56 protein-coding genes (2 of these 56 cut by a window edge) are annotated in these 55,419 nt (G+C 64.8%); 36 read left to right on the top strand and 20 right to left on the bottom strand.

Features of this window, described 5'->3' with window-relative positions; translation table 11 throughout:
- Together MVC20_RS13070 and MVC20_RS13075 are read left to right on the top strand one after the other, a co-directional pair.
- A protein-coding gene (locus MVC20_RS13070) for a methyltransferase domain-containing protein (protein WP_297542044.1) crosses the window boundary here: on the top strand, window positions 1-213 show its 3' portion. The gene continues 567 nt to the left of window position 1, outside the view; only the last 213 of its 780 coding nucleotides appear in the window; its start codon lies off the left edge, out of view; the stop codon is at window positions 211-213.
- Window positions 210-806, top strand: a complete 597-nt coding sequence (locus MVC20_RS13075) for a GNAT family N-acetyltransferase (protein WP_297542046.1) — start codon at window positions 210-212, stop codon at window positions 804-806. The genes MVC20_RS13070 and MVC20_RS13075 overlap by 4 nt, the downstream gene beginning before the upstream one ends.
- On the opposite strand, the gene MVC20_RS13080 is transcribed toward MVC20_RS13075, so the two are convergent.
- From MVC20_RS13080 to MVC20_RS13100, 5 genes are read right to left on the bottom strand one after another with little or no spacing between them, the layout of a single operon-like run.
- On the bottom strand, window positions 788-1,585 hold the full coding sequence (locus tag MVC20_RS13080) for a phytanoyl-CoA dioxygenase family protein (protein WP_297542048.1): 798 nt from the start codon (window positions 1,583-1,585) through the stop codon (window positions 788-790). The genes MVC20_RS13075 and MVC20_RS13080 overlap by 19 nt on opposite strands.
- Window positions 1,578-2,957 (bottom strand): aminotransferase, encoded by a 1,380-nt coding sequence (locus MVC20_RS13085; protein WP_297542050.1) that lies wholly within the window; start codon window positions 2,955-2,957, stop codon window positions 1,578-1,580. Before MVC20_RS13085 ends, MVC20_RS13080 begins: the two co-directional genes overlap by 8 nt.
- 32 nt (window positions 2,958-2,989) lie before the next feature.
- Complete coding sequence (locus tag MVC20_RS13090; protein WP_297542052.1) at window positions 2,990-4,162, bottom strand: aminomethyltransferase family protein; 1,173 nt, start codon at window positions 4,160-4,162, stop codon at window positions 2,990-2,992.
- Window positions 4,159-5,718 carry an NAD(P)/FAD-dependent oxidoreductase gene (locus MVC20_RS13095; protein WP_297542054.1) on the bottom strand — a complete coding sequence of 520 codons (1,560 nt, stop codon included), beginning with the start codon at window positions 5,716-5,718 and terminating at the stop codon, window positions 4,159-4,161. Before MVC20_RS13095 ends, MVC20_RS13090 begins: the two co-directional genes overlap by 4 nt.
- Window positions 5,715-7,352 carry an NAD(P)/FAD-dependent oxidoreductase gene (locus MVC20_RS13100; RefSeq protein ID WP_297542056.1) on the bottom strand — a complete coding sequence of 546 codons (1,638 nt, stop codon included), beginning with the start codon at window positions 7,350-7,352 and terminating at the stop codon, window positions 5,715-5,717. Before MVC20_RS13100 ends, MVC20_RS13095 begins: the two co-directional genes overlap by 4 nt.
- A gap of 138 nt (window positions 7,353-7,490) precedes the next feature.
- On the opposite strand from MVC20_RS13100, the gene MVC20_RS13105 reads away from it, so the two are divergent.
- Window positions 7,491-8,132 carry a TetR family transcriptional regulator C-terminal domain-containing protein gene (locus MVC20_RS13105; RefSeq protein ID WP_297542058.1) on the top strand — a complete coding sequence of 214 codons (642 nt, stop codon included), beginning with the start codon at window positions 7,491-7,493 and terminating at the stop codon, window positions 8,130-8,132.
- A 10-nt stretch (window positions 8,133-8,142) separates the two neighbouring features.
- Here MVC20_RS13105 and MVC20_RS13110 read toward each other — a convergent pair whose 3' ends face one another.
- Window positions 8,143-8,895 carry a cupin domain-containing protein gene (locus tag MVC20_RS13110; RefSeq protein ID WP_297542060.1) on the bottom strand — a complete coding sequence of 251 codons (753 nt, stop codon included), beginning with the start codon at window positions 8,893-8,895 and terminating at the stop codon, window positions 8,143-8,145.
- A 266-nt stretch (window positions 8,896-9,161) separates the two neighbouring features.
- Between MVC20_RS13110 and MVC20_RS13115 the strand changes: the two genes are divergently transcribed.
- The 13 genes from MVC20_RS13115 (at window position 9,162) to MVC20_RS13175 (ending at window position 19,613) form a co-directional block, all read left to right on the top strand.
- Window positions 9,162-10,286 carry an extracellular solute-binding protein gene (locus MVC20_RS13115; RefSeq protein WP_297542076.1) on the top strand — a complete coding sequence of 375 codons (1,125 nt, stop codon included), beginning with the start codon at window positions 9,162-9,164 and terminating at the stop codon, window positions 10,284-10,286.
- Window positions 10,287-10,357: 71 nt separating this feature from the next.
- On the top strand, window positions 10,358-11,293 hold the full coding sequence (locus MVC20_RS13120) for an ABC transporter permease (RefSeq protein ID WP_297542078.1): 936 nt from the start codon (window positions 10,358-10,360) through the stop codon (window positions 11,291-11,293).
- On the top strand, window positions 11,290-12,090 hold the full coding sequence (locus tag MVC20_RS13125) for an ABC transporter permease (protein ID WP_297542080.1): 801 nt from the start codon (window positions 11,290-11,292) through the stop codon (window positions 12,088-12,090). The genes MVC20_RS13120 and MVC20_RS13125 overlap by 4 nt, the downstream gene beginning before the upstream one ends.
- Window positions 12,087-13,190: an ABC transporter ATP-binding protein gene (locus MVC20_RS13130; protein ID WP_297542082.1), complete on the top strand. Its 1,104-nt coding sequence runs from the start codon at window positions 12,087-12,089 to the stop codon at window positions 13,188-13,190. The genes MVC20_RS13125 and MVC20_RS13130 overlap by 4 nt, the downstream gene beginning before the upstream one ends.
- Before the next feature lie 15 nt (window positions 13,191-13,205).
- Window positions 13,206-13,934: a TetR family transcriptional regulator C-terminal domain-containing protein gene (locus MVC20_RS13135; RefSeq protein WP_297542084.1), complete on the top strand. Its 729-nt coding sequence runs from the start codon at window positions 13,206-13,208 to the stop codon at window positions 13,932-13,934.
- Complete coding sequence (locus MVC20_RS13140; protein WP_297542086.1) at window positions 13,931-16,018, top strand: FAD-dependent oxidoreductase; 2,088 nt, start codon at window positions 13,931-13,933, stop codon at window positions 16,016-16,018. Before MVC20_RS13135 ends, MVC20_RS13140 begins: the two co-directional genes overlap by 4 nt.
- On the top strand, window positions 16,015-16,497 hold the full coding sequence (locus MVC20_RS13145) for a hypothetical protein (protein WP_297542088.1): 483 nt from the start codon (window positions 16,015-16,017) through the stop codon (window positions 16,495-16,497). Before MVC20_RS13140 ends, MVC20_RS13145 begins: the two co-directional genes overlap by 4 nt.
- Entirely contained in the window at window positions 16,494-16,733 is a 240-nt protein-coding gene (locus tag MVC20_RS13150; protein WP_297542090.1) for a hypothetical protein, read from the top strand. Before MVC20_RS13145 ends, MVC20_RS13150 begins: the two co-directional genes overlap by 4 nt.
- 158 nt (window positions 16,734-16,891) lie before the next feature.
- Window positions 16,892-17,329: a hypothetical protein gene (locus MVC20_RS13155; protein ID WP_297542091.1), complete on the top strand. Its 438-nt coding sequence runs from the start codon at window positions 16,892-16,894 to the stop codon at window positions 17,327-17,329.
- Window positions 17,326-18,003, top strand: a complete 678-nt coding sequence (locus MVC20_RS13160) for a MotA/TolQ/ExbB proton channel family protein (protein ID WP_297542093.1) — start codon at window positions 17,326-17,328, stop codon at window positions 18,001-18,003. Before MVC20_RS13155 ends, MVC20_RS13160 begins: the two co-directional genes overlap by 4 nt.
- Window positions 17,996-18,373: a biopolymer transporter ExbD gene (locus MVC20_RS13165; protein ID WP_297542095.1), complete on the top strand. Its 378-nt coding sequence runs from the start codon at window positions 17,996-17,998 to the stop codon at window positions 18,371-18,373. Before MVC20_RS13160 ends, MVC20_RS13165 begins: the two co-directional genes overlap by 8 nt.
- Complete coding sequence (locus MVC20_RS13170; RefSeq protein WP_297542097.1) at window positions 18,370-18,750, top strand: biopolymer transporter ExbD; 381 nt, start codon at window positions 18,370-18,372, stop codon at window positions 18,748-18,750. Before MVC20_RS13165 ends, MVC20_RS13170 begins: the two co-directional genes overlap by 4 nt.
- Window positions 18,747-19,613 carry a cell envelope integrity protein TolA gene (locus tag MVC20_RS13175; RefSeq protein WP_297542099.1) on the top strand — a complete coding sequence of 289 codons (867 nt, stop codon included), beginning with the start codon at window positions 18,747-18,749 and terminating at the stop codon, window positions 19,611-19,613. Before MVC20_RS13170 ends, MVC20_RS13175 begins: the two co-directional genes overlap by 4 nt.
- Window positions 19,614-19,647: 34 nt before the next feature.
- Here the strand turns inward: MVC20_RS13175 and MVC20_RS13180 are convergent, their stop codons facing one another.
- A complete protein-coding gene (locus MVC20_RS13180) occupies window positions 19,648-21,399 on the bottom strand; it encodes a serine protease (RefSeq protein WP_297542101.1) in 1,752 nt (583 codons plus the stop codon).
- Window positions 21,400-21,588: 189 nt separating this feature from the next.
- Between MVC20_RS13180 and MVC20_RS13185 the strand changes: the two genes are divergently transcribed.
- The 16 genes from MVC20_RS13185 to mraY all read left to right on the top strand — a co-directional run bounded on the left by MVC20_RS13185 (window position 21,589) and on the right by mraY (window position 39,967).
- Entirely contained in the window at window positions 21,589-22,518 is a 930-nt protein-coding gene (locus tag MVC20_RS13185) for a glycine--tRNA ligase subunit alpha (protein ID WP_297542103.1), read from the top strand.
- Window positions 22,518-23,042: a DUF6446 family protein gene (locus MVC20_RS13190; RefSeq protein ID WP_297542105.1), complete on the top strand. Its 525-nt coding sequence runs from the start codon at window positions 22,518-22,520 to the stop codon at window positions 23,040-23,042. The genes MVC20_RS13185 and MVC20_RS13190 overlap by 1 nt, the downstream gene beginning before the upstream one ends.
- A 3-nt stretch (window positions 23,043-23,045) precedes the next feature.
- Window positions 23,046-25,304: a glycine--tRNA ligase subunit beta gene (gene glyS / locus MVC20_RS13195; RefSeq protein ID WP_297542107.1), complete on the top strand. Its 2,259-nt coding sequence runs from the start codon at window positions 23,046-23,048 to the stop codon at window positions 25,302-25,304.
- A gap of 151 nt (window positions 25,305-25,455) precedes the next feature.
- Window positions 25,456-27,996, top strand: a complete 2,541-nt coding sequence (locus tag MVC20_RS13200) for a putative PEP-binding protein (RefSeq protein WP_297542109.1) — start codon at window positions 25,456-25,458, stop codon at window positions 27,994-27,996.
- Between the two features lie 163 nt (window positions 27,997-28,159).
- Complete coding sequence (locus MVC20_RS13205; protein ID WP_297542111.1) at window positions 28,160-28,771, top strand: cell wall hydrolase; 612 nt, start codon at window positions 28,160-28,162, stop codon at window positions 28,769-28,771.
- Between the two features lie 125 nt (window positions 28,772-28,896).
- On the top strand, window positions 28,897-29,064 hold the full coding sequence (gene rpmG / locus MVC20_RS13210) for a 50S ribosomal protein L33 (RefSeq protein WP_007799108.1): 168 nt from the start codon (window positions 28,897-28,899) through the stop codon (window positions 29,062-29,064).
- 104 nt (window positions 29,065-29,168) lie between these two features.
- Window positions 29,169-29,720: a GNAT family N-acetyltransferase gene (locus tag MVC20_RS13215; RefSeq protein ID WP_297542113.1), complete on the top strand. Its 552-nt coding sequence runs from the start codon at window positions 29,169-29,171 to the stop codon at window positions 29,718-29,720.
- Window positions 29,721-29,779: 59 nt separating this feature from the next.
- Complete coding sequence (locus tag MVC20_RS13220; RefSeq protein ID WP_297542115.1) at window positions 29,780-30,133, top strand: hypothetical protein; 354 nt, start codon at window positions 29,780-29,782, stop codon at window positions 30,131-30,133.
- 64 nt (window positions 30,134-30,197) lie between these two features.
- Window positions 30,198-31,607 (top strand): PepSY domain-containing protein, encoded by a 1,410-nt coding sequence (locus MVC20_RS13225; protein ID WP_297542116.1) that lies wholly within the window; start codon window positions 30,198-30,200, stop codon window positions 31,605-31,607.
- A gap of 719 nt (window positions 31,608-32,326) precedes the next feature.
- Window positions 32,327-32,830: a division/cell wall cluster transcriptional repressor MraZ gene (gene mraZ / locus MVC20_RS13230; protein WP_297542118.1), complete on the top strand. Its 504-nt coding sequence runs from the start codon at window positions 32,327-32,329 to the stop codon at window positions 32,828-32,830.
- A gap of 3 nt (window positions 32,831-32,833) precedes the next feature.
- A complete protein-coding gene (gene rsmH / locus MVC20_RS13235; RefSeq protein WP_297542120.1) occupies window positions 32,834-33,826 on the top strand; it encodes a 16S rRNA (cytosine(1402)-N(4))-methyltransferase RsmH in 993 nt (330 codons plus the stop codon).
- Window positions 33,826-34,170: a cell division protein FtsL gene (locus tag MVC20_RS13240; protein ID WP_297542121.1), complete on the top strand. Its 345-nt coding sequence runs from the start codon at window positions 33,826-33,828 to the stop codon at window positions 34,168-34,170. The genes rsmH and MVC20_RS13240 overlap by 1 nt, the downstream gene beginning before the upstream one ends.
- On the top strand, window positions 34,167-35,951 hold the full coding sequence (locus tag MVC20_RS13245) for a penicillin-binding protein 2 (RefSeq protein WP_297542122.1): 1,785 nt from the start codon (window positions 34,167-34,169) through the stop codon (window positions 35,949-35,951). Before MVC20_RS13240 ends, MVC20_RS13245 begins: the two co-directional genes overlap by 4 nt.
- Before the next feature lie 19 nt (window positions 35,952-35,970).
- Window positions 35,971-37,452 carry a UDP-N-acetylmuramoyl-L-alanyl-D-glutamate--2,6-diaminopimelate ligase gene (locus MVC20_RS13250; RefSeq protein ID WP_297542123.1) on the top strand — a complete coding sequence of 494 codons (1,482 nt, stop codon included), beginning with the start codon at window positions 35,971-35,973 and terminating at the stop codon, window positions 37,450-37,452.
- On the top strand, window positions 37,449-38,885 hold the full coding sequence (locus tag MVC20_RS13255; RefSeq protein WP_297542125.1) for a UDP-N-acetylmuramoylalanyl-D-glutamyl-2,6-diaminopimelate--D-alanyl-D-alanine ligase: 1,437 nt from the start codon (window positions 37,449-37,451) through the stop codon (window positions 38,883-38,885). Before MVC20_RS13250 ends, MVC20_RS13255 begins: the two co-directional genes overlap by 4 nt.
- The gene (mraY, locus tag MVC20_RS13260; RefSeq protein ID WP_297542127.1) at window positions 38,885-39,967 is read left to right on the top strand and encodes a phospho-N-acetylmuramoyl-pentapeptide-transferase; all 1,083 of its coding nucleotides are present in this window, start codon (window positions 38,885-38,887) and stop codon (window positions 39,965-39,967) included. The genes MVC20_RS13255 and mraY overlap by 1 nt, the downstream gene beginning before the upstream one ends.
- 136 nt (window positions 39,968-40,103) lie before the next feature.
- Here mraY and dtd read toward each other — a convergent pair whose 3' ends face one another.
- The 10 genes from dtd to MVC20_RS13310 form a co-directional block, all read right to left on the bottom strand.
- Window positions 40,104-40,541: a D-aminoacyl-tRNA deacylase gene (dtd, locus tag MVC20_RS13265; protein ID WP_297542129.1), complete on the bottom strand. Its 438-nt coding sequence runs from the start codon at window positions 40,539-40,541 to the stop codon at window positions 40,104-40,106.
- 24 nt (window positions 40,542-40,565) lie between these two features.
- Window positions 40,566-41,240 (bottom strand): nitroreductase, encoded by a 675-nt coding sequence (locus MVC20_RS13270; RefSeq protein ID WP_297542131.1) that lies wholly within the window; start codon window positions 41,238-41,240, stop codon window positions 40,566-40,568.
- Between the two features lie 116 nt (window positions 41,241-41,356).
- Window positions 41,357-42,484: a primosomal protein N' (replication factor Y) - superfamily II helicase gene (locus tag MVC20_RS13275; protein ID WP_297542133.1), complete on the bottom strand. Its 1,128-nt coding sequence runs from the start codon at window positions 42,482-42,484 to the stop codon at window positions 41,357-41,359.
- A gap of 5 nt (window positions 42,485-42,489) precedes the next feature.
- Entirely contained in the window at window positions 42,490-42,912 is a 423-nt protein-coding gene (locus tag MVC20_RS13280; RefSeq protein ID WP_297542135.1) for a hypothetical protein, read from the bottom strand.
- Between the two features lie 3 nt (window positions 42,913-42,915).
- The gene (locus tag MVC20_RS13285) at window positions 42,916-44,028 is read right to left on the bottom strand and encodes an SPFH domain-containing protein (RefSeq protein WP_297542137.1); all 1,113 of its coding nucleotides are present in this window, start codon (window positions 44,026-44,028) and stop codon (window positions 42,916-42,918) included.
- A 31-nt stretch (window positions 44,029-44,059) separates the two neighbouring features.
- Window positions 44,060-45,010: a DUF2927 domain-containing protein gene (locus MVC20_RS13290; RefSeq protein ID WP_297542139.1), complete on the bottom strand. Its 951-nt coding sequence runs from the start codon at window positions 45,008-45,010 to the stop codon at window positions 44,060-44,062.
- A 7-nt stretch (window positions 45,011-45,017) separates the two neighbouring features.
- On the bottom strand, window positions 45,018-46,217 hold the full coding sequence (locus MVC20_RS13295; RefSeq protein ID WP_297542141.1) for a toxic anion resistance protein: 1,200 nt from the start codon (window positions 46,215-46,217) through the stop codon (window positions 45,018-45,020).
- A gap of 14 nt (window positions 46,218-46,231) precedes the next feature.
- On the bottom strand, window positions 46,232-47,134 hold the full coding sequence (locus MVC20_RS13300; RefSeq protein WP_297542143.1) for a 5-bromo-4-chloroindolyl phosphate hydrolysis family protein: 903 nt from the start codon (window positions 47,132-47,134) through the stop codon (window positions 46,232-46,234).
- Between the two features lie 220 nt (window positions 47,135-47,354).
- Window positions 47,355-47,747, bottom strand: coding sequence for a hypothetical protein (locus tag MVC20_RS13305; protein ID WP_297542145.1), 393 nt, complete (start codon window positions 47,745-47,747; stop codon window positions 47,355-47,357).
- 4 nt (window positions 47,748-47,751) lie between these two features.
- Window positions 47,752-48,795 (bottom strand): alkane 1-monooxygenase, encoded by a 1,044-nt coding sequence (locus tag MVC20_RS13310; protein ID WP_297542147.1) that lies wholly within the window; start codon window positions 48,793-48,795, stop codon window positions 47,752-47,754.
- A 185-nt stretch (window positions 48,796-48,980) separates the two neighbouring features.
- Here MVC20_RS13310 and MVC20_RS13315 point away from each other — a divergent pair, with 185 nt between their 5' ends.
- From MVC20_RS13315 to MVC20_RS13330, 4 genes are all read left to right on the top strand, one after another.
- Window positions 48,981-50,678: an NAD(P)H-dependent oxidoreductase subunit E gene (locus MVC20_RS13315; RefSeq protein ID WP_297542149.1), complete on the top strand. Its 1,698-nt coding sequence runs from the start codon at window positions 48,981-48,983 to the stop codon at window positions 50,676-50,678.
- Window positions 50,679-50,747: 69 nt separating this feature from the next.
- Window positions 50,748-51,899, top strand: coding sequence for a signal recognition particle-docking protein FtsY (gene ftsY / locus MVC20_RS13320; protein ID WP_297542151.1), 1,152 nt, complete (start codon window positions 50,748-50,750; stop codon window positions 51,897-51,899).
- A 76-nt stretch (window positions 51,900-51,975) separates the two neighbouring features.
- Window positions 51,976-52,878 carry an EamA family transporter gene (locus tag MVC20_RS13325; RefSeq protein ID WP_037268777.1) on the top strand — a complete coding sequence of 301 codons (903 nt, stop codon included), beginning with the start codon at window positions 51,976-51,978 and terminating at the stop codon, window positions 52,876-52,878.
- Between the two features lie 41 nt (window positions 52,879-52,919).
- The gene (locus MVC20_RS13330; protein ID WP_297542154.1) at window positions 52,920-53,531 is read left to right on the top strand and encodes an inner membrane-spanning protein YciB; all 612 of its coding nucleotides are present in this window, start codon (window positions 52,920-52,922) and stop codon (window positions 53,529-53,531) included.
- 33 nt (window positions 53,532-53,564) lie between these two features.
- Here the strand turns inward: MVC20_RS13330 and MVC20_RS13335 are convergent, their stop codons facing one another.
- The 3 genes from MVC20_RS13335 to folE2 form a co-directional block, all read right to left on the bottom strand.
- Window positions 53,565-53,786, bottom strand: coding sequence for a hypothetical protein (locus MVC20_RS13335; RefSeq protein WP_297542156.1), 222 nt, complete (start codon window positions 53,784-53,786; stop codon window positions 53,565-53,567).
- A gap of 122 nt (window positions 53,787-53,908) precedes the next feature.
- A complete protein-coding gene (locus MVC20_RS13340) occupies window positions 53,909-54,463 on the bottom strand; it encodes a hypothetical protein (RefSeq protein WP_297542158.1) in 555 nt (184 codons plus the stop codon).
- 167 nt (window positions 54,464-54,630) lie between these two features.
- Window positions 54,631-55,419, bottom strand: the 3' portion of a protein-coding gene (gene folE2 / locus MVC20_RS13345; protein ID WP_297542160.1) for a GTP cyclohydrolase FolE2. It continues 312 nt past the right edge of the window; only the last 789 of its 1,101 coding nucleotides appear in the window; its start codon lies off the right edge, out of view; the stop codon is at window positions 54,631-54,633.

Raw genomic sequence — 55,419 nt, forward strand, 5'->3', positions numbered from 1 at the left:
GTCGATGTAGCGCTCCTTGACCGCAGCCCGTGGTATTCGCAGGTTGCGGCGGCGGAGCTGGAGGAGCTGTCCGGCCCGCGCCGCGCGACATGGGAGGCGCGGCATGGTGCGGAGTTTATCGCGCATCAGATCGAGACCTGGACAGCCATGGTTCCGGTTTTGCGCTCGGGCGAGCATTGTCCGCACCATATCCGGGGCCGGAAGCCGGGATGATCACGCCCATCGCACAACGGGCGCTGGTGCTCGATACCCCGCGTCTGCGCTTGCGGCCCTGGGCCGCAGAGGACGAGGACCTGTGTCTCGATCTGATGTGCGATTCCGAGGTGATGCGATTTGTGGGGCAGGCGCTGACCGAAGCGGAGGCGCGCGCGCATATGGCCAACGCGCTCCGGCGGGGTGCTGGCGGGCGATTGGGCATCTGGTGCGTTCTGGATCGTGCGAGCGGCGAAAAGATCGGCGATGGTGTGCTGACACCCGTTCCTATCGAGACAGACACCCCGGACTGGACGGCGCTGGTGCCCGATGCTTATCCCGAGGCAGAAATCGAGGTGGGATACATGCTCAAGCCCGGCGCGTGGGGGCAGGGCTTTGCCACGGAAATCTGTGACCGATTGCTGCGTTTTGCCTTTCAACAGACGGCCTTGGCGCAGGTTGTGGCCTGCACCGACCCCGACAATCATGCCTCGCAACGGGTGCTGCGCAAATGCGGGATGCGCGATTGCGGTCCGGCGCGCGCCTATGCCAGCGATGTGGCATGGTTCGAGATGACCCGCGCCGAGTGGCGTGCTCAGGCGTCGAACCAATAGCCGTCGGGGTCGCCGGGATAGACGCCCAGATTGCGCCCGTGGCCTTGATACCCCATCAACCGGCGCACGGCATCAGGGTATTGATCCGCCTTGGATTTCGGCACCGAGAGATACATGTTTTCTTCCTGCCGGAGCCAGCCCAGCGAATAGGTGGTGATCAGCCCCTTGCGCGGGGCGGAGGCGCGGTTGGCCCCGCCCGCATGCACCGTGGCGCCAAGGTAGAACAGCACCGAACCGCGCGGCATCACCGCCTGCGTGATCTGGTCCTCGGTGATGCTCTTGATCGGGCGCAGGTCCTGAGAGCCGGGAACAACCCGCGTCGCGCCATTCTCGGCGGTGAAATCGTCCAGCGCCCACATCGCGGAAATCTGGAATTCCACGCCGGGAATCCGGATCGGGTAGAAATCGTCGTCGCGGTGCAGCACCTGTGCCTTTTCCCCCGGCAGGATTTCGATCGCGGTGGATGACCCGATGCGATAGCTGATGCAATGGCGTTTGAGCACGCGGTCGGCCACCTCCATCACCAGCGGATGCGCAAGAATATCTGCTGCGGCCTCTGAAATCTTGAGGATGCTGCCCAGACGGCGCGTCTTGTAGCCGTTGAAATCATTGGCGAACTTGTGCCCTTGCTCGTCGAACGGGCCGCGCAGATCATCCGTGATGCGATCGAGCAGCGCGGAGCCTGCCACCGCTTCGACGACAACCCCGCCCTCGCCCAGCAGGGCCTTGGCGATCGTGCCCGGATCGGCATCCGCCTTCAGGCGCGCGACCTCAACCATTGTATTCGGCGCTGAGTTGGGTCAGCCCCGCCTCCATGATATCGAACATTTCATCGACCTCCTCTGTCGTGATGATCAGGGGCGGCGAGAACACCGCCATATTGCCATAAGGGCGCAACAAGAGGCCGCGCGCCTCGCAGGCGGCGTCCAGCTTGGCCCCGAATTGCAGGTGTCTGGCGTAGCTTTCGTCGCTGAGATCCGGGCGGCATTCGAGACAGCCCAAGAGACCCATGCCGCGCGCGTCGCCAACGATGTCGAACCGCTCGCCGATGCTGCGCAGCCGCGCCTGAAACTGTGGGGTGATGCGCCGGACATGGGCGAGAATATCCTCGCGCTCCATGATCTCGATATTCTTGAGCGCGGCGGCGCAGGCCACGGGATGTCCGCAGTAGGTATAGCCGTTGTAGAACACGTCATCGCCCTCGACATCGGCCAGCCGTTCCATCAGCCGGTCCGACAGGATGCAGGCCCCGAGCGGCACATAGCCAGAGGTCAGCCCCTTGGCGCAGGTGATGATGTCGGGGGTGACGCCAAAGACCTCTTCGGAGGCGAACCAATGGCCCAGCCTGCCAAAGCCGGTCACGACCTCGTCCGAGATATAGAGGATGTCGTGCTGGCGGCAGATTTCGGCGGTGCGTTGGTGATAGCCAGGGGGCGGCACGACGACGCCACCGGAACACAGGATCGGTTCGGCGATGAAGGCGCCGATGCGCTCGGGGCCAACGTCGGCGATCATCTGCTCGAACTCCGCGATCTTGGCCTCGCCCCAATCCGCCACGCTCATGCCTGCGGGGCGGCGGTAGGGGTTCACATCGGGCAGGAACCGCACCAGATCGTCGGCCTTGTCAAAGCGCGTCTTGAAGCGCTCTTTGCCAGTGACGGTCGCGGCCAGATAGGTCGAGCCGTGATAGGCCTTTTCGCGCGAGAGCACGATTTTCTTGTCCGGGCGGCCCAGCCGGTTGTTGAGGAATTGCACGACCCGGATGGCGGTATCGACAGCGGTCGAGCCGCCGGTGGTGAAATGCACGGTGTTGAGATCGCCGGGGGTCAATTCCGCCAGTTTGCGCGCCAGAAGCGCGGCGGGCTCGGTGGTGAAGGACCAGGGCGAGGCATAGGGCATCGACATGGCCTGTGCGGCAATCGCCTCGGCCATTTCGGCCCGGCCATAGCCGATCTGAACACACCACATCCCCCCCGGCCCGTCGATATGGCGCTTGCCGTTGCTGTCCCAGATATGGATGCCCTCGGCGGTGTTTACCCGCAGGAGATCCGTTTTGCGCCAGTCGCGGATGCCGGTCCAGGGGTGCAGGTTATGGGTGCGATCCCAGAGGGTCAGGTCGTCGGGGGCAGGCGTGTTGGATTGGGTGTTCATGGGTTTCTCCGTCTGAGTCATGTCTGGCTGGATCAGGTCTGGCCGGGCGGGGTGGCGCGGGCGCGGGGCGGTCGGAAGAACGCGGATCTGACCGGCGTCAGCCGCGCCATGCGGCGGTCCCATTTCCCTTCTTCCAGCGTGTAAATCTCGGCCCAGAGGTCGCTGGGGCGTCGTGCCGCAATGGGCATCTGCACATGGGCGAGGGCGATGTTGCGCTTGGCGGTGGGCGACCAGACACCCGAGGTGACATGCCCCGCCTCGCGCCGCCTGGCGTGATAGATCAGCGCGCCTTGGGCGGGTTTGAACCCCTCGACATCGAGCCGCATCAAGAGGCTGCGGGGCTTGGCCGCCAGGAGCGCGCGGCGGCCGTTGAAATGCCCCTTGGTGAAATCGACCATGGGGCCAAGCCCCAATTCAAGCGGCGTATGCGCGCGGTGCAGGCGCTCGGTGGCATGGGCGGGCTGGAAATCGACGCCAGCGACCATGAACCCCGCCTCGATCCGGGCGATGTTCACCGCCTCGTAGCCGATGGCGCGCAGGCCCAGGTTTTCGCCCGCGCGCCAGAGCCGATCCCAGAGGGGCAGGGCATCGCCCCATGCGGTCCAAAGCTCGTATCCGAGATCGCCGGTAAAGCCGGTGCGCGAGATCATGAGGCCCGGCTGCGCCTGCGCAAGCTCGAAAGGGCGCAGATGCCCCATGTCGAGCCCCGCCGCGCATAGCACCGCAAAAGCGGTCGGCCCTTGCAGCGCCAGCGCGGCCATCTCTCGGCTCTCGTCGTGGACGTCGGCGTCAAATCCCCATGCCGCCTCCAAGAGCCATGTCAGCATCGGTTCCTGACAGCAGAGGCGCCAATCGTCGGGTCCGAGGTGAAAGAGCGTGCCGTCGTCAATCACCATGCTCTCTTCGTCGCACCAGACCGCGTAGCCGACCCGGCCTGTCGCAATTCTGGTCACGTCGCGGGTGACAAGGCGGTTGAGCACGCGCGCCGCATCCGGCCCGGTGATGCGGTATTTGTGCAGCGGCGAGATATCGAAGAGCGCGGCCTGATTGCGCAGGGCGAAATATTCGAACTCCACCGAGTCGAGCATCGAGGGTGCCGCGTAGCCGGCCCAGCCATACCAGCCCCGCGCCCGGTTGAGCGCGGCAAGCCGGGGATGCACGGGCCCGTCGATGAGACCCAGCTTGGGATCGGTGGCGATGCTCATGGCGCGCCTCTGAGGGCCGCCAGCGCCGCATTGCGCCCCGCCAGCCCCATCAGATCGCCGCCGGGATGGGCGGAGGCCCCGCAGAGATACAGCCCCGATGGTCCCATTGCATAACGTCCCATGCCGATGGCGGGGCGCAGGGTGAGAAGCTGATCGAGGCTCATTTCCGCATGATGCCAATGCCCGCCCGGCGCGCCGGTCTCGGCCTCGATCCGGTCGGGCGGGATCACCTCGGCCCCGGTCACAAGCTGGGGCAGGCCGGGGGCATAGCGGGTGAGCGTTTTGAGGGTGGTCCGGAGCAAGGTATCGCGCGCGGCGTCATCCCAGCCCCCCGCCAGATCGACGGGCGCGTAGCTTACGATCAGCGACAGGGCATGGCCCCTGGCCCCGCGCTGGGCCGGGTCCGTCTGACCGGGCAAGAGCGCCTCGATCACCGGATTGGGCGACATCTCGCGGTATTTCGACGGGTTGAACGCGTCTTCGACGTAAGATGCGGAGGGTGCAATCACCATGCGGGCCGCGAGCAGCTCGTCGGGCAGGCCGGGGATCGCGGGCAGGGCGTCAAGCGTCAGGTTGATCTTGGCCACCGTGCCGCGCGCGCGGATATGGCGCAGGCGGCGGGTGGATTCGATGTCGAAATGGGCAAGCCCCGTCATTTCTGCGGTGATCCGCGCGCCGCTGCTGCTCAGGACGCGGGCGGTATGCAATGTCTCGCCCGTGTCGGTGATCACGCCTGTCACGCGGTCCTGATCGGTCAGGATGCGGGCCGCGCCGCGGCCCGTCTCGATCACCGCGCCCGCCCGCCCGGCCGCCCCGGCAAAGGCGTTGATCACCGCAGCCATGCCGCCCCTCGGCAGGCTTGCGCCGCCGCCATGCCCCATCCGGTAAAGAAGGCCAAAGACCGTGCCGGGTGCGCGCGGCCCCGCCGCAGCCCCGCGCACCGCATCCGCCGCCAAAAGGCCCGCAAGGGGGCCATCGGGCAGTTCGTCAAGGATGAGGTCATAGGCATTGGACAAGAGTATTTGCAGGAACCGCCGCATCTCGGGCTTGCCCAAGCGGCGCAGGCCAAGCCCCATGCGGCCCAGGCGCCATATTTCCTTGATCCGGTCCGGTGAGAGACGGGGTGCCGCGCCCCCCGGCGGGGCGGTTTCGGCCAGAGGGCGCAGAAGCGCGGCGTAGGTGGTCAGCCGCTCGAAGAGCGCGGCAAAGGCCGCCGCATCGGGATGGGCGCTGCCATCGGCAAGGCGCACTGTTGCGCCTTGCGTGATCACGTGCCGGCCATCCTCGGACAGTGCCACAGTGGGGAGCGCCACAGTCTCGAAGGGCCAGTCGCGGGTGCCCAGCCCCAGATCGCGGCGCACCGTTGGGCTGAGGTTATAGAGCAGATGCGCCATGCGTGGTGCGCCGCTGGCATCGGGGGCGGCCATGCCGCCCAGATGCGGCGCGCGTTCCAGCAGGCACACGGATTGCCCCGCCCGCGCCAGCACCCCGGCCGCCGCGAGGCCGTTCAGCCCGCCGCCGATCACGATGGCGTCAAAGGTGCGGGTGCTGCTCATGCCGCATAGCCCTTGCGCGGCGCGCGGGGCCATTCGCGCCGCAGGATGGCGCGGGCGGCGTTGGCCCCCGGTGCCGCCATCACCCCGCCGCCCGGATGGGCAGACGAGCCGCAGAGATAGAGCCCGCCGATGGGCGAGCCATAGCCGGGATAGCCGGGCACGGGACGGTTGAAGAAAAGCTGATCAAAGGTCAACTCGCCCTGAAAGATATTGCCCTCGGTCAGCCCGACCTCGGTTTCCAATTCCAGGGGCGAGCGGACCTCCATATGCTGGATGCGCTCGCGGATATCCGGGCAGGCGATGGCGATTTGATCGAGCACGGTCTCTGCCAGCGCCTGGCGCGCGGTATCCGTCCAGTTCTGGCCGCTGCGCTGGCCGTTGGCCGCCAGATCATAGGGCGCGTATTGCACAAAGACCGTCATCATATGGCTGCCCGGCGGGGCCATGGTCGGGTCGATCTGACTGGGGATCAGCATGTCGATATAGGGGCGTGCCGACCAGCGCCCGGATTTCCAGTCGTCATAGGCGCGCTCCAACTCCCACAGGCTTTGCGAGACATGCAGATCGCCGCGCAGAAAGCTGGCATGCGCGGGCGCGGCGGGAAAGGCGGGCAGGCGGTCGAGCGCGATGTTGAGCTTGGCGGACGAGCCGCGAATCTTGAACCGCTCTACCGCGCGGGTGAACTCCTCGGGCAGGGCGGCGCGGTCGACATGGTTCAGAAAGGTGCGTTTCACATCCATGTTCGAGGCCACGACCGGCGCGTGATATTCGGTGCCATCCTCCAGCGCGACGCCAGTCACGCGCCCCTCCTTGACGAGGATTTGCGCAACACCTGCGCCAGTGCGGACAGTGCCGCCCGCCGCCGCGAATGCCGCGCCGAGCGCGTTGGAAATCGCCCCCATGCCGCCGCGCGCAAAGCCCCATGCCCCGATGCCGCCGTCGATATCGCCCATGTAGTGATGCAAGAGCACATAGGCCGTGCCCGGCGAATAGACGCCGAGTCCCGTGCCGATGATGCCTGAGCCTGCCAGATGCGCCTTGATCAGATCGCTTTCGAAATGCTCGTCCAGAAGATCGCCGATTGACATGGTCCAGAAGCGCAGAGTTTCGGCAAGCTCCTTGCGCCCCAGCCCATGCGCCTGTCTCACAATATGGGCCATCTCGCCCAGATCGCGGGGGCGCAGCGACGCGGGATCGGGCGCGTCGCGCAAGAGGAAGGGGCGGATGAACCGGCATTGCCGCAGGATCATCTGCGCGTAACGCGGATAAGCATCGGCATCGCGGGGCGAGTGGCGCGCCATTTCGCGGTGCAGGGCGTGATGATCCGAATAATAGGCGAAATAGTCGCCGTCGGGCGTAAAGCTGGCCCCGCCCTCGTAGGGGATCACCTGGAGGCCATATTTCGGCAGGTCGAGGTCGCGCACAATCTCGCGCCGCAAGAGCGAGCAGACATAAGAGCAGTTGGAATAGGTCCAGCCCGGATGCAAGGACCGGCTGACCGCCGCGCCGCCGATCCAGTCGTTCTTTTCCACCACCAGCACCTGACGGCCAGCGCGCGCGAGATAGGCGGCGGCGGTCAGGCCGTTATGGCCCGCGCCGATGATGATGGCGTCAAATGAGGATTGGGACCGCATGGTGTTGCTCCTGTGCTCATCCTAGCCAAGTCGAAATTCGCCGTAAAGTTTTTTTGAGCGCTCAAATAAATTTTTATGGGCTGACGCGCTGCGCGACCTGTGGCATGGATGAGGGAACCGTTAGGAAAAGGGCCGGACGTGGGCGGGGCAACGACCAGAAAACCGCGAAAAGAGCGCAAGGAGAATGCCGAACGCCGCCGCAGGCAGCTCTTGGATGCGGCGCGGCGGTCGATCCTGACGCATGGTCTGGCGCGCACCACGCTGGCCACCGTTGCCGATGAGGCGGGGCTGTCGCAGGGCGTGGCGGTGTTTTATTTCACCTCCAAGAGCGGGCTGCTGACGGAAACGCTGCGCGACCTTTACGAAGGCTATGAAAGCCTGTGGATGCGGGCGCTGGAGGGGGCGGGCGAGGCGCCGCTGGACCGGCTGATGGCCCTTCTTGCGGCGGATTTCAGCGCCGAGGCATGTGGCCCCGATGTCTTGCCGCTCTGGTTCGCGTTCTGGGGCGAATTGCGGTTCACGGGGCATTACGCCGAGGTTGCGGCAGAGTTCGACGCGCGGCGCCATGCGGCGCTGTCAGGCATCTGGGCGGCGCTCTTGCCCGAGGCGCGCCCCACGGAGGCAGAGCAATTGGCCGAGTGGATGGAATCCCTGACCGATGGGTATTGGCAGCGCCTGCATCTGGCTCCGGGCAGCTATGACCGTGCGCGCGCGCTTGAGGCGAGCAAGGTGTGCCTGTCGCGGTTGGTGCCGGACCTGCTGCGCGCGCCCACACCCTGACGCGGCGCGATCAGCCCTCGGGGCGGGCCGCGGGATCGAGGGCTGCGTAGAATTTGCGCAGATATTTGGGCACTTGCCAGATGCAGGACGTGCCTGCCGGGATAAAGAACACGTCGCCCGCCGTGAAATGGTGCCGGGTGCCGTCCGCTTCGGTCATATACAGCTCGCCCTCCAGAACCTGTGCCATTTCGTGATAGGGGAAGGGTTCCAATTCGGTATTCAGCACCTGGGTATCCCACAGGCCGATGTCGAAATTGCCCAGATCGCTGCTGAAGAGGATGCGGTCGCGTTGCGGCGTGCTGGTGTCCTCCATCAGTTCGGCATCGGTCAGCGTCATCTCGGGCGAGAGCACGACCAGGCCGCCCTCTGCCGTCAGGTCTTGTGGCGCTGCGGCGCGGGGATCGTTGTAGGTCATGAAGAATTTGCGGACAGGGTCCTCTTGCTGCCAGCTGACCGGGATGCCGTTGCGGATGGCGGCACATTGACCCGCCCGCGCCCCCATGCCCGCGCCTGAGGCGTCGCGCAGGTTGAACGCGCCCTCCAGCAGGACGATAAACTCGTCCCCCGGAAAGGGGCCGAAAGCCTCTTGCATCGGGGTCGAGTGCCAGACGCCGACGGTCAGGCCCAGGTCGGCATTGGCAAAATAGACATGCAGGGCCTGCGCCCCGGGCGGGGTGTCGAATTCTGCCGGGTCGATGGACACGGGTGTCAGCCCCGCAGGCCCGTTCGGGTTCAGGCGGATGATCCCGATAGTGTCGCGCATGTCGTGCCTCCTTTGACCTGTGTGTGCGCCCAAGCTGCGCGATCCCTGATCATCCCTAAACCGGCGATAGGCCCCGCCGCAGCGGGGGCCAGCAAAGTCCTTGACTCAATTCCCCTAGGGCTGAGATGATTGAATGACCATTCAATGACATGCCCGCGCGACGGAAAATGTCAACTGTCCTGAGCTGTGGCGCATGAACCATAATGATTGCGTGACGGGGCCCACCGGCCAGGTGGACCCTCGCCAACAGGGGAGACTGGGACCACATGGACATTCTCGACCAACTGGGTGCGGTGCGTGAAGGCAAGCTGAGCCGACGGAAATTTACCAAGGGCTTGCTCGCGGCGGGGGTGGCGCTGACCACCGCGCCACTGCCTGCGCGCCGTGCCCTCGCCGCCGGGGGCGATCAGGCCACCTATTTCACATGGGGTGGCTATGACATCCCCGAGCTTTTCGGCCCCTATCAGGAAAAGAACGGCGCGTTGCCGAATTTCGCCATTTTCGGCGGCTCGGAAGAGGCGCTGACCAAGATGCGCGGCGGTTTTGTCGTCGATGTCTCGCACCCCTGCAACCAGGCGATGCCGCGCTGGGTGCAGACGGGGCTATTTCAGCCGATCGACACTGCGCGCGTGGCCAACTGGGGCGATGTGATCCCGGAACTGGTCGATCTGCCCGGCAATGACGCCGAGGCGGGCAAGGTCTGGATGGCGCCGTTCGATTGGGGGCAGACCTCTGTCACGTATCGCACCGACCTTGTGGAGCTGGAGGGCGAGGAAAGCTGGGACATCCTGTGGGACCCGCGCTATTCCGGGCGGCTGGGGTCGCTGGCCTCGGGTGGCGATGCCTGGTGGTGCGGGGCGATCAAGGCGGGGGTGGATTTCGCTAATATCGACACGCCCGAAGCCTTTGACAAGATCGCCGCCGTGATGCGGGAACAGCGCCCGCTGATCCGGCTATATACCGACGACACGACCACGCTGGAACAGGCGCTCTCGGCGGGGGAAATGGTGGCCTCGATGACCTGGAACAGCTCTGCGGTGCTGTTGCAGACCGAAGGTGTTCCCGTGAAGTTCGCCAAGCCCAAGGAAGGCGTGCTGACTTGGGTTTGCGGCGTGATGATCCACAAGGACGCGCCCAATCTCGACCGTGCCTATGACGTGATCGACTCGTTGCTCAGCGTCGAGACCGGGCATTTCATGATCAACGACTGGGGCTATGGCCATTCCAACAGCAAGGCCTTCGACAAGTTCGACGACGCGACGCTGGCCGGGCTTGGCCTGAGCAAGAATCCGGTCGAGATCCTGCAGGCGGGGCATTTCCAGCAGCCGCAAACGCAGGAATGGGAAACCAGGATGAATGAGCTCTTCGAGCAGATCAAGGCCGGGTTCTGACCCTGCCCGCACCACCCGCCCGCCCCGGCGGGCGGGCCGATTGATCCAGCCTCTGGGGAGTGCGCGCAGGAATGGCCGAGACCTCTTTGCCGAAACGCCGGACAACGGAGGGGCCGCCGCGCGCCTCTGGCTCTGCCTTTCTGCGCCTTTTGCGCCGCAGCGAGAGTGCGCGCGCCTATGTGATGATGTCGCCCACGCTTCTCATCATGACCCTGGGCATCGTGGTGCCCTTTGTCATCCTGCTGGTGATCAGCCTCTGGACGCGGGCGGGTTTTGGCTTTGACACCACCCCCACGCTCGCCAATTACGCCCGAAGCTGGAACGAGCCGATTTATGGCACGCTTTTGCTGCGATCCTTCTGGATTTCCGGGGTGGCCACGGCGATTACGGTGCTCTTGTGCTATCCGATGGCCTATTACGTGGCCTTCCATGTCCACAGAAACAAGATGATGTGGATCATCCTGATGACCCTGCCATTCTGGACCAGCTATCTCTTGCGGGTCTTCGCGTGGAAGGTGATCCTCGGGTATGAGGGCGTGATCAATTCCGGGCTGATGTCGGCGGGGCTGATCGAGGCGCCGCTCAGTTTCCTGCTCTATAGCCCGACGGCGGTGATCATCACGCTGGCGCATGCCTGGGCCGCCTTTGCCATTCTGCCGCTCTATGTGTCGCTGGAAAAGATCGACCGCTCGCTTCTGGAGGCCGCGACCGATTTGGGCGACGGGCCCGTGGCACGGTTTTTCCGCGTGACCCTGCCCCTGTCGATGCCGGGGGTGATCGCGGCCTCGTTCCTGATCTTTATCCCGACCACGGGCGATTACATCACGCCCGCGCTCTTGGGCGGGCCGGATGGGGCGATGATCGGCAATCTCATTCAGTTGCAATTCGGCGCGGTCAACAACTGGCCGATGGGGGCCACGCTGTCGATTGTCCTGATGCTGTGGATCGCGGCGCTGGCGCTGGTTTTCCTGCTTGTCACGCGCAAGGTGCAGGGGCGGATCACATGAGCAGCTATATCAAGCGTCCGAACCGCGCGTTGCAGGTCTACGCTGTGCTGTTCCTGATCGTGCTCTATGTGCCGGTGCTTTTCATCCCGCTGTTCAGTTTCAACGATTCCATCTATGTGCGCTTTCCGCTTCAGGGCTTTACCCTGCAATGGTACGGCGAGTTGTGGACCCGCGAGCCGGTTTGGAACGCGCTCTGGAACAGCGTCAAGGTGGGGCTGGTGGTTTCTGTCATCTCGACGGTGCTGGGGGTGATGGCGGCGCGCGCAATCACCCGCACCCGGATGCGGGGCAAGGGGGCGCTTGTGACCTTTATCATGATGCCGCTGGTCATTCCGGGCATCATCTTTGGCGTGGCGCTCCTGGTGCTGCTCAGCCGGATGGGTGTGCCGCTTTCGCTTTATACGGTCGGGCTTGGGCATCTCATCATCTGTCTGCCCTTTGCCGTCGCCACGCTCTTGCCGCGCTTTGAGGGGTTCGATCCCTCGATGGAAGAAGCCTCGGCCGACCTGGGCGAAAATGGCTGGTGGACGTTCTGGCGCGTGACCTTTCCGATGGTCATGCCGGGGATCGTGGCGAGCCTGCTGCTGACCTTCACCATCTCGTTTGACGAATTCATCATGGCGTTTTTCCTGACAGGCACCGATCCGACGCTGCCCATGTATATCTGGGGGCAATTGCGCTTTCCCAAGGAGTTCCCCTCGGTATTGGCCATGGCGGCGCTGATCCTCTTCGTGTCATTCGCTCTTGTCTTTCTGGCGCAATGGGTTGGGCGCAAAGGGTTGGAGGATCAGGCATGACACCGTCGGACCGCTTCATCTCGATCCGCAATGTCAGCAAATCCTTTGGTGCCTTTACCGCCATCGAGGAGATCTCGATGGACATCGGGCAGGGTGAGTTCTTTTCCCTGCTCGGCGCGTCTGGCTGTGGCAAGACCACGCTTCTGCGGATGCTGGCGGGGTTCGAATCCCCCACCAAGGGCGAGATTTTCATCGACGATCAGCCAATGTCGGACGTGCCGCCGCATCACCGCCCGGTCAATATGGTGTTCCAGAGCTATGCGATTTTTCCGCATCTCAACGTGGGGGACAATATCGCCTATGGCCTGCGCAAGCATAAGCTGGCCGCCGCCCGCCGCGCCGAGATGGTCGAAGAGATGCTCGATCTGATCAAGCTGCCGGGCTATGGCAACCGCAAGGCCAATGAGCTGTCGGGAGGACAGCGCCAGCGCATCGCCCTGGCGCGCGCCCTTATCCTGCGGCCCAAGGTGCTGTTGCTCGACGAACCCTTGGGGGCGCTCGACAAACAGCTACGGGAGCAGATGCAGCTGGAATTGCGCGCGCTGCAACGGCAGGTCGGCATCACCTTTGTCTTTGTCACCCACGATCAGGAAGAGGCGCTGACCCTCTCGGACCGGATCGCGGTCATGTCCGGGGGCAAGGTGTTGCAGGTGGATACGCCGGCGGGTCTCTACGAGACCCCGAGAACGCGCGCCGTGGCCAGCTTTATCGGGACGATGAATTTCTTTCGCGGCACCGTGCGGCGCAATGGTGCCGCCATGGCCGCCATCGAGGCCGAGGGGCTGGGCACCATTCCCATGACCACGGCACAGCTGACCAAACCCGACGGGGCCCCGGTGCAAATCGCCCTGAGACCCGAGAAATTCAGCCTCTCGGCCAAGAGGCCGGAGGCGGGGCTTGCCGTCGAGGGACGCCTGTGCACATCCGCCTATATGGGCGAACGCAGCCAATATTACCTCAGCATTCCCGGCAAGGCCGAGCCGGTCGCGGTCTCTGCCCCCAACACCCATCGGCTGATGGGGGGCCATGATCTGTCCGAGGGTGAGGCACTCTGGCTCTCATGGTCGCCCGAGTCCATTGTCATGCTCGATACCGATTGATCAAAGGAGAGGGGTATGCCTTGCCAGACGGCCAGCCCCGACGCACCGATGCAAGAGACCGCACCGCCCGCCTCAGACACCGGCAAGCCCCGCCGCACCGAGCCCAGAACCGTCCGGCGCAGGCAATTGATCGAGGCCACCATCGACTCTATCGCCCAATACGGCATCGCGGGCACCACGATGTCGACGGTCACGGACATTGCCGGACTGTCGCTTGGACTCGCCAACTTTCATTTCCAGAGCAAGCAGAACCTGCTGGAGGAAACGCTCAAGTTTCTGGCGCGCGAGCACCGTGATCATTGGCGGCGCGCCTATGGGAATGCAGGGCTGAGCGCGCGGAACAAATTGATGGCGATCGTCGACTCGCATTTCGACCCCAAGATCTGCACGCCTCGGAAGCTGGCGGTCTGGTATGCATTCTTTGGCGAGGGCGGGCGGCGCACGGTTTATCGCGCGCTGGTCGATGCGCTCGACAATGAACGCTTTGCTCTCTCGAAACGCCTGTGCAGTGACATCGCGCGCGAGGGTGGCTATTCTGGCCCGACGGTCGATACCATCGCGCATACGCTTGAGGGGCTTTATGACGGGCTATGGCTCAATATCCTGATGTATCCCGACACGTTTGATCGCGACGCGGCGCGCGTCAAGGTGTTGGCCTATCTGGCCATGGCCTATCCTTTGCATTTCGAGATGCCACAGGCGGCGCGCGCCGAGCCTGCGCGCCGTGCGGGGAAGCTTGGATGACTTGTGACCCAAGTCACGATATTCTGTTCGAGCCGGTGCGCATCGGCCCTGTCACAGCACCCAACCGTTTCTATCAGGTGCCGCATTGCACCGGAATGGGCTGGATGCGCCCGCGCATGCTGGCCGCCATGCGGGGCGTCAAGGCCGAGGGTGGCTGGGGCGTGGTCTGCACCGAATACAATTCCATCCATCCGACCTCGGATGACCTGCCACACCCGTCGGCCTCGCTCTGGGACGAGAGCGACCTGCGCGCCCATGCGCTGATGACCGAGGCGGTGCATGAACATGGGTCACTGGCCGGGGCAGAGCTTTGGTATGGGGGGGCGCGCACGCCCAACATGATGACGCGGCTGCCGCCGATGGATCTGGGGTCGGTGCCCAATCTTGCGGGGCATCCCTATCAGACCCGCGCCATGGACAAATCCGACATCCGCCAATTCCGCCACTGGCACAAGCGCGCCGCCCTGCGTGCCCGCGATGCAGGTTTTGACATCGTTTATGTCTATGCCACGCATGGCTATCTGATCTCGAATTTTCTCAATCCGCGCATCAACACGCGGGGCGATGAATACGGCGGCAGTCTGGAGAACCGGGTGCGGCTGGTGCGCGAGGTGATCGCCGAGACCAAGGATGCGGTCGGCGACCGTTGTGCCGTGGCGGTTCGGTTCGCGGCGGATGAAGAGGTGAACCGCGACGGGCATCCCGTCTGGGGCGAGCGGCGCGAGATGTTCGCAATGCTGGCCGAATTGCCCGATCTCTGGGATATCAACATCGCCGATTATTCGCTGGAAATGGGTGTGTCGCGCTTCGTCAAGGAGGGCGCGCTGGAGCCTTACATGACATGGGTGAAATCGGTCACGACCAAGCCGGTTGTCACCGTCGGCCGCTTTACCTCGGCCGATACGATGGCCGCTCAGGTGCGGCGCGGCATCGTGGATTTCATTGGGGCCGCGCGCCCGTCGATTGCCGACCCGTTTCTGCCGCGCAAGATCGCCGAGGGCAGGCTCGGGGCCATCCGGGAATGTATCGGCTGCAACGTCTGTTATTCCGGCGACAGCCTGGGCGTGCCGATCCGCTGCACGCAAAACCCGACCATGGGCGAAGAGTGGCGGCGCGGCTGGCATCCCGAACGCATCGCGCCACGGTCGCGCGACGCGCATGTGCTCGTCGTCGGGGCCGGACCGGCGGGGCTGGAGGCGGCGCGCGCCCTGGGGGCACGCGGCTATCGCGTGACGCTGGCCGAGGCCACGCGCGAATTGGGCGGGCGCGTTCTGCGCGAGGCCGCCTTGCCGGGCTTGCGCGAATATATCCGGGTGGGCGACTACCGCGAGCAGGCCCTGCGCGACATGCCCAATGTCGGGATTTTCCGCGAAAGCCGCCTGACGGCGCAGGATGTTCTGGACGTGGGTGCCGATCACGTGGCCATCGCCACCGGCGCGCATTGGCGCAAGGACGTCTTTGATGGCGAGGTGTTCTATCCCGTGGCCAAGGGCGCGGCTGAGGCGTGTATCCTGACGCCCGACGATATCATGGCGGGCCGCCTGCCCGATGGGCCGACCGTGGTTTATGACGGCGATGGCTATTACATGGGCGGCGTCGTGGCCGAGCGTCTGCGCGCGGCGGGGCTCGACGTGACCTTGGCCACCCCCGATGACAGCCTGTCGCGCTGGGCGGGCCATACCGCCGAACGCTGGCGGGTGCGCCGCCACCTGCAAGGCCTTGGTGTCCGGTTCGAACCTGCGCGCAAAATTGCGGGGTTTGACGGGCGCGCGGTCGTCCTGCCTTGCGCCTATGGCGGGGCAGAGTTGATGCTGCCTGCGACCCATCTCGTGATGGTCAGCGCGCGGCGTCCCGAGGATGGGCTATACCAAGATCTGCGCGCCTTGGCCGGTCCGCTGCCCTTTAGCCTCACGCGCATCGGTGATTGCGAGGCCCCGGCGATCATCGCGGCGGCGGTTCATGCCGGGCACCGCTATGCGCAGGAACTGGACGCTCCGGTTGATCCGGACCTGCCGATGAAACACGACCGGATCGACGTGGGCGCGCCCGTCGGTGCCGCAGAGACAAGAGGAGAGCCGACATGAGCCAGCCGGACCAGACCTATCTCGCCAAACTCTTGCTCTATTACGAGGAAGAGATCGAGGGGGAGGCCTATTTCCAAGGCCTCGCTCGCCGCTTTCCCGACCCTGCGCAGCACAAGCGCCTGACGCTCTTGGCCGAGGTCGAACGCCACGCGGCGGCGGGTGTTGCCCCGCTTATCGCGCAGTATGCCCTGTCGCCCCGGTCGGTCGAGAGCCTGACCGCAAGCGGTCACGAACAGGCGCGCCGTGCGCCGGGGACATGGGCGGGGCTTCTGGATGAGATGAACCGCACTTACCCCGCCTATCTTGCGGCCTTCGAGGCGCTCGAGGCGATGGGGCCCGAGGCGGATCAGCCGCGCCTGCGGTTCCTGACCGGGCATGAGGTGGCCGCACTCGAGTATCTGGCCCTTGAAAATGCCGGCGACGCGCAGTCCTACGCGCCGCTGGAGCGTTACCTTGCCTCAGCGCCCGTGCCGGCATGACGGCACGCTTTCTGCTCGCGGTCCTGCTCTGCGCGGCCTCTGTCGGGGCCGCCCAAGAGGCGTCTGTTGCGCCAAAAGTGGACTGCGACACCTGTCAGGCCCGGCACCGCGGGCTGCAATCGCTTCAGGCGGCGCGGGCTGGGGCCGGGCAGCAAGAGCAGGCGGTGGCAGGTCAGCCGCCGCAGGGCCAACCCGCGCCAACGGGGTCGCAGAGTAAAGACCAGGCCAAGGAGTGACAGGCGAGACACGGTAAACTTGACTCTTTCAGTCAACTCAGCCAGAAACACCGCATCCCTCGCGCCAGCCCGGTGCGATTCACCTTCCATCCCGTGCCAGCCCCGTGCCAGCCATGCGGTTCCCATCCCCTCGAACGACAGAGGGAAAGGAGCATTCCATGACGGCATCTTGTGGCCTGCGTCCCTGCCTTGTTGCAGCCTTTCTCGGCGCGATGACCCCGGCGCTGGCGGAGGAGCGCACGGCCCCTGCGCTGGCGCTCACCCTCAACAGCCAAGAGACCACCGAGGCGGGCGGCTGCCGCCTGACCTTCGTGCTGCAAAATGATCTGGCTGCGGCGCTGGAGCGGCTGGTGGCCGAGGCGGTTCTTTTTGACGCGGCGGGACGGGTGGCCAGCCTGACGCTCTTTGATTTCGGCGCGCTGCCCGAGGGACGCCCGCGCGTGCGGCAATTCGATCTGGCGGGGCAGGGCTGTGACGGAATCGGGGCCGTGCTAATCAACGGCATCGGCACCTGTGACGGGGCGGGGATAACCCCCGGTGCCTGTCTCGCGGCGCTGCGCCTCGCAAGCGAGACCGATATCGAGGTGACAGGATGAACGGGGCCGGGGCCATGATCGCGCGGCTTGAGGGGGTGATCGCCATGGGCGGGCCAGTGATCGCCCTGATTGCCGTGCTTTCGGTCGGCACGCTGGCGGTCATTCTCTACAAACTCTGGCAATTCCGCGCCTCTGGCGTGGGGCGGCACCGCGCGCTGCGTGCCGCCGTGGCCGAATGGGACCGGGGTGCAGCCCCTGCCGCGCGCCAGACGCTTGCCACCTCGCAGAGCTATCTGGCCCCGGTCATGGCCCGCGCCTTTGTCGCCGATCCGCAGGATGGCGCGGCCACGCGGCGGCTGATGGCCGAGGCCGAGGCGCGCTTTGCCCGGCTCGAGCGCGGTTTTCGCTTTCTCGACACGGTGGCGCAGGTGGCGCCGCTCTTGGGCCTTTTCGGCACGGTGTTGGGGATGATCGAGGCGTTTCAGGCGCTGCAATCGGCGGGGGCGCAGGTTGATCCGTCGCTCTTGGCGGGGGGCATTTGGGTGGCGCTCTTGACCACCGCCGCCGGTCTGGCGGTCGCGATGCCCGCCTCGGTCGTGCTGTCGTGGTTCGAGGCGCGGATGGCGGAAGAGCGCGCGCTGGCCGATCACGCGCTGAGCGTGGTGCTGGGGCCAGACGGGCGGGCCGCGCCAGAGGGTTCGTCACAGGCTCGAGCGGTGCCCGCACATGCCTAGGGCCGGGTTCCAGCGACGCAAGCTGTCGCTCACCTCGCTGATCGACGTGATTTTCCTGCTGCTTCTGTTCTTCATGCTTTCCTCGACCTTTGCGCAATTCTCAGAGGTGGATCTGGCCACGGCGGGGCAGGGGCAGGCGGTGTCCGAGGTGCGCCCCATCTTCCTGCAACTGCGCGCGGAGGAGCTGCGGATCAATGCGCGCGCGGTGCCGCTCGATGGGTTGGGCGCGGCGATTGCGCCGCTGGCCGAGGGCGCTACCCGCGTGCTGATCAGCACCGATGCGGGTGTCAGCGCGCAGCGCCTGACCGATCTGCTGGTGGCGCTGCGCGCCCTTCCCGGTCTGTCAGTGCAGGTTCTGGTGCCGTCATGAAGAGGAACCTTTCCCGCCGCGAGCCGACGATTGCGCTCATCAACATCGTGTTCCTGATGCTGATCTTTTTCATGGCTGCCGCCACGCTGGCCCCGCCGCTGGATGGTGATCTGAGGCTGGTGCGCACCGAGGAGCTGGAGGGGCGCGCGCCACCCGATGCGCTGGTGGTGCATGCCGATGGGCGGCTGGTTTACCGTGGCCAGCCTCTGCCGGATGCCGCCGCCTATGTCGCCGCGTTGCCCGAAGAGGCGCGCGCCACCCTGCGCCTTGTGCCTGACGCGGCGCTGCCTGCGGCGGATCTGCTGCGGCTGGGCGAGGCGCTGCGCCGGGCAGGGGCGGGGCGGGTGGTGATGGTCACGCAACGGGGGCTGCCATGATCCGAAGCTCGCGATTTGTGCTGTCGGTTTGCGCGGTCACGGCGCTGGGGCTGCATGGCGCGGGGATATGGGCCTCTGCGCCGCCGATGCGGGCAGAGGTCGAAGGTGGCGCGGGCGTGGCCGAGGTCATGCTGGGCTCAAGCTTTGCCGATATGGTGGCTGGGGCGGCGCGGCCCGTGTCAGAGGCCAGCGTCACACCGGCCGTGAGGGCAGAGGACACCCTGCGCCCGACACGGCCCGAGATCGCAGAGCCATCAGCGCCGCAAAACGTCACTGAGGCCGCCAGCGCTCTGCCGGTTGCGGCGGCCCCGGCGAAAGATGTGGCGCTTGCCGCCTCCCCGCAACCGCCGCAGACCACCGCTCAAGCCAGTGCCGAAACCGGTCTTCAGGTCTCGCGCCGTCCCATGGCGCGCCCCGCTCATGCCGTGGCCCGCGAGGTGCGACGCGCAGAGCCAGAGGACAAGGCCAAGGCCAGGGTGCGGCGCACCTCCGGCAGCAACGCCGATCAGACCGCCACCCGCGGCAGCATGACCGGCCACGAGACCGCCACAGCCGCGCGGCAAGGGCGCGACCGCCCAAGCCAGAGCGCGGCCCAGGGCAATGCCGCCGCCAGCACCTATCCCGGTCAGGTGATGCGCCATCTTGCGCGGGTGCCTCGTCCCCGCGCCGACACGCGCGGCGCGGCGCTGGTGCAATTCTCGATCAGTGAGGGGGGGCGTCTGGCCTCGGTCCGCGTCGCGCGCTCCTCGGGCTCGACCCGGCTTGACCGTGCGGCCCTGACCGTGGTCGAGCGCGCCGCGCCGTTTCCCGCCCCGCCCTCGGGGGCGCAGCGCAGTTTCTCGGTGCAGATCAAGGGGGAGTAGGGGCCGGGTGATCCCGCCCCGCCTCACCGTTTGGTCATTCCCAGCAACTGACCAGAACCGTCATGTCGCCGGCCCGGTCCGTCAATGCTTCTGCCGACAGACGTCCCTGGTCCGAGGTCAGGCGCGGGGTGATGCCGCCCCGCGTCAGCACGTCTTGCAGCGCGCCATTGGTGGCCGCAAAGCTGACCTCTTCGGGCAGGGCGCGGCCATCCTGCGCCCGTGTCAGCAACATGCCCAGCACTGCCCCTCCGGCATCGAGCACGGGGCCCCCGGCATCGCCCTCGAGCGCAGCAAGGGCAAGCCGCTTGAGATGGGTTTCGCCGTTCAGCCCCTCCAATTCGGCCAGTTGGCCAAAGGTGACGGTGGGCGCACCCAGTAGGCCGCCATAGGAATAGCCCGCCACCGCCACATCGCTCAGCAAGCGCGGTGTCACCTCTTGAAACGCCGCCACGCGCAGCGGTGCCAGCGGCATGCGGGGGCGCAGGATCGCCGCGCCAAGCTCTGCATCGCTCAGCACGACTTCGGCCTCATAGCTTTCGTCAATGGTGATCCGTCCGCATCCGGCCACCGCCTCGGCGGTGGTCAGCACGGCGCCGCTTGCATCGACATAAAACCCGGAGCGCGCCTGTTTCGGCTTGCGGATTTCCAGTCCCGAGACGAGGTCGATATCCTGCGCCCCGCTGCCTTCGGCGGGATCGAGCGTGCCGGGCAACCACTCAAAGCTGTCCTGCATCCGCCCCAAAAGACGGCTGCGACGGGCCTCGTCCCCGGCGGGCCAGACAAGGGTGAAGCCCTTGAGCGCGCCATCGCGCAGCCAGACCTGCGTGTGTGAAATCTGCAGCGCCCCTTCGCCAATCAGGGTGAAGCTGTCGGCCTCAAGGCTGCGCGGCCCGCTCTCGGGCACGATCTCCAGCGTCTGCATGATGTCATAGAGCCCCGCCAGCGTGGTGCGGTCGCCCGTCTGGCTGATCAAAAGAACCCGCGCGTCGATATCGCCCGTCGCGTTGAAATGCGCGAAAGGCGGCTCGTAGCGGTCAAACCCCACCACGGCGGTCGGCAATTCAAGGGCGATGCCGGTCGCGTTGTCGCGCACCACCTCAAGGCCAAGCCCGTCGAATACCGCGTTGAACTGGCGCAGCAATTCCGCCCGTTGCCGGGTGGTCAGGACGCCGGTCGCCTCATACCCGTTCTGGGTTTGCCAACGGGCCATGGCCGCACGGGTGCCCTGACCAAAGGCTGCGTCGATCGCGCCGTCATAGACACCGGCCCATGTCATCGCCTCTTGCAGGGTGGCGCGTGCGTCGCGATCAAGCTGGCTCTCGCTCTCGCGGGCCTGGCGCGGCGTTTCGTCCACGGGTTCGGGGGCGGGCGCGGGGGCCGGGTCGAGCGCCACGACGGGCGGGCTGTCGGGCGCGGCGGGGGGGGGGGGGGGGGCGACCTGACCGTCCAGCAGATTGGCGCCGATGGGCCAGAACTGTTGCCGATAATCGCTGCTTGCGGCGATATAGCTGTCACGCGCGATCACCCCTTCGGCGCGGTAGACCTGAAGCACGCGCTCTGCCTCTTCCTGCCGATATGGACCGAGGGCTATGGCATACCAGCCGTTTCCAAGGGAAAACCCGTTCACATCCGCCAGCGACGCCCCATAGCGCCGCGCGGCGGTCTGTGCCTCGTTCAGGCTGGGTTGCGCCTCGATCTGGACCCAGACCACCGGCTCCTCCTGGGCGCGCGCCGCTGGCAATGCGATGAAAATCGAAAAAATGAACCCCAGTAAGATGCGCGCCATAAGTTTCCCTAAATCCTGTCGTGCCGACGGTCCTTCAGACCTTTTGGGGCTTTTACCAAAATTGGGCGGCGATGCACCCGAAAACTTCGGGCTTTGCGCGGTGGCGGCGGGGGCCAAACGCCCGATTGACCCTGCCGCGCCCCCGGCCTAGGTAAGGGCGGCAAATCAGGGGCAGCATTGGGGTCAGGCATGAGCGACAGGACCGAGAAACCGCGCAGCTTTCAGGAGATCATCCTGCGGCTTCAGGCCTATTGGGCGGCCAAGGGCTGTGCCATGATGCAACCCTATGACATGGAAGTGGGGGCCGGCACCTTTCACCCCGCCACCACGCTGCGCTCTTTGGGATCAAAGCCCTGGGCCGCTGCTTATGTCCAGCCCTCGCGCCGCCCCACTGACGGGCGTTATGGCGAGAACCCCAATCGCCTCCAGCATTATTACCAGTATCAGGTGCTGATCAAACCCAGCCCGCCCGATATGCAGGACCTCTACCTTGGCAGTCTGCGCGCCATCGGCATCGACATGGCGCTGCATGACATCCGCTTTGTCGAGGATGACTGGGAGAGCCCCACGCTCGGCGCTTGGGGACTGGGCTGGGAGGTGTGGTGCGACGGGATGGAAGTGTCGCAATTCACCTATTTCCAGCAGGTCGGGGGGCATGACTGCGCGCCGGTGTCGGGCGAATTGACCTATGGGTTGGAGCGTCTGGCGATGTATGTGCTGGGCATTGACCATGTGATGGATATGCCCTTCAACGATCCCGCCGCGCCCATTGCGCTGACCTATGGCGATGTGTTTCGCCAGACCGAGGAAGAATACAGCCGCTGGAATTTCGACGTGGCCAATACCGACGTGCTCTTGCGCCATTTCGAAGAGGCCGAGGCCGAATGTCAGGCCATCCTCGCGCAAGAGGCCGTGGATCCCAAGACCGGCAAGCGGATCATCATGGCGCATCCCGCCTATGACCAATGCATCAAGGCCAGCCATCTCTTCAACCTGCTTGACGCGCGCGGTGTCATCTCCGTGACCGAGCGGCAGGCCTATATCGGCCGGGTGCGGGCGCTGGCCAAGCAATGCGCCGATGCCTTCGTGCAGACAGAGGCCGGGGGGCAGGCGGCATAATGGGCAAGATACTGGCGGGGGCGATCTTGATTTCGGCATTGGTGGCCGGTGCGGCCATGTATTATTTGCAAGTCTATCACTTCTACGAAGAGGTGGCGGCGGATGGCAGCAACGATGTCGTCCTGACCTCGCTGGTCACGGGCGCGCCGGAACCGGTGCTCTACGACGGCTTTACCGCGATCGACGCCAACAGCAGCCCGATCCGCTATCGCGCCTGTTTCACCACCCCGATGAGCCATGCGCTGCTGAGTGAGACCTATGAAATCTACGAGCAGGCAGAGCCGTTGACCGCGCCGGAGTGGTTCGACTGCTACGACGCGCAGGCCATCGGCAAGGCGTTGGAAGAGGGCCGCGCGCTGGCCTTTCTGGGTCAGCGGGATGTGACCTATGGTGTCGACCGCGTGGTGGCCATCACCGAGGATGGGCACGGCTATGTCTGGCACCAGATCAACCGCTGCGGCGAAGTGGTGTTTGACGGACAGCCCGCGCCCGACGATTGCCCGAAACCGCCCCAAGGATACTGAGCCATGCCTGACCTCCTGATCGAACTCTTTTCCGAGGAAATCCCGGCGCGAATGCAGTCCAAGGCGGCAGAGGATCTGCGCGCCCGGCTGACGGAAGCGCTGGTCGAGGCCGGGCTGACCTATGCCGGGGCCGCGGCATTTTCCACGCCGCGCCGGCTGGCGCTGACGGTGCAGGGGCTGACCGGCCAGAGCCCGACCACCAGGGAAGAGCGCAAGGGCCCGCGCGTCGATGCGCCCGAACAGGCGATCGAGGGCTTCTTGCGCGGTGCGGGGCTGAGCCGCGATCAGCTTGAAATCCGCGACGAGAAAAAGGGGCAGGTCTATTTCGCCACGATCACCAAGCCCGGACGCCCGGCGGCGGACATCGTGGCCGAGGAACTCGACAAGATCATCCGCAATTTCCCCTGGCCCAAGTCGATGCGTTGGGGGGCCGGATCGTTGCGCTGGGTGCGCCCGCTGCATTCCATCCTCTGCATCCTGACCGATGAGGCGGGCGAGGTGACGGTGGTCGATCTCGACGTCGACGGCATCCGCGCGGGCAACACCACCGAGGGGCACCGCTTCATGGGCGCGGGGCGCTTTGCCGTCACGTCGTTCGACGATTACCGCGCCAAGCTGCGCCGCGCGCATGTCATCCTCGAGGCCGAGGAACGCGCACAGCATATCTGGCAAGAGGCCAGCAATCAGGCCTTTGCATCTGGGCTGGAACTGGTCGAGGATCGCGGCCTCTTGGCCGAGGTGGCGGGGCTGGTGGAATGGCCCGTGGTGCTGATGGGGCGGATCGACGATGCATTTCTTGGCCTGCCGCCCGAGGTGCTGCAAACCTCGATGAAGGAACATCAAAAGTTTTTCTCGGTGAGAAACCCCAAGACGGGCCGGATCGAACGCTTTGTGACGGTCGCCAATGTCGAGACCGCCGATCAGGGCGCGACCATCCTGGCGGGCAATCAAAAGGTTTTGGCGGCGCGTCTGTCGGATGCGAAATTCTTTTGGGAGAACGACCTGCGCACCGTTCAGGCCGAGGGGCTGGAGGGGATGGGCGCAGGGCTGGCCCATGTCACCTTTCACAACAAATTGGGATCGCAGGCGGAACGGATTGCGCGTATCGCGGCATTGGCGCGTGACATCGCGCCGCTTGTCGGGGCCGATGCCGATCTGGCAGAGCAGGCGGCAAAGGTCGCCAAGGCCGATCTGCAATCTGCCATGGTGGGCGAATTCCCCGAATTGCAGGGCTTGATGGGGCGCTATTACGCGCAGGCGGCAGGGCTTGATCCGGCCGTCGCGGCGGCCTGCCAAGAGCATTATTCGCCGCTGGGGCCGGGCGACGCCGTGCCAAGCGCGCCCGTGTCGGTGGCCGTGGCACTGGCCGACAAGATCGACACGCTGACGGGGTTCTGGGCGATTGATGAGAAACCGACGGGATCGAAAGACCCCTACGCGCTGCGCCGCGCGGCTTTGGGGGTTATTCGGTTGGCGTTGGGGAATGGGGTTCGGGTGCCTCTGGCCGGTTCTATCGACGCCCAGCTTTTGCGCCAGAAAATCAACCTTTATGGCCACAAGGCGGAAAAGGGTGAAATCGACACTCTCGAAGAAGTGCTGGATGAAGTCGCGCAACATGGCGTGTTCGGTGCTGCGTTTCACGCGGTTTTGGACCGGCTCCAGAGCAACGGTCAGCCCAAGGATCAGTGGGCTGGCACGCTCGTGGCGCAGGTCGGTGCGACCTTGCCCGAGTTTTCGGCAGACCTCCTCGCCTTCCTCCACGACCGCCTCAAGGTCCATCTGCGCGACGAGGGCCTCCGCCATGACGTGATCGACGCCTGTCTGGCCATGCCGGGCAACGACGATCTCACGCTCTTGGTCCATCGCGCCCGCGCACTCGGCGATTTTCTCAAGACCGACGATGGCGAGAACCTGTTGCAGGGCTTCAAGCGGGCCAACAATATCCTCACCCAGGCCGAGGAAAAGGACGGGGTGGAATATTCCTACGGCGCGGATGTGAAATTTGCGGAAACGGACGAGGAGCGCGCGCTCTTTGCCGCGCTCGAAGCCGCCGAACCTGCGATTGCGAGCGCCCTCAAGGCCGAGGATTTCGCGCGTGCGATGGCGGCGATGGCGGCGCTGCGGGCACCGATTGACGCCTTCTTCACCGCCGTGCAGGTCAATGCCGAGTCTCCTGTGATCCGCCGCAACCGCCTCAACCTGCTGAGCAGCATCCGGCACATCTGCCTGCAAGCGGCAGACCTGACGCGGATCGAGGGGTAAGTGGTCTTCCTCGGGTCCGGCCCGAGGATGACGATAATCGCCTGAGATCCTCGGGTCCGGCCCGAGGATGACGTCTCCACCACCCCCGTCATCCTTTCCCTTGCCTTGTGGCGCAACGCGCGTATGGTGCGGGCAAAGGAAAGGTGCCGCAGTGCAGCAAGACGACAGACATATCACCCTGATCACCCCCACGGCCCCGGTGCAGACCCATACGCACGGGGGGCGGGCGAAATGTCTGCAGCGGCTGGTGCGGCTCAACTTGCCGGTGCCGCGCACCGTGGCGTTGTCCTTTGAGGCGGTACACCGGATCGCGGCGGGGGAAGTGCCGGATATGGTGCGCTTTCTCGCCCCCTTTGGCGATGCGCCGCTGCTGTGTGTGCGCCCCTCGTCCGAAGATCCCGATTGGGGCGGGCCGGGGGCGGTGCTCAATATCGGCATCAACGATGCCCGATTTGTCGAACTGTCCGACCGGATCGGCAAAGTCGCCGCCTCGCATATCTATCTGCGCTTCGTGCAGGCCTATGCCATTCATGTGGCGCGGCTTGATCCGGATGTGTTCGAGGATGTCTCGCCCGATCCGGTGCTGGGCCTGAGCCAGGCGCTCAAGGCCTATGAGACCGAGGCGGAAGAGGAATTTCCCCAGGACCCCGGCAAGCAACTGACCGAGGTGCTGCGCTCGATGGCGCGGGCTTGGGAGGGCACGACGGCGCGGCTCTTGCGTCAGGCCAAGGGGGCACCCGCCGATGCGGGGCTGGGTCTTGTGGTGCAGGAACTGGCGCTGGGGCTGGGGCAGGGGGAATGTGGCTCTGGCGTGATGCAACTGGTCAATGGCCAGACCGGCGCGCGCCAGATCATTGGCCGCTACCTCAGCCAAAGTCAGGGGCGCGAGGCACTGAGCCATGGCGCGGATGCCATCTATCTTACCCGTGATCCGCGTGGCCCCTCGCTCGAGGAACTGGCCCCCGAGGCCTTTGCCGAAATCCGTGCCCATGCCGAAGTGATGCGCGCCCGGCTGCGCGAGGAAATGCAGGCCGAATTCACCATCGAGAATGGCAAGGTCTGGATCCTCGACGGGTTGCGCGTGCCCCGCAACGGGCGCGCGGGCGTGGCCATTGCGGTGCGGCTGGCCGAGGATGGCATCATCAGCCGCAGCGATGCGCTGATGCGGGTCGAGCCGCGCGCGCTCAATGAATTGCTGCACCGGCAAGTGGATCCCTCGGCCCCGCGCGATGTGCTGGCGCGCGGCATCGCCGCCAGCCCCGGTGCCGCCTCTGGCCGGGTGGTCTTTTCCGCCGCCGAGGCGCAGGCCGGTCATTCGCGCGGCGAGGCCTGTATTCTCGTGCGCCGCGAAACCAGCCCCGAGGATATTCGCGGCATGCACGCCGCCGTGGCCGTGCTGACCGAGCGGGGTGGCATGACCAGCCACGCGGCGGTGATCGGGCGCGGCATCGGTCTGCCCTGCGTTGTGGGCGCCTCGGAAATCCATTTCCAGACCCGGCGCAAGCAATTGACCATGCCCGATGGGCGGGTGGTCAAGGCGGGGGATGTGATCACCATCGATGGCACCGGCGGGCTGGTTCTGGCGGGCGAGACGCCGCTTCTCGAAGTGGCACGTGACAATGCCTTTCAGACGTTGATGAGCTGGGCCGACGATGTGCGCGACATCGCGGTGCGGGCCAATGCCGACACCCCCGCCGATGCGGAGGTCGCGCGCAGGTTCGATGCGCGTGGCATCGGTCTGTGCCGCACCGAGCATATGTTCTTTGACACCGAGCGCCTGACGGTGATGCGCGAGATGATCTTTGCCGATGGCAGCACCGATCGCGCCGCCGTGCTGGAGCGTCTTTTGCCGATGCAGCGCGCCGATCTGGCCGATCTCTTTCGGATCATGCAGGGGCTGCCGGTCTGTATCCGTCTCTTTGATCCGCCGTTGCACGAATTCCTGCCCACGGATCGCGTGGGGCATCTGCAACTGGCCGAAGCGCTTGATCTGCCGCTCTCGGATGTGACGCGGCGGGTCGAGGCGCTGAGCGAATACAACCCCATGCTGGGCATGCGCGGCGTGCGTCTTGGCATCACCGTGCCGGAAATCTACGACATGCAGGCCCGCGCCATTTTCGAGGCCACGCTCGAAGCCAGCCGCGAGGGCGCGCCGGTGGTGCCCGAAATCATGATCCCGCTGGTCAGCGCCAAGCGCGAGGTGGAATTGGTCAAGACGCGGGTCGATGCGGTGGCCGCCGCCGTGCGCAACGAGACCGGGCGCGATTTCACCTATCGTCTGGGTGTGATGGTCGAGACCCCGCGCGCCTGCCTGCGGGCGGGCGAGTTTGCGCCGCTCGTGTCCTTTCTCAGCTTTGGCACCAATGACCTCACGCAGATGACCTATGGCCTTTCGCGCGATGACGCGGGCCGGTTCATGTCGGACTATGTCAAGCAGGGCGTCTACCCCGAAGACCCGTTCCACATGCTCGATGTCGATGGGGTGGGCGAGTTGCTCAAGATCGGGGCAGAGCGTGGGCGTGCGGCCAATCCCGAGATCAGCCTGTCGATCTGTGGCGAACATGGCGGCAACCCCGAATCAATCGCCTTTTGCCGCGATGCCGGGTTTACCTATGTTTCCTGCTCGCCATTCCGCGTGCCGGTGGCGCGACTCGCTGCCGCACAGCTGACGGTGCGCGACAAGATGCAGTAGGCTAAGCCGCGGATCGCGCAAGATCAGGCAAAGTCGAGCGGTAATTTGCGACAGAAAACGCCATCGGCGGGAACCCGCCGGTGACACAGGTGGACGGCTGAGCCGATTTTGGCTAGAGGGCGCGCATGCCGTGGACCATACGTCCACCCGCCTGGAGACGAGAATGAGACGGATTGCACTCGCTGCGGCACTCGCAGTGTTGGCAGGCCCTGTTCTGGCTGACGCGCCAGTGACCCGATTGATGGAACAGGAAATGCGCGCGTTGCGCGCGATCTCAGGCGACCGGATGGCGCGCTATCTCAGCAGCCCGGAAACCGACATTAGCTATTCGAGCGCCTGGCTCGACCAGCAAGCCCCGGCCCAAGGTGGCCCCGAGTGGCGCTGTCTGGCAGAGGCGCTCTACTTCGAGGCGCGCGGCGAAAGCGTCAAGGGACAGTTCGCAGTGGCCGAAGTGATCCTCAACCGCGTCGATGATCCGAATTTTCCCGATACCGTTTGCGGCGTGATCCATCAGGGCACGGGCCGCAAGTATCAGTGCCAGTTCACCTATACCTGCGATGGCTATGCCGATGTGATCGCTGAGGGCGAGGCGTTTCGCCAGGTGGGCAAGGTGGCGCGTGCCATGGTGGATGGTGCCCCGCGCAGCCTGACCAGTGGGGCCACGCATTATCACACCCGCAACGTCAACCCCCGTTGGGCGCGGCAGTTTCCGCGCACCGCCACGATTGGGGTGCATTATTTCTATCGCCAACCCACGCGCGTTTCCTCGAACTGAGGGCGTCGTGACGAATTCGCCGGTTTTAGCGACAATCGCGGTTGACTCGGCCGCAAGCGTCGCTAAAAGGCAGGCTTCATGAGAGATTCACGGGCGGTTCGACCGCCCGGCGCAGGAGACAAAAAATGGCAAAGCCGACGACCATCAAGATCCGTCTTAACTCGACCGCGGGCACGGGCCATTTCTACGTGACCAAAAAGAACGCACGAACCATGACCGAGAAGATGACCGTACGAAAGTACGATCCCGTGGTGCGCAAGCATGTCGAGTACAAGGAAGGCAAGATCAAGTAAGATCCCCTTTCAGACCAGACAGCCAAAGCCGCGCCAACCCGAGCGCGGCTTTTTCCTTTGGGGCGCTCCGGTGGCCGGCGATTTTACCCCGAAGGGTTCTTTTCATGTCCGAGGTTTTGATCCGCCCCGTCTTTCCCGCCGATCACGCGGCAGTTTCCGATCTTTTGCACGCGGCCTATGGCTGCCAGATGCGCGGCACCTATCCCGAGCCACTGGTGCGCGCCGCGCTGCCGCTCTTGACCCGCCCGGCGCCCTCGCTGCTCTTTGGGGGGCGCTATGTGCTGGCCGAGCAGGACGACGAGGTTCTGGGCATCGCAGGCTGGAGCGACATCAGCCCCTTTGGCCGCAGTTGTCCGCCGGGGCAGGCGCATCTGCGGCATCTGGCCGTCGCGCCGGCAGGGCAGGGGCAAGGCCTGGGCCGCATGCTCATGGCGCATCTGCTGGAGATGGCGGAACGGGCCGGGGTGCGGCACCTGCACTGTCTTTGCCCGATCAACGCGGTGCCGTTCTGTCGCGCGACGGGTTTTGACGTGCTGGGCGAGGTCATTCTCAGCCTTTCGCCCGATGTCAGCCTGCCTGCCGCCCAGATGCGGCGAGACATCGGGCCTCAGCCGGTGCTCTGTCCGGTGCCGATAGAGGCTGGTGCGACTCTCTGACCTGTGGCAGACTGCCTCGCGTCATGCGTGTTTCATTGAGCCTTTTTTCAAGACTGATTGTGGTCGTTGCCCTCAGCCTGGCATTGGCCGCAGTCGGGTTTGCGCATCGTGATCTCAATGCCCGCGCGCTTGATCCGGACTATCTCGCCTTTGTCGCGGCGGGCGGCACGGCGGAGGACCTCTGCGAGGATCACGCGGCCCATGACACCAAGCCGGGCTCGTCGGACCACCGGGGCGCCACCGGCTGTGAGGCGTGCCGTCTTGTCGACAGCCTTGTCGTGCTGGCGATGCCCGAGACCGCCCAGCCCTGGCACGCGCCGCGTATCGCGCCGCTTGCCCCCGGCGTGCCCGAAACCCGGACACAGATCGTCGCGCATCGGCTGGCTCAGGTTCGCGCCCCACCTCAGGCCTGATTTTCAGAACCAACTGCTTTTGAAAATTCCCCCCGCACCGGGGGTCATCCTGATGGAGTCGTCCATGACGTCGATTGATCCAACCTATGCCCCTGCGCAGGTGCGCACCGGGGTCAACAAATTCTACTTTGCCGCCTGGCGCTGGCATTTCTACGCTGGCCTGTTTGTCATCCCGTTTTTCTGCGTCCTCGCCGTTACCGGCATGATGATGCTGTGGATTGCCTGGGTTGACGGGCGGGATGGTGAACGCACGCCGGTGGTGCCGCAGGAAATCGCCCTTGCGGTGTCGCAACAGGCGGAGGCCGCGGTTGCCGCCATTCCCGGTGGCACGCTCAAGCAATATGTGGCCCCGCGCCGCGATGACCTGGCGGCCATCTTCCGCGTCGATCTGGAGGGCGATGCCAATATGGTCGTCGTCGATCCCTACACGGCCGAAGTGCTCGAGATTTTCCCGCGCCGCTCTGGCTGGTATGATTTTGCCGACAATCTGCACAGCGATCTGATGCTGGGTGTCACCGGCGACCGCATGCTGGAAATCGCGGCCTCTCTGGGCATGGTGCTGATTGCCACCGGCCTTTACATGTGGTGGCCGCGCGAAGCGGGATGGCGGGCGGCGCTCATTCCGACGCTTGGCCGGGGCCGCGCGCTCTGGCGATCGCTGCATGGCGTGCTGGGCTTCTGGATTTCCATCGTGCTTGCGTTCTTTCTTGTCTCCGGTCTCGCTTGGGCCGGGATATGGGGGGAAAAGATGGTCCAGGCCTGGAGCCAGTTTCCCGCCGAGAAATGGGATAACGTGCCCCTCTCGGACGATATCCACGCCAGCATGAACCATGACCGCAAAGAGGTGCCCTGGGCGCTCGAACTTACGCCCATGCCTGCCTCGGGCAGCCATGCGGGGCATGCGGGCGTCGATGCGGCTGGCGGAACGGCGGTGACGATCGACACGCTCGATGCACTCGCGCGCGACATCGGATTTGACGCGCGCTATCAGCTCAACCTTCCCAAGGGCGAGACCGGCGTCTGGACGATCAACCGCGATTCCATGAACACGGACGACACCGATCCAACATCGGATCGCACGGTGCATGTGGATCAATACACCGGCAATATCCTGGCCGATGTGCGATACGAGGATTATTCGCTGGCGGGCAAGGCGATGGCGGTGGGCATCGCGCTGCATATGGGCACGATGGGGCTCTGGAGCGTGCTGGCCAATACGGTCTTTTGCCTTTCGGTGATTTTCCTCTGTGTCAGCTCGGTCGTGATGTGGTGGAAGCGTCGCCCCGTCGGCGCGGGCGGGCGGCTGGCCGCGCCGCCGCTGCCGCGCGACATGCCGATGTGGCAAGGCGCGGTGCTGGTGGGCATCGCGGTGTCGCTGGCCTTTCCGATGGCGGGGCTGACGCTGATCACGGTGCTGGCGCTCGATGCGCTGGTGCTCTCGCGCCTGCCGATGCTGCGCCGCCTCGTAAACTGACCGCAGAGGGCAAAGTCGCCCTCATATACGATCAAACCCCCGCAGAACCCCGCCCCGGTGGCGGGGTTCTGTCGTTTCAAGGCCGTTTCAATGCGTGCTCATGGGAATGGATGGGACAGATCAAGATTTTCCGGTGAAATGCGCTGGATTCCGCGAATCACACCGGGCATAAGGCAAGAAATTGCCGCCGGGATTTGACCGTTTGCCGTGTCGATTATGGGAAAAGGCGCTGCTTTCGATCAGGGATGCCATAATTTTTGGGAAATCGTGGGATAACACTGAAGATTTCAAATCTCACACATTTTGTGATGCATGTTCATTGAAATACAACATGAAGTATCAAACTGACGAGATTTGGCACAGAATGTTGTTTTTTCGGGTGCTTCAAAACAATATCATGTGCCGGAGCTCATAAAAAATCGTTGCCATGGGACAATTTCCCAGTGTATCAAGAGTTACGCGATGAGGACGGGATAAAAGAGGGGCACCAAGACCCCAAAAAAACTCCCAAGTCAGGTTTCATACAGGCCCCGCTTTCATCGAAAAAAGAGATCCGGCGCGCGAGCGAGCAGACATCCCCCCAGGTGGCGCGCGCAGTCGGACACCCCGCTCAAGCGGGACGAGGGCGGCGGGTTGATCAGTGGCAGCAGATCAACCCGCCGTTTCGTGTCTCAGGGGTGCGTTTTCAATCTGGGGCAGACATAGGGACCAACGGGACAGTGGGCCGGATTTTCAGAGGCGAGAGCCTCCACAAGGTGGATGGAAAGGGCAGGGTATCAATCCCGGCCCTGTTTCGCCGTGTGATCGAGGCTTCGGACCCGAACTGGACCGACGGTCTCAATCCTGAACTGATCATCGTTTATGGCGACCACCGGCGTCGCTATCTGGAATGCTACACCATCGAGGCGATGCAGGAGGTGGATGCCAAGATCGCGGCCCTGCCGCGTGGCTCGAATGCGCGCAAACATCTGCAACGCCTCTTTCATGGTCAGAGCTTTCCCACCTCGGTGGACGAGACCGGGCGTCTGGTGCTGCCTGCCAAGCTGCGCAAGAAGATCGAGCTTGAGGATGAGGCGTTTTTTATCGCCGCCGGGGATACCTTTCAGATCTGGAAGCCCGAGACCTACGAAGCCGAGGAACTGTCCAAGACCGAGGAATGGCTTGACGAGTTCCCCGATGACTTTGACCCGTTGATCCTGCTCGACAATCCGGACGGGGTCTGATCCATGGCCGCTGCCGCCGCCCCGACACCGAACGCCCCGCATATCCCCGTTCTCTTGCGCCCGCTGATTGCCGCCGTGGCACCCGTGCAGGGGGTTTGGCTGGATGGCACTCTGGGGGCGGGGGGCTATACCCGCGCGCTGCTCGAGGCTGGCGCGGATCAGGTCATCGGCGTTGACCGCGACCCGCTGGCGCATGAAATGGCGCGCAGCTGGGGGGCGGAGTATGGCGCGCGTCTGCGCCTTGTCCTGGGCAATTTCGCGCAGATGGATGACTATGCCACCGATCTTGATGGCGTCGTGCTCGATCTGGGCGTGTCCTCGATGCAGCTGGATCAGGCCGAGCGCGGCTTTTCCTTCATGAAGGACGGCCCCCTCGACATGCGCATGAGCCAGGAGGGCCCAAGTGCGGCCGATCTGGTCAACACCGCCGAGGAATCCGAGCTTGCCGACATCCTCTATCTCTATGGTGAGGAACGCGCGAGCCGGCGGATCGCCCGCGCGATCGTCAAGGCACGCGAGCAGGCCCCGATCGAGACAACGCTGCATCTGGCGGGGCTGATCGAACGGTGCTTGCCGCGCTCCAAGCCGGGGCAGGCGCATGCCGCCACCCGCAGTTTTCAGGCGATCCGCATTGCGGTGAATGACGAATATGGCGCGCTGATCGCAGGGCTTGAGGCCGCCGAGCGCGCGCTGAAAACCGGCGGGCAACTGGCGGTCGTGACCTTCCATTCCATCGAGGACCGGATCGTCAAACGATTTCTGACGGCGCGGTCGGGCGGGGGCGGCACCGGCAGCCGCCACGCCCCGGAAATCACCCGCGCCGCGCCGCAATTCACCCTCAAATCGCGCAAGGCCATCGGCCCCGATGACGAGGAGCTGGCCGTAAATCCGCGCGCCCGGTCGGCCCGGTTGCGTGTTGCGCTGCGCACCGACGCCCCGGCGGGGCGCACGGACCGGAGCGCTTTGGGTGTCCCCATGTTGAAGGGAGCGAAATGATGCGCAGCATTCTTTATGTCTTGACCGCGCTTTCCGTGATCGGTCTGGCCTTTTGGGCCTACCGCGAGAATTACCGCACCCAAGAGGCGCAGGCCAAGGCGCAAGCCCTGCAAAACGCCATCGGCGAGGCGCGCGCGCGCCTGCGGGTGCTCAACGCGGAATGGGCCTATCTCAACCGCCCTGACCGCCTGATGGACCTCGTTGAACTGAATTATGACAAGCTGGGCCTCTTGCCCCTGCAACCCTATCAGTTCGGTCGTGTGGATCAGGTCTCGTTCCCCAAGCCTGCTGAATTGCCGATCACCAACCCCGTTGACGTGTCCAACATGGAGCAGTTCCCATGATCCGCACTCCGCTGCGCCCGCTGGCGCGCATTCTTGACGCGCGTAACCGGGGCGAGAATCCCGACGCCATCGAGCGTGAGAACATCCGCCTGCGGCATGAGGAAATGCGCGACCGCGCCCGTCGGCGCGCCGAGGGGCGGCTGTTGGTGTTGGCGGGGGTATTCTTTGTGGCCTTCTCAATTGTGGGCGGGCGTATGGCGGTCCTGGCCGGCACCGAACCGAGCGAGCCCACGACCAGTGTCGCAGGGGCGCAGATTTTTGCGCAGCGCGCCGATATCGTGGATCGCGAGGGGCGCATTCTGGCGACCAATTTCGACACGCATAGTCTCTATGCGCAACCCCAACAGATGATCGACCCCGAACATGCCGCCGACAAGCTGGTCGAGATCTTTCCCGATCTCGACCGCGCGCGGCTGATCAAGGATTTCACTGGCCAGCGCAAGTTCCTGTGGATCAAGAAAAAACTCAGCCCCGAGCAGAAACAGGCGGTGCATGATATCGGCGAGCCGGGCTTGCTCTTTGGTCCGCGCGAAATGCGGCTCTATCCCAATGGACGGCTGGCCGCGCATGTGCTGGGCGGAACCAGCTTTGGCCGCGAGGGGGTGCATGCCGCCGAACTCGTCGGCGTGGCAGGTATCGAGCGGCATCAGGACGCGCGGCTGCGCGATCCGGCGCAGGCGCATGAACCCTTGCGGCTCTCGCTTGATCTCAGCGTGCAGGCGGCGATGGAGCGGGTGCTCCTTGGCGGCATGAAGATCATGAATGCCAAGGGGGCCGCAGGTATTCTGATGGACGCCCATACCGGCGAAGTGGTGGCTGTGGCCTCGCTCCCCGATTTCGACCCCAATGACCGCCCCGCGCTGCCCACCTCCGGCAGCCCCAGCGACAGCCCGCTGTTCAACCGCGCGGTGCAGGGTGTCTATGAATTGGGCAGCACCTTCAAGATCTTTCCCGTGGCGCAGGCGCTCGAGCTTGGGCTGATCAACCCCGAGACCATGGTCAACACCAAAAGCCCGATGCAATGGGGCAAGTTCCGCATTCGCGACTTCAAGAACTACGGCCCTGAATTGAGCGTCACCAAGGTGATCGTCAAATCCTCGAACGTCGGCACCGCGCGCATCGCGCTTGACATCGGGGCCGCAAGGCAGCGCGAGTTCCTCGACAGCCTGGGCTTTATGGCTCCGGTCCAGCTTGAGATTGCCGAAGCCTCTGGCAGCACGCCACTTTTGCCCAAGAACTGGTCAGATCTGTCCACCATGACGATTTCCTATGGTCATGGCCTCTCGGTCAGCCCGATGCATCTGGCGGCAGGCTATGCCACGATTGCCAATGGCGGACGGCGGGTTACGCCCACGTTGTTGCACGACCCGGCCCGCACCCCCGGCGAACGGATCATTTCCGAGAAAACCTCGGCCGCGATGCGCGAGATGCTGCGCCATGTCGTGACCGAAGGCACGGCCAGCCTCGGCGAAGTGCCGGGCTATGCGGTGGGCGGCAAGACCGGCACTGCCGATAAACCCAAGGAGCGCGGTGGCGGCTATTACAAGGACAAGGTCATCTCGACCTTTGCCAGCATCTTTCCGGCGCATGATCCGAAATACGTTCTGGTGGTCACGCTCGATGAGCCGGTCGAGACCTCCGGCAGCGAGGCCCGCCGCACCGCAGGCTGGACCGCCGTGCCCGTGGCCGCTGAGATCATCCGTCGCGTCGCCCCGCTTCTGGGTCTCAGACCCGAGATTGAACCCAGCCCGCTTGCTGCTATAAGCCTGACATCGAATTAGGCCGGAACGGGGCAGTGCGGTGGGGCAAATCAAGACATTGGCGGCTTTGGGACTGACCGCCCAAGGCGGGCGTCAGGCCAATATCACGGGATTGGCGGTGGACAGCCGCGAGGTGAAGCCGGGTTTTCTCTTTGCCGCGCTGCCGGGCACCAAAGTGCATGGCGCGGAGTTCATCCAATATGCCTTGCGCCAGGGGGCGGGGGCGATCCTGACCGATGCCACCGGCGCGCGGCTCGCGCAGGATATCCTCAGCCTCAGCGACGCCGCCCTTGTGGTGGCCGAAGACCCGCGTCAGACGCTGGCCTTTGCCGCAGCCCTCTGGTTCGGCGCGCAACCCGAAACCATGGTTGCCGTGACCGGCACCAATGGCAAGACATCCGTGGCCACCTTTACCCGGCAGATCTGGGAGCGGCTGGGGTTCTCGGCGGTCAATCTGGGCACGACCGGTGTCGAGGGGGCCTATAGCGCGCCGCTGGGCCACACCACGCCAGAACCGATCACCCTGCACCGCATGCTGGCCAAGTGCGAACTGGCGGGCGTCACCCATGGCGCGATGGAGGCCTCCTCTCATGGTCTGGCACAGCGACGCCTCGATGGTGTGCATCTGATGGCGGCGGGGTTTACCAATTTCACGCAAGATCACCTCGATTATCACGCCAGCTTTGACGAGTATTTCGCGGCCAAGGCGGGACTTTTCGCGCGCGTCCTGCCCGAGGACGGGGTGGCCGTGATCAATATCGACGACCCGCGCGGCGCCGAGATGGCGTCTATCGCCACCGAACGCGGGCAGGATCTGATCACCGTCGGGCGTGCGCCGGGGGCTGATCTGCGCCTCATCGCGCAACGGTTTGACGCAACGGGCCAGGTGCTGCGCTTTGAATGGGAGGACGAGGTCAATCAATTGCGCCTCGACCTCATCGGCGGATTTCAGGCCGAGAACGTGCTGCTTGCGGCAGGGCTGGTGATCGGCGCAGGTGCCGATGCCGAACGGGTGTTCGAGGTGTTGCCGGACATGCGGACGGTGCGCGGGCGCATGCAACTGGCCGCAACGCGCGACAATGGCGCGGCGGTCTTTGTCGATTACGCCCATACTCCGGATGCCGTGGCCACCGCGCTCAAGGCGCTGCGCCCGCATGTCATGGGGCGGCTTATCGCCATCGTCGGCGCGGGTGGCGACCGCGACCGCGCCAAGCGGCCCCTGATGGGGCAGGCTGCGGCCGCTCATGCCGACCGGGTGATCGTGACGGACGACAACCCGCGCTCGGAAAACCCGGCCAGCATCCGCGCGGCGGTGATGGAGGGCTGTCCCAGGGCCACCGAGGTGGGCGACCGTGCCGAGGCGATCCTGCGCGGTGTCGATGCGCTGGGGCCGGGCGATGCGCTGCTGATTTGTGGCAAGGGGCATGAGACAGGGCAGGTCGTCGGCGATGACGTATTGCCTTTCGATGATGTGGAAGAGGCGAGCATCGCGGTCACGCTGCTCGATGGGGGGCGGGTATGAGCCTTTGGTCGGCACAAGAGGCGGCAGCGGCCACGCAGGGCCGCGTGACAGGCGATTGGCAGGCCTCGGGCGTGTCGATTGATACCCGCACGCTCAAGCCCGGTGATCTTTTTGTGGCGCTCAGTGCCGCGCGCGACGGGCATGAGTTCGTGGCGCAGGCCTTGGCCAAAGGGGCGGCTGCGGCGCTGGTGTCTCGTATTCCCGAGGGCCTGCCCGCCGACGCCCCGCTCTTGATCGTCTCTGACGTGCAAAAGGGACTGGAAGATCTGGGATGTGCGGCGCGCGCGCGGTCTCAGGCCCGCGTCGTGGCCGTGACCGGATCGGTCGGCAAGACCTCGACCAAGGAAATGCTGCGCGACGTGCTGGGCCATCAGGGCCGCACCCATGCCGCCGAGGCCAGTTACAACAACCATTGGGGCGTGCCGCTCACGCTCGCGCGGATGCCGGTGGATACGCAATTCGCGGTGATCGAAATCGGCATGAACCACCCCGGCGAGATTGCACCCTTGGCACGCATGGCGCGGCCCCATGTGGCGATTGTGACAACGGTCGCCGCCGCGCATCTCGAGGCCTTCGAGAATGTCGAGGGGATCGCCCGTGAGAAGGCCAGCATCTTTGAAGGGCTGGAGCCGGGCGGTGTGGCCCTGATCAACGCGGATATTTCCACGACATCCATTCTGCGCACCAAGGCCATGCAACATGCGGCGCGCGTCATCAGCTTTGGCACTGCGCGCGGCGCGCATCACCGCCTGCTCGATGTGGAACTGCACGATCACGTCACCGTGGCACGCGCGCGCGCCTGGCGCTCTGCGGTCGTCTACAAGGTCGGCGTTCCGGGGCGGCATTTCGCGATGAACGCGCTGGCGGTTCTGGCGGTGGCGCAGGTTCTGGGCTGCGACCGGGCCGTGGCCGTGGCCGATCTGGCCAGTTGGGCCCCGCCTGCCGGGCGCGGCACACGCGAAGAACTGGTGCTGGATCTGGCCAGCGACGGGATGAGCATTGACCTGATTGATGATGCGTTCAATGCCAATCCCACGTCGATGGCCGCGGCCCTCGAAGTGTTGGCCGCGGCGCATCCGCGCGACGGTGTGGGCCGTGTTTCGCGCGGACGCCGGATTGCCATTCTCGGCGATATGCTGGAACTCGGGCCGGATGAGGCGATGATGCACGCCGGGCTTGCCGATCTGCCCTATATGGCGCGGATCGACGAAATTCATTGCGTCGGCCCTCGGATGCGCGCCCTATGGGACGTTTTGCCCGAGGCGCGGCGCGGCCGTTGGGTGGCCAGCGCCGAAGAGCTGGCCGCGCAGGCGCACCGGCTGATCGACGCAGGTGATGTGGTGTTGGTGAAAGGCTCAAAAGGTAGCCGGGTGAGCCTTGTGGTTGACGCGCTCCGGCGCGTGGGCCGGGTGACAGAAGAAGGACAAGTCTGATGCTCTATTGGTTGACCATCTGGTCGGATGGTGGGGATTTCTTCAATCTCTTCCGCTACATCACCTTTCGGGCTGGCGGGGCCTTCATGACGGCGCTGATCTTTGGCTTTCTGTTCGGCGCACCCCTGATCATGGTCCTGCGCAAGCGGCAGGGCAAAGGGCAACCCATCCGCAGCGATGGCCCCGAGGCGCATTTTTCCAAGGCGGGCACCCCCACCATGGGCGGTCTCTTGATCGTGGGCGCGCTTGTGACCTCGACCCTGCTCTGGGCGCGGCTGGACAATCCGTATGTCTGGCTGGTGCTGTTCGTCACGCTGTCCTTTGCCCTCATCGGCTTTGCCGATGATTACGCCAAGGTCAGCAAACAGAACGTCAAGGGCGTCTCAAGCCGGGTGCGGCTGGGCCTTGGGTTTCTGATCGCGCTCATCGCGGCCTATTGGGCCGGGCTGCACCATCCGGCAGAGCTGCAATATCAACTGGCGCTGCCGGTGTTCAAGGATGTGCTGATCAACCTTGGCTTCTTCTTTATTCCCTTTGCGATGTTTGTGATTGTCGGCGCGGCCAATGCGGTCAACCTGACCGATGGCCTCGATGGGCTGGCCATCATGCCGGTGATGATCGCCTCGGCGGCGCTGGGCGTAATCGCCTATACGGTGGGCCGCGTCGATTTCACCGATTATCTGGGGCTGCATTATGTGCCGGGCACGGGCGAGATCCTGATCTTCGTCGCGGGTCTGGTGGGCGGCGGTCTGGGGTTCTTGTGGTATAACGCCCCGCCGGCGGCGGTCTTCATGGGGGATACCGGCTCGCTCGCCTTGGGCGGGGCGCTGGGGGCGATTGCCGTGGCCACCAAGCACGAGCTGGTGCTGGGCATCGTGGGCGGCCTCTTCGTGGTCGAGGCGCTCTCGGTCATCATTCAGGTGCTCTATTTCAAGCGCACCGGCAAGCGGGTGTTCCTGATGGCCCCGATCCATCACCATTACGAAAAAAAGGGCTGGGCCGAGCCGCAGATCGTGATCCGTTTCTGGATCATCGCGCTCATTCTGGCCATGATCGGATTGGCGACGCTGAAATTGCGCTAAAGCGCGTTGCGTCTGATCGGATTGACCTCGCCCCGGCCCCCGAGCCGGGGCCTGCGCCTGCGTCAGCGAGGTCCCGTGTCAAGCCCGGGACGGGTATGCTCTCGATTGAGCGCACCACGCCCCAAGGCGGAGGGCCTCAGCCCTCCATCCAGATCGTAACCGGCCCGTCATTGACGAGCGAGACTTTCATATCCGCCCCGAACCGGCCCTTTTCGGTGGCAATCCCCAGCCCTGCGATCTGCCCTGCGAAATAGTCATAGAGCCGCTTTCCGGTCTCGGGATCTGCCGCCGTGGAAAAGCCGGGGCGATTGCCGCGCGAGGTATCTGCGGCCAGCGTGAACTGGCTGATGACCAATGCGCTCCCACCTATGTCGGTCAGACAGCGGTTCATCTTGCCCGCCTCGTCTGGGAAGATGCGCAGCTTGGCAATCTTGGCCGCCAGCCGCTCTGCATCCGCTTCGGTATCGCCCTGCATGGCGCAGACAAGGATCAAGAGGCCCCGCCCGCATTGGCCGATGACCTCGCCATCGACGGCGACAGAAGCCTCGGAGACACGTTGCAATAGCGCGCGCATGAAACCCTCCAAACATCGTTGCGCTTAGCCGCGCAGATCAAGAACCTCGTCCAACCCCGCCCGGCTGGTGCGAAAGCTGTTGGCGGGGTGGTCCGTATCGGGCAGGCCAAAGGAAATGGCGCAGAGGATCAACCGGCTCTCGGGCAGGTCGAAATGCGCGCGGATCATCGGCGCATAGGCCGCAACAGAGGCTTGCGCGATGGTGCCCACGCCCAGGGCCGTCGCGGCCAGCATGAAGGCGGTGATGAACCCGCCGCAATCCATCGCACCATAAGGGCCAAGGGCCGCCTCGGAATGCACGATCGCCACATGCGGCGCGTCGAACAGGTGATAGTTCCGCATGGATTGTTCCGCCCGTCCGGCGCGGTCGTTGCGCGCGATACCCGCAGCCTCATAGAGTTGCAGGCCGCATTCGCGGCGGCGGGCACCATGGGCACCGGGATAGCTCTCGGGCCAGGGCAGATCAGGGCCGGGGCGCTCATTCTGCACCGCCGCGAGCAGTGCGTCGCGAAACCGCGCGGTTTCATCCCCCCGCGTCACGGTCACGCGCCAGGGCTGGGCATTGCACCAGGACGGCGCGCGCCCTGCGGCCTCGACGATCTTTGCAATGGTCTCTTCCGGCACAGGATCGGGCCGAAAGGCGCGGCAGGAATGGCGGGCCTGCAAGAGCCCCTGCAAAGTTGAAAAATTGTCCGTCATTCCGTGATGTCCTTGCCCGGCCTTGATCCATCAGGCCCATGGCCTTGCCCGATGATCATAGGGAGAGTTTCGTGGCATATCCATGCCCCGCCCGGCGGTTTTCCGCCGCCTGTGCCCTACACCACACCCTGCTCCAGAGCCACGACATAGCCGATCGCCCCGGCGATCAACGCGCCGATGAGAACGGCAAGGGCGATTTTCCATGCCGACCAAGGGCGTTCGCCCTGCACCCGGCCCGTGCGGCCATTGACCACGAAACGATAGGTCTCGCCCCGGTATTTATAGGCCGCGAGCCAGACAGGCAGCAGGATGTGCTTGAAGGTGACATCGCGGACCTCGGTGTTGATCTCGTGGATCTGTTGACGGTCGCCCCCGATGTCGAAACGCACGTCGCGGGCGATGATCGCATCCATTCGGGCGCGCGCCTCGACAAATCCGTGTTCGAGTTCGAGATTGTAGCCCTCTGCGCGGAACCCGGCGAGATATTCAGGGCTATAGGGCACCAGTGCGGCCAGATCCCAGGGTTCGAGCGCGTCGGTAAATCGCTTGGGCAGGGAATTCGACGCCAGCACCAGCACATCGTCGAAAAACCGCGCCACCCGACCTGCGGCCGGGGTCCAGCGGATCTTGGGCACCTGCACGGTCTGGCGCTTGCCATCGCGGACGACGGTCTGACTCTCGTAATAGACCGTGCCGCGCGCGCCCCGGTAGGTGGATTTCGTGTCGGCGTCAAAGGTCCAATAGGGCACGTAGATGCCCTGCATCCGCCGCCCCTTGCGGGCATAGTCCTTGAGCCCGTTCGGCGCGAACCACAGCCGCCCCAGCCAGTCGGTCATCGCCTTGCGCGCGGTCGCCTCATCGAGGGCGAAGGGCAGCAGCGCGCGCGGCTTGATATGGCGTTGTGCGCCGGTATCGGTCACGACCGGCGAGGCGCAGAACGGGCATTCGGCGGCATGGGTATCGCTGCCCAGTTCCACCTGCGCGCCGCAGCTTGTGCAGGTGGTGCTGCGGATCTCTTCCATCTCTTGCACGGGCAGTTGATCGCGCAGGGCGCGCTCAAAGTCCAACTCCTTGATCCCGCCCTGCCAGGGGCTGCCGGTCGCGATGGGATGAACATCGCCGCAATGGTCGCAGATCAGATGATTGGCACCCGGATCATAGCGGTAATCCGCGCCACAGCTGGCGCAGGGAAACCGATGCTGGGTTTCGGTCGTGACAGGGACGGGGGGCGGGGTAGTCTGCATTTGGCTCACAGGATATGATGCACGGCGCGTGGGGTGATGCGGCGCAATGCCCCGTCCCCGAGCGCCGTGTGCCGCCAGAGGTTGAAAGTGGCGTGCAGCGCAGAGGCCGCCAAGAGCGCCAAGAGCAGTTTGCGCGCCTCTGGCCCGGGCAGGGCATGACCGAGCGCCTCGGCCGCCAGCGCGACGGCCCCCCATGCCAAAAGCAGATAGAGCGCACGGTGCAACCACGGATGCAGCGCGCGCAGGGCCCCTGTCAGTTTCGGCCCCGGACCGTTCATCAGACCAAAGACCAGCGCCAGCGCGCACATGCCAAGCGCCGTTGCCGCATAGGCCAGCGAGAGCCAGACCGTCGCCCCGCCATCGCCCAGGACAAAGAGCAGCAGCATCAGGTTCAGCCAGTGCAGCGTGATCGTCAGGCTTCGGCGCATGGGTTACGCACCCGGCGGCGGCGGTGGCATCACGGTAAAGAGCGTGGCCAGTTCCGCCACATCCTCGGCGCGCTTCCAGCCGTCCTGTCCGGCGGTCCAGACAAAGCTGTCGCGGGTCAGCTTGCCCTCCGTCACCATGCGACCAAGAGAGGCCTTGGAATAGGGGCCATGGGTCTGCCCGTTTTCGGCGATGTGCCAGACATGCTCGACGGGCGGGGGGGGGGGGCTGGGGGGGGCGGGGGCAGGGCGCGCGCCCCAAGGCCCCTGATCCGCCATCTGCTGCGCCATGGCCATGCCCATCCCCATGCCCAACCCGGCACCGATGCCCGCGCCGCCGCTCGGGTTCTTGGCGGCGGCGGTCATCGCCTCTGCGGCGGAATACTGGGTAAACCGGCCCAGATCGCCCGCGATCCCCATCGAGGTGCGCTTGTCGAGCGCCGCCTCGACCTCGGGCGGGAGCGAGATATTCTCGATGTAGAACTCGGGAATGCTGAGGCCGTAATCGGCGACCACCGTTGAAATCTCGCCCGCCACCAGCTTGCCCAGATCGGCGGTGTTGGCGGCCATGTCGAGCACGGGGATACCGCTCCCTGCGATGATGCGCGAAAACGCCTGCACGATGATGTTGCGGATCTGAAAGCTGATCTCGTCCATGGTGAACTCGCCATCGGTGCCAACGATTTCCGAGAGGAATTTCGCGGCATCGACCACCCGCACCGTATAGGTGCCAAAGGCGCGGATGCGGGTCGGCCCGAACTCGGGATCGCGCAGGATGATCGGGTTCTTGGTGCCCCATTTCAGATCGTTGAACCGCGTCGTCGCGACAAAATAGATCTCGGATTTGAAAGGCGATTTAAAGCCGTGATCCCAATGATTGAGCGAGGTCAGGATCGGCATGTTGTTGGTCTCGAGCATGTAGAGACCGGGGGTGAACACATCGGCCAACTGTCCCTCATGGACAAAAACCGCCGCCTGCCCTTCGCGCACCGTCAGCTTGGCACCGTATTTGATCTCGTGGCCCTCGCGCTCGAACCGCCAGACCATGGTGTCGCGGGTATCATCGGTCCAGTGGATGACGTCGATGAACTGGCCGGAGAGGAAATCGAAAATGGGCATCGGGATACTCCTGTAATCGAAAAATCGGGGATCAGACCGGCCCGCCCTGCCGCACATCCAGCAGACGGCGCAGGATGGGGCGGGCCTCGTCCGGGGTCATGCCGGGCTTGAGGTCGGGGTGATAGAGCAGCCACAAAAGCTCTTCATCATGGCTGGTGAGAAGCGCAAATTCGTCGTCATCGTTGAAGATCGACGGGCGCGCGCCGGGGAAATCGTCAGCCAGCCCCAGCCCCTGCGCCAGTTCCTCATGCACGCAGGATTGCCGCATGAGGGGCGGGTGTTCGGCCCGGATGAGCGCAATCGCGCGACGATAGACGTGGTCCTCGCCCTGACCTGAGAAGGCCACCACGAGGCAATGGATGGTGCGCGGCATGTCGCGGAAAATGGCAATCGTGTTCGGTCCCGCTTCAGGGGCAAGCTGACGGATACGTGCCAGCATGATGTCGTGGTCATCCTCGCCCATGAAGAGGATGTGGAAATTCGCCCCCCCTCCCGACGTGCTGATCGGATGGCGGGTGACACGCGCCAGCCGCGCGGCATAATCGGCGACCAGACGGCGATCCTCGGCGCGCTGTGCCTCTGGCACAGATGCACCGAATTCCACGTTCATCCGCACGGGCCCGACCCATTTGCGCAGACCGCCCGCCCGCCCTGACGACGGGCGATAGCCGGCCCCTTGCTGGTATTCGTCATAAAAGGCGATACGCTCGAAATTGCGCAGGATGTCCGTGTCGGTATAGGGCGTGTCCGGCCCGCCGCCGTCGCGGCGCAAGAGGCCGCGACTGAGCAGATCGGATTCGACCCGCTGGTAATAGCTGGCCAGGGCCAGACTATTGGCCGAGGGGCCGGAGGGCGCCGGCGCCGGCGCGACGGGGCGCTCTGTCGGGCGCGCCGAGGTTGTGGGCGGTGCAGGCATGTCACACGCGGCCAGCGCCGTCAGCGCCAGCCCCAAGATGCCCCATTTCAGCCAGTCGGCGCGCATGCCGCGCTTAGCCTTTGGGCACGGCGGTGCCTGCGGTGTCGCCCACCCCATCGCGCCGCGCCTTGGCCGAGGCCAGCGTGTCGCGCAAATCGGCCTCCATTTTCCGCAGGTCTTCTTCTGCCTTGGCCCGTTTGGCTTTGCCCTCGTCGGCGATTTGCAGGCTTTCCTGAATGGTGCCGATGAGATCGGCATTGGCCTGTTTCACCGCCTCGATGTCGAACACGCCGCGTTCCATTTCCTGGCGGATCATCTTGTTGCTCTCGCGCAGGTTCTTGGCATTGGCGGTCAAAAGCTCGTTCGTCAGGTCATTGGCATCGCGCACCGCCGCCGCCGCCTCTGCCGAGCGTTGGATTGTGACCGCCTGCGCCAGTTGGGTTTCCCACAGTGGCACGGTGTTGACGAGGGTCGAGTTGATCTTGGTCACAAGGCTCTTGTCGTTTTCCTGCACCAGCCGGATCGAGGGCAGGGATTGCATCGTCACCTGGCGGGTCAGCTTGAGATCATGCACCCGCCGCTCCAGATCGTCGCGCGCGGCGCGCAGATCGCGCAGTTCCTGCGCCTTCATCACCTGGTCATTCTCCGGCGCGGCCTGAACGGCGGCTTCGGCGGCGGGAATGTCTTTGGTGTCGAGCTCTTTCAGCTTGGCCTCGCCCGCCGCGATGTAGAGGGCAAGCTCGTCGTAGAAGGCCAGCGTTTTCTCGTAGAGCATGTCGAGCGACTTGATGTCCTTCAAGAGCGTATGCTCATGCGCCAGAAGGTCATCGGTGATCTTGTCGATCTGGCCCTGCACCTGCTCGAAGCGCGCCGTGAACTTGGCGAAGGGGGCGGCGCGACCCAAGAGCTTTTCCCACCACGACCGCTCGCGCCGCACGTCAAGCTCCGAAACCGAGAAGCCGCGAATGGTGGTGACGATCCCGCGCAGGCTATCGCCCGCCGGCCCCACATCCTTGTTGCGCACGCCTTGCAGCATGGCTTGGGAGATTTCCTGCAATTCGGCCTGCGCGGCAGAGCCGAACGACACGATGGATTGCGTATCGCCCATGTCGATCTCGGCCATGCGGCGGGTGATCTCGGCGCTTTGCGGCGCGTCGGCCTGCTCGAGCGGCACGATGGCGTTGGCCGCGGCGGGTTCGGGCAGGACAGCGCGGCTCACGGCCTCGACATCCTTGAGCACGGCTTCGGCCTTCTGGCGGGTGGTCTCTGACATGAGTGTGGTCCTTTTTACGCTAAATCTTTGGTTTCAAGGTGAACGCCCTCACGCTCCAGCCGGTCACGCAATACGTCGATTTCTATGTCGAGATCGGTGGTGCTGTCCTGCATCAGGGCGCGGGTCTTGGCGGTGAAATTCTGTTCCAGATCGCTGAGGAGCGCGAGGTATTTGTCGCGCGCGGCAGGATTGGGGGCGCGGGTGTGCAGATCGGCGAACTTGACCGTCGCGTCGCGCGCACCCATCAGGTAGACGCCCAGATATTTGCGCGCCGCCGTCAGATCGCGGGGATCATCCTCGACCGTGCGCAGCATGTCGCGCACGGTCATCTGGAACCGCTCCAGCCGGGTTTCCGCCTGCCGGTCGCCTGCTCGCTTGAGCGCGTCGGTCATGGCGCGCAGGTAATCCTCGGCCTGATCGACCACGCGCGCCACCCGGTCGCTCTGAAAACTGTCGACGCCCTCCATCCCCTTGTCCGTGAGCGGATCGAGACCAAAGGCAAAGCTGTGAAGAACTGCGCCGAGCGTGGCATAAATGAGAGGCTCCAGAAGCCCGCCACCGCTTGCAAATCCCGCCAGCCCAAGGCCAGCGCCGGTCAGCAGGGACGCAAATATCTTGCGCGGGATGGCCGGGCGGCGCGCGATCTTGCGCGCCTCATAGGCCTCTTGCGCCAGAATCCCCTCGCGGGTGAGCCATGCCGCCAGAAGCAGCGTGCCCAATGCGGCAAGGTTGAACACCAATTCCACCGGACCCGAGGCAAAGGCCCGCACCGCCAATGGCAAAGGCGCGAAAAAGAGCAGGTTGACACGCCCGCCCGCCCGCGTGCGCCGCGCGCCGCGAAATCCGCCCCGGTCCGGCACGGGCGCGCCCTTGTCCGCACCGTCGGGGCTGTATCTGCCGCCAAAACGCTGCGCCATCACACGCCCCCCGTGGCGGCAACAAAGAGGATCAGCGCCACCAGCAGCAAGAACGCCAGTTTCTGAAGTCCCGTGTCACTCATGGCGCCCCCGCGGCCGGTTTCCATACTCCTTGCCTGAACTTAGGCGATGGGGGTCCGGCTTGCTAGGGGGAAGATTTCAAACCCTGGCGCAGGGGATGGAGCGGGAATGAGTATTTTTTCCAAGAAGACGCCGGGGATCACACGCCGATTTTTGGCCCCAGGCACATCAGCGGCGCCTCTGAACGGCGCACCTCGTAGAGTTCCGAGAGGCTCTGTTCCCCGGCAAAGCGTGCGATCAGCCCCTGGTCGGTGCGCTCAAAGCTCCAGCATTGCGGATCGGGGCGGTTGTCATAGACAAAGCAGATCAGCCCGCGCTCTTCATACCAATGCCCGTCCTGACACTCGCCATCGAGAAAGGACCAGCGCACGCGACGGTCGGGCAGATATTCCTCACCCCCATAGGGCGCGCCGCCCGCGCCATAGTAAAAGGTCTGGCCGCGGGTATAGGCATCGAATTCCTCTGCCGACATCTGCGCCAGGGCCGGGGCCGCGACAAAGGCAACAAGGCTGGACAGGATCAGGGCGCGCATGAGGTCAGCCTGCCAGATCGGGTGCCATGCCGCCAGAGGATTCGCGCCAGCGCGCGGCGCGGCGGTCCATGACGCGCCGCCACAGTGGCGGCACCAGCGCCAGCACCGCCATCACCGGCAGCGAGTGGGGCAGGGTCGGCATGCTGGTGCGGTCGAGTTGCAGCGCCGGATAGGGGCGGTGCGGCGTCACATGGTGATCGGAATGGCGCGGTGCGTTCAGCGTTATCGCCGCCGACATCACATGCGGCGCGTTCCAGGAATGGTGCGGCCCGACCGGCTCGAACCGCCCGTCCGGTCGCCGGGCGCGGCGCAATCCATAGTGCTGCACATAGTCCGAAAGCAGGATTTGCACCTGGGCATAGCCCGCGATGAAGAGCAGCGCCGCCACCCCCGCCGCCCCAAGGCCGATCGCGACCGTAAGCACTAGCGCTCCCGCTCCGCCGAGGTAAAGGGTATAGGGATGCCGCCAGAGCGGTTGATCCGTGGAGCGCCGCGAGTCGGCGCGCAGCCCCGCCAGAAACGCGCCCGGCCAGGCGCGCAGCGCATAGCGGTAGAACCCTTCGCCGGGGCGGGCGCTGCTGGGATCGTCGGGGGTGGCCACATGCACATGATGCACCCGCAGATGCGCGCTCGCGTGATGGCCAAAGAGCAGCGAGGTATAGATGAGCCGCCCAAGACGCCGCTTGGCGCGGGCGCCGCGATGGATCAGCTCATGCGCCACCGGATGCGAAATCTGTCCCATGCTCAGGCCGGCACTCAGCGCCACGAGCGCGCGCTCCACTCCGCTCAGCCTGTTGCCCCCCGCCACCGCCCAGACTGCCAGCGCCAGCACCGCGAAATGCCCCAGCCCCAGCCCCACCAAGAGCCAGTCTGCGGCGGGAAATTCGGCCTCTGGATCACGATTGCCCTCTGCGACCAGCACGCGATCCAGCGTGAACACCAGAACCGTAATCGTGCCCAAGGCCAGAATGCCCCAGACACCGCCCCAGAGTGCGGCAATCGCGGTCAGCAGCAGAGGCAGGCTTGCGGCAATGGAAAAGAGCGGCATCAGGCGTTCCCGGTTTTTCCGCAGTCTAGTGCGGGGCAGGGGCGGCGCACAGGGTTTCGTTGCCGCAGCCGCTCGCATTTCATGCGCCAATCAACGCGAATGGTGGTGCAAATGTCGTTTTTGAGGGCTCTGCCCCTAGGCTGGACGGCTAATTTTGAGCGCAACAGGGAAAGAGGATGATCGCAATGGCATTGGATGATCGCAAAGGCGTCTGGAAATCCGGCACGGGCAAGGGCCGCCGCACCACCAAGGGGCGTCCGCTTGAAGATGGTGCCTGGGCCGAGGTACAGGCGCTCTTGGGCGAGGGGCCGCGCCGGCGCGACCTCTTGATCGAGTATCTGCACCTTATTCAGGACAAGTTCGGCCATCTGTCGTCGGCGCATCTGCGCGCGCTGGCCGAGGAGATGCGCCTGTCGCAGGCCGAAGTGTATGAAGTGGCCAGCTTTTACGCGCATTTCGATGTGGTGCGCGAAGGCGAGACGCCGCCGCCCGCTCTGACCATCCGCGTCTGCGATTCGCTGAGCTGCGAGCTCGCGGGCGCGCAGGCGCTGAAATCCGCGCTTGAGAAGGGCACCGCTCCTGCACAGGTGCGCATCCTGCGCGCGCCCTGCATGGGGCGGTGCGACACGGCACCCGTGGTGGAGCTGGGTCATCACCATATCGACCACGCCACGCCCGAGAGCGTTCTGGCGGCGGTCGCGGCGGGGGACACCCACGCGCATGTGCCGGATTACGAAGGATTTGAGGCCTATCGCGCGGCGGGCGGCTATGCCACGCTGAGCGACCTGCGCGCCACCTCCAATGCCGATGCCGAATTCGAGCGTGTGCAGCAAACCCTGCTCGATGCCGGTCTGCGCGGCCTTGGCGGCGCCGGCTTCCCGTCGGGGCGCAAATGGGGTTTCGTGCGCGCCGAACCGGGCCCGCGCTATCTGGCCGTCAATGGCGACGAGGGCGAGCCGGGCACCTTCAAGGACCGCTATTACCTCGAACGCACGCCGCACCTCTTCCTTGAGGGGATGCTGATCGCGGCCTGGGCGGTCGAGGCCGCGCGCTGCTTCATCTACATGCGCGATGAATATCCCGCCGTTCTGCATATCCTCGCCACAGAGATTGCCGCGCTGGAATCGGCCGGGCTCATCGAACCTGGCTATGTCGAGCTGCGCCGCGGTGCCGGGGCCTATATCTGCGGCGAAGAAAGCGCCATGATCGAATCGATCGAAGGCAAGCGCGGCCTGCCGCGTCACCGGCCGCCCTTCGTGGCGCAGGTGGGCATTTTCGACCGCCCCACGCTGGTCAACAACGTCGAAACCCTGCTCTGGGTCACGCGCATCCTGCGCGAGGGGCCGGAAATCCTGAACACGGTCGAGCATAATGGCCGCAAGGGGCTTCGGTCCTATTCGGTCTCGGGGCGGGTCAAGGCTCCGGGCGTCTACCTTCTGCCCGCAGGCTCCACCATCACCGACATCATCGCGGCGGCGGGCGGCATGTCCGACGGGCATGTGTTCAAGGCCTATCAGCCGGGCGGTCCGTCCTCGGGTCTCTTGCCTGCGTCGATGAACGATATTCCGCTCGATTTCGACACGCTGCAACCGCATGGCACCTTTATCGGCTCGGCGGCGGTGGTGGTGCTGTCGGATCACGACCGGGCGCGGGATGCCGCGCTCAACATGCTGCGCTTTTTCGAGGATGAAAGCTGTGGGCAATGCACGCCCTGCCGGGTGGGCTGTGAAAAGGCGGTCAAGCTGATGCAGGCCGACACCTGGGATCAGCCGCTCCTGACCGAGCTTTGCACCGCCATGTCGGATGCCAGCATTTGCGGCTTGGGTCAGGCAGCGCCGAACCCCATCCGCCTGACGATGAAGCATTTCGCCGACGAAATCTGAGCCAAGCACGGGCTTCCATCTCCCTTCGATCCGCATTAGGTCAAGACTGACACGTGGATCGGAGGGCGCATGGCGTTTTTCTCGAAACTCAAGGAACGGTTGTTCAAATCCTCTTCCAAGCTCGAAGAGGGGTTGGAGGCTATTGTCGAGGACGGGCGCGCAGAAGAGAGCACGCCGAGTGTTACGCCGCCCCCGCCAGAGGTGCCGGCCCCCGCGCCCCAAGAGGCCCCCGTCGCCCCATCTCCGCAAGAGGTGCCGCCGCCCGTCACCGAAGGCCTGGCACCGCCGCAACCGGTCGAAATCCCCGACGATCTGCCAGCGACCGCGCCGCGTGGCGGGCTCTTTGGTCGCCTGCTGGGGCGCGCCGCGCCCGAAGCGGCCCCGCGCCGGGTGCTCGACGATGCGATGCTCGAAAGCCTCGAAGAAGTGCTGATCGGTGCGGACATGGGCGTGGATACCGCGCTCCGCGTCACCGCCAACATGGCCGAGGGCCGCATGGGCAAGCGCCTTTCCACTCAGGAGATCAAGGAACTTCTGGCGCAGGAAATCGCCCGCATCATGGAACCCGTGGCGCGGCCCATGCCGATCTATGCCAAGCGCCCGCAAGTGGTGCTCGTGGTGGGCGTGAACGGCTCGGGTAAGACCACCACCATCGGCAAGCTCGCGGCGCAGTTCAAGACGGCGGGCAAATCCGTGGTGATCGCTGCCGGGGACACATTCCGCGCCGCAGCCGTCGAACAGCTTCAGGTCTGGGGGCAGCGCGCCGGTGTGCCGGTGATGACCGCGCCCGAAGGCTCGGACCCCGCGAGCCTCGCCTTTGAGGCCATGACCCGCGCCGAGGCCGAGGGCGCGGACCTCTTGATGATCGACACCGCCGGACGGTTGCAGAACCGCGCCGATCTGATGGAGGAACTGGCCAAGATCGTGCGCGTCATCCGCAAGAAGGACCCGAGCGCGCCGCATAACACCCTGCTCGTGCTCGATGCCACCACGGGGCAGAACGCACTCAGTCAGGTTGCGACCTTCCAGAAACTTGCCGATGTCTCCGGCCTGATCATGACCAAGCTTGACGGCACCGCGCGCGGCGGCGTGCTGGTGGCCCTCGCGGATAAATTCGGCCTGCCGATCCATGCGATCGGCGTGGGCGAACAGATCGACGATCTCGCCCCCTTCGACCCAGAGGATTTCGCCGCCGCCCTGACCGGGCTTGACGGCGAATGAACCTTTGCGCCTGTCATCTGGCCATAAATACCTCGGGGGGCTTGGGGGGCTGGCCCCCCAATGTGCCAGCCTCTGAATGAGCGCTTGGCTGATTTCACTCGAGGGCACGGAGGCGGGGCATGACCTTGCCATGGTGCTTGCGCTCCTCGCGGCGCTCTTGCATGCCATTTTTGGCGCGCTGCAAAAGGGGCGGCATGATCCCTGGCTCAGCCGGGGCGCGATAGATGCAAGCTATGCCGCCATGGCCGCGCCCTTTGCCCTTTTTGTCGTGCCCTGGCCCGAGGCGCATATGTGGCCCATCTTTGCCGGCGCGGTGGTGATCCACATCGGCTACAAGGTGTTGCAGGCGATGGCCTATACGCGCGGCGCCTATACGGTCGTCTACCCCGTGGTGCGGGGCACCGGGCCGCTTTTCACCGTGATCGGGGCCTATGCGATTTTCGGCGAGGTATTTACCCCAGTGCAGTGGCTGGGCGTGGCGGTGCTTCTGTGCGGTATCTACGGCCTAGCGGTCTATAATCTGCGCACGCTCACGCTCAACCGCGATACCATGCCGCTGGCGCTGGGTCTGGCGGTAGCGACGGGGCTATTTGTGGCGCTCTATACGACCTATGACGCTTATGGCATCCGCGCGGCGGCTGATCCCTTTACCTTCCTTGCGTGGTTCTTTTTCCTGGACGGGCTGACGATTCCGCCCTTTGCCTATCTACGCTGGCGCAATATGCCCACGCGGCACGCGGTAGGCCCCCTGTTGCTGCGCGGGGTCTCGGGCGGGGTGGTGGCGTTCTTTTCCTTCGGGTCGGTCATGCTGGCCACCCGCCTCGACAAGGTGGGCGAGGCGGCGGTGCTGCGCGAGACTTCGACCGTTTTTGCCGCCCTCATCGGCTGGCTCGTGCTCAAGGAGACGGTGGGGCCGCGACGTATTGCGCTCATGACCTTGATCGCTGCGGGCGCGGTCATAGTTGAGCTTGGCGGCTGAATGCGCCACAACCGGCGTGAGCGATAAGGAAACCTGACGACATGGATGACACGCAGCCGCCCAAATGGGCCAAGCCGGTTCTGGAATTTGGCCCTGTGCTGGGCTTTTTTGCCGCCTATCTCTGGCTCAAGGACAGGGTCTTTTCCATTGGCGGCACCGACTATGAGGGCTTTATCGTCGTCACCGCTGGGTTCATCCCGGTATTTCTGATCTCGATGGGTATTTTGTGGCGACTCACCGGCCATCTGAGCCGGATGCAGGTGGTCACGGCGGTGCTGATCGTGGTGTTTGGCGGTCTCAGCGTCTGGTTCAACGATCCGCGCTTCTTCAAGATGAAGCCGACGATGATCTACCTGCTCTTCGGCGGGGTGCTGGGCTATGGCCTGCTGCGCGGGCGCTCGTATCTGCAATATGTGATGGACGGGGTGATGCCGCTGACCGATGCGGGCTGGATGATCTTGACCCGGCGCTTGATGCTCTTCTTCTTCGGTCTCGCCCTGCTGAACGAGGCGATCTGGCGCACGCAGACCGAAGAAATGTGGGTCTATTTCAAGACCTTCGGTCTGACGGCCGCGATTTTTGTCTTCTTCATGGCGCAAGGCGCGCTCTTTCGCGATCATTCGACCGAGGAAAAGGACGACAAGGGTGCCTGACAGGGCGGGCAGGGTGCCCGCCGCCGTCGCACATCAGGCGTAGAACAGATCCTTGAAGACATGATAAGCGATGTCTTCGCGGCGCAGACCCATGCGGGCCAGCTCTGCATCTGATTTCGCTTCCAGCGCTTCGATCCGGTTGCGCCGTGCCGTGACCGCAGCTTGGGCCTCGAGCCCGCGCACGATGGCTGCGACAAAGCGTTTCCATCCCTCGCGCAGAGGAGATGCAGTAACATTGGTTGTGATATTCGCCATTGGAAACCTCACTTTACGTGGTTTGGTTCCCTCCCTGACCCCAAGATAGGTCAGTCACGTTGACACGACCAACGCTGAAACGGAATGGCCGGGTTGCAGGGGCTGCATCCCGGCCTTTCGTGTTACTCGGCCTTGGCCTTGGGCGCGCGCTCGGGCATCGACGGGGGCGGCGAGGGCTGGCGCTTGGGCGCGGCCGTATCGACGGGGATCACGCGTGCCGTGGGCTGAGGGGCGGGCTGTGCCGCGCTCACCGCCGTTGCCTCAGGCTTTGGCGCGGGCTTCACCTCGGCCGTGGGGGCGGGTTTGGCCATGACCACGGTGGCGGGCTTTGCCGCGGGCTTCACCTCGGCCACGGGGGCCGGTCTTGCGGCAACGGCCGGGGCGGCCTTTTCCACGGATTTGATCACGGGGGCGACGGGCGCGGCCGGGGTCGCGGGGGCGCGGGTGGCGCGGCGCGGCTTGGCGGCGACGGCCGCAGCCTTGGGCTTGGCCGGTGCCTTGGGTTTGGCGGGGGATGCGGGAACTGCGGCCTTGGCCGTCAGATTGCGCGACCAGACGCCGCTCTTGAGCATCGCCTCGCAATAGACCTGCGCCACACGCAACTGTTTCTCGACCAGGTATCCGGTGAACCGGATGCCGGCAGCGGACAGTTTCAGCGGAAGTTCGGGTGCAAGCATGAGTTCGTCCTTTTCAGCAGATGCGCGCCTGCATTTAAAGCAAGCGGATGACAGGAATATAACGCGCGCATCGCTGCGTTGCAGCAATTTGACCTAAGGTCAAATCACTTTCGCTGCGCTACGCGGATTCCTGCTGAAAATTTGGCCGATTTGCCGGATTTCCGGGCTTAACGCCCATGAATAAGGGTCTGGAACAACCGGGGATCAAGGCTCTGCGCGGCAAAGGTTTCACCCTCGGTCAGTACACTGACCGCATCATGGCTGTGCAGGCTTTCTTGATGGCTGGCCACGACCCGAAAATCGCCGATGCGCGGATCAGCCAGCAACTGCTCGCAAAAGAGACGCGCGGCATCCTCGACAAAGATCGGGTTGGCGGCGTTCAACTCGGCAAAGGCCTGCTCGTCCTCACGCTTGACCATGACCTGTGTTTCGGTCGGCACAGCGCGGCGGGCCAGTTCGATCAGATCCTCGAACCACAGACAATCCTCTTCGACCAATTCCACTGAAATTCGCGCGACAGAGCGCTGCGAATGTGGCGTGGCCAGTTGTCCGCGCGCGGCGCGGGCATGTTCGCTGAGTTCCAGCGAACAGGGGCAGGTCGAGGAATAGACGTAATCGAGATGCATGAACTTGCGCGTGACGCCGGCGTTCTTCACCAGCTCCATCGCGATGTCATAATACTGGTAGCCTTCCAGCCCCGAACGCAGCGAGCGCACGCGCGCCGGATAGGAGAGGCGCATTTGCAGCCGCGCATCGAGCGACTCAAGATCGGTGATGTAATCCGACAACGCGGCCTCCATCACATCGGCGCTGAACGTCTTTTCCGCGTGCTTGTAGAAACTGCGCATGATCCGGGACATGTTGATGCCCTTCTTGCCTGCGTCCAGGCTGACGGTGCCCGTCACCGAGGTCTCGAGCGTCAGATCGCCATTATCTCGGGTATGATAGCGGATCGG

Origin of the sequence: Roseovarius sp. (assembly GCF_027019125.1) — a bacterium.
GTDB lineage: Bacteria > Pseudomonadota > Alphaproteobacteria > Rhodobacterales > Rhodobacteraceae > Roseovarius.

Bases quoted from the DNA above. Each gene is read 5' to 3' on its own strand.
- MVC20_RS13075 (WP_297542046.1), top strand. From the start codon at position 210: ATGATCACGCCCATCGCACAACGGGCGCTGGTGCTCGATACCCCGCGT.
- MVC20_RS13080 (WP_297542048.1), bottom strand. From the start codon at position 1,585: ATGGTTGAGGTCGCGCGCCTGAAGGCGGATGCCGATCCGGGCACGATC.
- MVC20_RS13085 (WP_297542050.1), bottom strand. From the start codon at position 2,957: ATGAACACCCAATCCAACACGCCTGCCCCCGACGACCTGACCCTCTGG.
- MVC20_RS13090 (WP_297542052.1), bottom strand. From the start codon at position 4,162: ATGAGCATCGCCACCGATCCCAAGCTGGGTCTCATCGACGGGCCCGTG.
- MVC20_RS13095 (WP_297542054.1), bottom strand. From the start codon at position 5,718: ATGAGCAGCACCCGCACCTTTGACGCCATCGTGATCGGCGGCGGGCTG.
- MVC20_RS13100 (WP_297542056.1), bottom strand. From the start codon at position 7,352: ATGCGGTCCCAATCCTCATTTGACGCCATCATCATCGGCGCGGGCCAT.
- MVC20_RS13110 (WP_297542060.1), bottom strand. From the start codon at position 8,895: ATGCGCGACACTATCGGGATCATCCGCCTGAACCCGAACGGGCCTGCG.
- MVC20_RS13115 (WP_297542076.1), top strand. From the start codon at position 9,162: ATGGACATTCTCGACCAACTGGGTGCGGTGCGTGAAGGCAAGCTGAGC.
- MVC20_RS13120 (WP_297542078.1), top strand. From the start codon at position 10,358: ATGGCCGAGACCTCTTTGCCGAAACGCCGGACAACGGAGGGGCCGCCG.
- MVC20_RS13125 (WP_297542080.1), top strand. From the start codon at position 11,290: ATGAGCAGCTATATCAAGCGTCCGAACCGCGCGTTGCAGGTCTACGCT.
- MVC20_RS13130 (WP_297542082.1), top strand. From the start codon at position 12,087: ATGACACCGTCGGACCGCTTCATCTCGATCCGCAATGTCAGCAAATCC.
- MVC20_RS13135 (WP_297542084.1), top strand. From the start codon at position 13,206: ATGCCTTGCCAGACGGCCAGCCCCGACGCACCGATGCAAGAGACCGCA.
- MVC20_RS13140 (WP_297542086.1), top strand. From the start codon at position 13,931: ATGACTTGTGACCCAAGTCACGATATTCTGTTCGAGCCGGTGCGCATC.
- MVC20_RS13145 (WP_297542088.1), top strand. From the start codon at position 16,015: ATGAGCCAGCCGGACCAGACCTATCTCGCCAAACTCTTGCTCTATTAC.
- MVC20_RS13150 (WP_297542090.1), top strand. From the start codon at position 16,494: ATGACGGCACGCTTTCTGCTCGCGGTCCTGCTCTGCGCGGCCTCTGTC.
- MVC20_RS13155 (WP_297542091.1), top strand. From the start codon at position 16,892: ATGACGGCATCTTGTGGCCTGCGTCCCTGCCTTGTTGCAGCCTTTCTC.
- MVC20_RS13160 (WP_297542093.1), top strand. From the start codon at position 17,326: ATGAACGGGGCCGGGGCCATGATCGCGCGGCTTGAGGGGGTGATCGCC.
- MVC20_RS13165 (WP_297542095.1), top strand. From the start codon at position 17,996: ATGCCTAGGGCCGGGTTCCAGCGACGCAAGCTGTCGCTCACCTCGCTG.
- MVC20_RS13170 (WP_297542097.1), top strand. From the start codon at position 18,370: ATGAAGAGGAACCTTTCCCGCCGCGAGCCGACGATTGCGCTCATCAAC.
- MVC20_RS13175 (WP_297542099.1), top strand. From the start codon at position 18,747: ATGATCCGAAGCTCGCGATTTGTGCTGTCGGTTTGCGCGGTCACGGCG.
- MVC20_RS13180 (WP_297542101.1), bottom strand. From the start codon at position 21,399: ATGGCGCGCATCTTACTGGGGTTCATTTTTTCGATTTTCATCGCATTG.
- MVC20_RS13185 (WP_297542103.1), top strand. From the start codon at position 21,589: ATGAGCGACAGGACCGAGAAACCGCGCAGCTTTCAGGAGATCATCCTG.
- MVC20_RS13190 (WP_297542105.1), top strand. From the start codon at position 22,518: ATGGGCAAGATACTGGCGGGGGCGATCTTGATTTCGGCATTGGTGGCC.
- glyS (WP_297542107.1), top strand. From the start codon at position 23,046: ATGCCTGACCTCCTGATCGAACTCTTTTCCGAGGAAATCCCGGCGCGA.
- MVC20_RS13205 (WP_297542111.1), top strand. From the start codon at position 28,160: ATGAGACGGATTGCACTCGCTGCGGCACTCGCAGTGTTGGCAGGCCCT.
- rpmG (WP_007799108.1), top strand. From the start codon at position 28,897: ATGGCAAAGCCGACGACCATCAAGATCCGTCTTAACTCGACCGCGGGC.
- MVC20_RS13215 (WP_297542113.1), top strand. From the start codon at position 29,169: ATGTCCGAGGTTTTGATCCGCCCCGTCTTTCCCGCCGATCACGCGGCA.
- MVC20_RS13225 (WP_297542116.1), top strand. From the start codon at position 30,198: ATGACGTCGATTGATCCAACCTATGCCCCTGCGCAGGTGCGCACCGGG.
- rsmH (WP_297542120.1), top strand. From the start codon at position 32,834: ATGGCCGCTGCCGCCGCCCCGACACCGAACGCCCCGCATATCCCCGTT.
- MVC20_RS13240 (WP_297542121.1), top strand. From the start codon at position 33,826: ATGCGCAGCATTCTTTATGTCTTGACCGCGCTTTCCGTGATCGGTCTG.
- MVC20_RS13245 (WP_297542122.1), top strand. From the start codon at position 34,167: ATGATCCGCACTCCGCTGCGCCCGCTGGCGCGCATTCTTGACGCGCGT.
- MVC20_RS13255 (WP_297542125.1), top strand. From the start codon at position 37,449: ATGAGCCTTTGGTCGGCACAAGAGGCGGCAGCGGCCACGCAGGGCCGC.
- mraY (WP_297542127.1), top strand. From the start codon at position 38,885: ATGCTCTATTGGTTGACCATCTGGTCGGATGGTGGGGATTTCTTCAAT.
- dtd (WP_297542129.1), bottom strand. From the start codon at position 40,541: ATGCGCGCGCTATTGCAACGTGTCTCCGAGGCTTCTGTCGCCGTCGAT.
- MVC20_RS13270 (WP_297542131.1), bottom strand. From the start codon at position 41,240: ATGACGGACAATTTTTCAACTTTGCAGGGGCTCTTGCAGGCCCGCCAT.
- MVC20_RS13275 (WP_297542133.1), bottom strand. From the start codon at position 42,484: ATGCAGACTACCCCGCCCCCCGTCCCTGTCACGACCGAAACCCAGCAT.
- MVC20_RS13280 (WP_297542135.1), bottom strand. From the start codon at position 42,912: ATGCGCCGAAGCCTGACGATCACGCTGCACTGGCTGAACCTGATGCTG.
- MVC20_RS13285 (WP_297542137.1), bottom strand. From the start codon at position 44,028: ATGCCCATTTTCGATTTCCTCTCCGGCCAGTTCATCGACGTCATCCAC.
- MVC20_RS13290 (WP_297542139.1), bottom strand. From the start codon at position 45,010: ATGCGCGCCGACTGGCTGAAATGGGGCATCTTGGGGCTGGCGCTGACG.
- MVC20_RS13295 (WP_297542141.1), bottom strand. From the start codon at position 46,217: ATGTCAGAGACCACCCGCCAGAAGGCCGAAGCCGTGCTCAAGGATGTC.
- MVC20_RS13300 (WP_297542143.1), bottom strand. From the start codon at position 47,134: ATGGCGCAGCGTTTTGGCGGCAGATACAGCCCCGACGGTGCGGACAAG.
- MVC20_RS13305 (WP_297542145.1), bottom strand. From the start codon at position 47,747: ATGCGCGCCCTGATCCTGTCCAGCCTTGTTGCCTTTGTCGCGGCCCCG.
- MVC20_RS13310 (WP_297542147.1), bottom strand. From the start codon at position 48,795: ATGCCGCTCTTTTCCATTGCCGCAAGCCTGCCTCTGCTGCTGACCGCG.
- MVC20_RS13315 (WP_297542149.1), top strand. From the start codon at position 48,981: ATGGCATTGGATGATCGCAAAGGCGTCTGGAAATCCGGCACGGGCAAG.
- ftsY (WP_297542151.1), top strand. From the start codon at position 50,748: ATGGCGTTTTTCTCGAAACTCAAGGAACGGTTGTTCAAATCCTCTTCC.
- MVC20_RS13325 (WP_037268777.1), top strand. From the start codon at position 51,976: ATGAGCGCTTGGCTGATTTCACTCGAGGGCACGGAGGCGGGGCATGAC.
- MVC20_RS13330 (WP_297542154.1), top strand. From the start codon at position 52,920: ATGGATGACACGCAGCCGCCCAAATGGGCCAAGCCGGTTCTGGAATTT.
- MVC20_RS13335 (WP_297542156.1), bottom strand. From the start codon at position 53,786: ATGGCGAATATCACAACCAATGTTACTGCATCTCCTCTGCGCGAGGGA.
- MVC20_RS13340 (WP_297542158.1), bottom strand. From the start codon at position 54,463: ATGCTTGCACCCGAACTTCCGCTGAAACTGTCCGCTGCCGGCATCCGG.